This window comes from Denitromonas ohlonensis, from assembly GCF_007625205.1.
Taxonomy (GTDB): domain Bacteria; phylum Pseudomonadota; class Gammaproteobacteria; order Burkholderiales; family Rhodocyclaceae; genus Nitrogeniibacter; species Nitrogeniibacter ohlonensis.
Genome location: NZ_VMNI01000007.1, coordinates 1 through 57671 on the forward strand (window position 1 = coordinate 1; position 57671 = coordinate 57671).

At 64.5% G+C, this 57671-nt stretch carries 47 protein-coding genes (1 of these 47 running past the window's edge); 24 read left to right on the forward strand and 23 right to left on the reverse strand.

Features of this window, described 5'->3' with window-relative positions; all coding sequences use genetic code 11:
- The 3 genes from FHP89_RS07235 to FHP89_RS07245 all read left to right on the forward strand — a co-directional run.
- On the forward strand, window positions 1-2743 hold a 2743-nt coding region (locus FHP89_RS07235; protein ID WP_144224969.1), incomplete at its 5' end, for an efflux RND transporter permease subunit.
- Window positions 2744-2827: 84 nt separating this feature from the next.
- Window positions 2828-3286 (forward strand): hypothetical protein, encoded by a 459-nt coding sequence (locus FHP89_RS07240; RefSeq protein WP_144172450.1) that lies wholly within the window; start codon window positions 2828-2830, stop codon window positions 3284-3286.
- Between the two features lie 157 nt (window positions 3287-3443).
- Window positions 3444-3824 carry a c-type cytochrome gene (locus FHP89_RS07245; protein WP_144172453.1) on the forward strand — a complete coding sequence of 127 codons (381 nt, stop codon included), beginning with the start codon at window positions 3444-3446 and terminating at the stop codon, window positions 3822-3824.
- A gap of 21 nt (window positions 3825-3845) precedes the next feature.
- On the opposite strand, the gene FHP89_RS07250 is transcribed toward FHP89_RS07245, so the two are convergent.
- Entirely contained in the window at window positions 3846-4322 is a 477-nt protein-coding gene (locus FHP89_RS07250) for a cyanophycin metabolism-associated DUF1854 family protein (RefSeq protein WP_186300165.1), read from the reverse strand.
- Window positions 4323-4330: 8 nt separating this feature from the next.
- Entirely contained in the window at window positions 4331-6658 is a 2328-nt protein-coding gene (locus FHP89_RS07255) for a cyanophycin metabolism-associated ABC transporter (protein WP_144172459.1), read from the reverse strand.
- Window positions 6659-6878: 220 nt separating this feature from the next.
- Between FHP89_RS07255 and FHP89_RS07260 the strand changes: the two genes are divergently transcribed.
- Window positions 6879-9035, forward strand: a complete 2157-nt coding sequence (locus FHP89_RS07260; protein WP_144172462.1) for a cyanophycin synthetase — start codon at window positions 6879-6881, stop codon at window positions 9033-9035.
- Between the two features lie 26 nt (window positions 9036-9061).
- A complete protein-coding gene (cphA, locus tag FHP89_RS07265) occupies window positions 9062-11632 on the forward strand; it encodes a cyanophycin synthetase (RefSeq protein WP_144172465.1) in 2571 nt (856 codons plus the stop codon).
- Window positions 11633-11676: 44 nt separating this feature from the next.
- Here cphA and FHP89_RS07270 read toward each other — a convergent pair whose 3' ends face one another.
- The 14 genes from FHP89_RS07270 to FHP89_RS07335 all read right to left on the reverse strand — a co-directional run bounded on the left by FHP89_RS07270 (window position 11677) and on the right by FHP89_RS07335 (window position 27735).
- Window positions 11677-15225: a bifunctional diguanylate cyclase/phosphodiesterase gene (locus tag FHP89_RS07270; RefSeq protein ID WP_144172468.1), complete on the reverse strand. Its 3549-nt coding sequence runs from the start codon at window positions 15223-15225 to the stop codon at window positions 11677-11679.
- Window positions 15226-15492: 267 nt separating this feature from the next.
- Window positions 15493-17493, reverse strand: coding sequence for a TonB-dependent receptor plug domain-containing protein (locus FHP89_RS07275; protein WP_144172471.1), 2001 nt, complete (start codon window positions 17491-17493; stop codon window positions 15493-15495).
- 257 nt (window positions 17494-17750) lie between these two features.
- Window positions 17751-19127: a cbb3-type cytochrome c oxidase subunit I gene (locus tag FHP89_RS07280; RefSeq protein ID WP_144172476.1), complete on the reverse strand. Its 1377-nt coding sequence runs from the start codon at window positions 19125-19127 to the stop codon at window positions 17751-17753.
- Between the two features lie 35 nt (window positions 19128-19162).
- Window positions 19163-19588 carry a c-type cytochrome gene (locus FHP89_RS07285; RefSeq protein ID WP_144172479.1) on the reverse strand — a complete coding sequence of 142 codons (426 nt, stop codon included), beginning with the start codon at window positions 19586-19588 and terminating at the stop codon, window positions 19163-19165.
- A 259-nt stretch (window positions 19589-19847) separates the two neighbouring features.
- On the reverse strand, window positions 19848-20291 hold the full coding sequence (locus FHP89_RS07290; protein ID WP_144172483.1) for a CBS domain-containing protein: 444 nt from the start codon (window positions 20289-20291) through the stop codon (window positions 19848-19850).
- Window positions 20292-20436: 145 nt separating this feature from the next.
- Complete coding sequence (locus FHP89_RS07295) at window positions 20437-20838, reverse strand: putative zinc-binding protein (RefSeq protein WP_144172486.1); 402 nt, start codon at window positions 20836-20838, stop codon at window positions 20437-20439.
- A gap of 105 nt (window positions 20839-20943) precedes the next feature.
- Window positions 20944-21771 carry a pantoate--beta-alanine ligase gene (panC, locus tag FHP89_RS07300; RefSeq protein ID WP_144172489.1) on the reverse strand — a complete coding sequence of 276 codons (828 nt, stop codon included), beginning with the start codon at window positions 21769-21771 and terminating at the stop codon, window positions 20944-20946.
- A gap of 19 nt (window positions 21772-21790) precedes the next feature.
- Entirely contained in the window at window positions 21791-22606 is an 816-nt protein-coding gene (gene panB / locus FHP89_RS07305; RefSeq protein ID WP_144172492.1) for a 3-methyl-2-oxobutanoate hydroxymethyltransferase, read from the reverse strand.
- 94 nt (window positions 22607-22700) lie between these two features.
- Window positions 22701-23342 carry a deoxynucleoside kinase gene (locus tag FHP89_RS07310; RefSeq protein WP_144172496.1) on the reverse strand — a complete coding sequence of 214 codons (642 nt, stop codon included), beginning with the start codon at window positions 23340-23342 and terminating at the stop codon, window positions 22701-22703.
- 58 nt (window positions 23343-23400) lie between these two features.
- Window positions 23401-23910 carry a 2-amino-4-hydroxy-6-hydroxymethyldihydropteridine diphosphokinase gene (folK, locus tag FHP89_RS07315; RefSeq protein ID WP_144172499.1) on the reverse strand — a complete coding sequence of 170 codons (510 nt, stop codon included), beginning with the start codon at window positions 23908-23910 and terminating at the stop codon, window positions 23401-23403.
- Window positions 23907-25241 (reverse strand): polynucleotide adenylyltransferase PcnB, encoded by a 1335-nt coding sequence (pcnB, locus tag FHP89_RS07320; RefSeq protein WP_144172502.1) that lies wholly within the window; start codon window positions 25239-25241, stop codon window positions 23907-23909. The genes folK and pcnB overlap by 4 nt, the downstream gene beginning before the upstream one ends.
- Before the next feature lie 71 nt (window positions 25242-25312).
- The gene (locus tag FHP89_RS07325; protein WP_144172505.1) at window positions 25313-25975 is read right to left on the reverse strand and encodes a histidinol-phosphatase; all 663 of its coding nucleotides are present in this window, start codon (window positions 25973-25975) and stop codon (window positions 25313-25315) included.
- A 12-nt stretch (window positions 25976-25987) separates the two neighbouring features.
- The gene (gene hda / locus FHP89_RS07330; protein WP_144172508.1) at window positions 25988-26647 is read right to left on the reverse strand and encodes a DnaA regulatory inactivator Hda; all 660 of its coding nucleotides are present in this window, start codon (window positions 26645-26647) and stop codon (window positions 25988-25990) included.
- Window positions 26644-27735, reverse strand: a complete 1092-nt coding sequence (locus FHP89_RS07335) for an AI-2E family transporter (protein WP_144172511.1) — start codon at window positions 27733-27735, stop codon at window positions 26644-26646. Before FHP89_RS07335 ends, hda begins: the two co-directional genes overlap by 4 nt.
- A gap of 124 nt (window positions 27736-27859) precedes the next feature.
- Between FHP89_RS07335 and purM the strand changes: the two genes are divergently transcribed.
- From purM to FHP89_RS07355, 4 genes are all read left to right on the forward strand, one after another.
- Entirely contained in the window at window positions 27860-28903 is a 1044-nt protein-coding gene (gene purM, locus FHP89_RS07340; protein WP_144172514.1) for a phosphoribosylformylglycinamidine cyclo-ligase, read from the forward strand.
- A 162-nt stretch (window positions 28904-29065) separates the two neighbouring features.
- Window positions 29066-30112: an efflux RND transporter periplasmic adaptor subunit gene (locus FHP89_RS07345; protein WP_144172517.1), complete on the forward strand. Its 1047-nt coding sequence runs from the start codon at window positions 29066-29068 to the stop codon at window positions 30110-30112.
- 12 nt (window positions 30113-30124) lie between these two features.
- Window positions 30125-33202 carry an efflux RND transporter permease subunit gene (locus FHP89_RS07350; protein WP_144172520.1) on the forward strand — a complete coding sequence of 1026 codons (3078 nt, stop codon included), beginning with the start codon at window positions 30125-30127 and terminating at the stop codon, window positions 33200-33202.
- A gap of 976 nt (window positions 33203-34178) precedes the next feature.
- Window positions 34179-34787, forward strand: coding sequence for a hypothetical protein (locus FHP89_RS07355; protein WP_144172523.1), 609 nt, complete (start codon window positions 34179-34181; stop codon window positions 34785-34787).
- Between the two features lie 303 nt (window positions 34788-35090).
- On the opposite strand, the gene FHP89_RS07360 is transcribed toward FHP89_RS07355, so the two are convergent.
- On the reverse strand, window positions 35091-35912 hold the full coding sequence (locus FHP89_RS07360) for a metallophosphoesterase family protein (RefSeq protein WP_186300166.1): 822 nt from the start codon (window positions 35910-35912) through the stop codon (window positions 35091-35093).
- On the reverse strand, window positions 35909-36826 hold the full coding sequence (locus tag FHP89_RS07365) for a diacylglycerol/lipid kinase family protein (RefSeq protein WP_144172529.1): 918 nt from the start codon (window positions 36824-36826) through the stop codon (window positions 35909-35911). Before FHP89_RS07365 ends, FHP89_RS07360 begins: the two co-directional genes overlap by 4 nt.
- Before the next feature lie 82 nt (window positions 36827-36908).
- On the opposite strand from FHP89_RS07365, the gene FHP89_RS07370 reads away from it, so the two are divergent.
- The gene (locus tag FHP89_RS07370) at window positions 36909-38222 is read left to right on the forward strand and encodes a hypothetical protein (RefSeq protein ID WP_260851513.1); all 1314 of its coding nucleotides are present in this window, start codon (window positions 36909-36911) and stop codon (window positions 38220-38222) included.
- 7 nt (window positions 38223-38229) lie between these two features.
- Here the strand turns inward: FHP89_RS07370 and FHP89_RS07375 are convergent, their stop codons facing one another.
- Window positions 38230-38607, reverse strand: a complete 378-nt coding sequence (locus tag FHP89_RS07375; protein WP_144172532.1) for a hypothetical protein — start codon at window positions 38605-38607, stop codon at window positions 38230-38232.
- Between the two features lie 154 nt (window positions 38608-38761).
- Complete coding sequence (miaA, locus tag FHP89_RS07380) at window positions 38762-39715, reverse strand: tRNA (adenosine(37)-N6)-dimethylallyltransferase MiaA (protein ID WP_144172535.1); 954 nt, start codon at window positions 39713-39715, stop codon at window positions 38762-38764.
- Window positions 39716-39801: 86 nt separating this feature from the next.
- Here miaA and FHP89_RS07385 point away from each other — a divergent pair, with 86 nt between their 5' ends.
- On the forward strand, window positions 39802-40692 hold the full coding sequence (locus tag FHP89_RS07385; RefSeq protein ID WP_144172538.1) for a TraB/GumN family protein: 891 nt from the start codon (window positions 39802-39804) through the stop codon (window positions 40690-40692).
- A 317-nt stretch (window positions 40693-41009) separates the two neighbouring features.
- Here FHP89_RS07385 and mutL read toward each other — a convergent pair whose 3' ends face one another.
- Complete coding sequence (gene mutL, locus FHP89_RS07390; protein ID WP_144172541.1) at window positions 41010-42800, reverse strand: DNA mismatch repair endonuclease MutL; 1791 nt, start codon at window positions 42798-42800, stop codon at window positions 41010-41012.
- Window positions 42801-42907: 107 nt separating this feature from the next.
- Between mutL and FHP89_RS07395 the strand changes: the two genes are divergently transcribed.
- The 9 genes from FHP89_RS07395 (at window position 42908) to FHP89_RS07435 (ending at window position 51399) form a co-directional block, all read left to right on the forward strand.
- The gene (locus tag FHP89_RS07395; RefSeq protein WP_144172544.1) at window positions 42908-43558 is read left to right on the forward strand and encodes a DedA family protein; all 651 of its coding nucleotides are present in this window, start codon (window positions 42908-42910) and stop codon (window positions 43556-43558) included.
- Between the two features lie 4 nt (window positions 43559-43562).
- Complete coding sequence (locus tag FHP89_RS07400) at window positions 43563-44261, forward strand: hypothetical protein (RefSeq protein ID WP_186300167.1); 699 nt, start codon at window positions 43563-43565, stop codon at window positions 44259-44261.
- Window positions 44262-44317: 56 nt separating this feature from the next.
- A complete protein-coding gene (purN, locus tag FHP89_RS07405; RefSeq protein WP_144172553.1) occupies window positions 44318-44959 on the forward strand; it encodes a phosphoribosylglycinamide formyltransferase in 642 nt (213 codons plus the stop codon).
- Window positions 44959-45729 carry a DUF3108 domain-containing protein gene (locus tag FHP89_RS07410; protein WP_144172568.1) on the forward strand — a complete coding sequence of 257 codons (771 nt, stop codon included), beginning with the start codon at window positions 44959-44961 and terminating at the stop codon, window positions 45727-45729. The genes purN and FHP89_RS07410 overlap by 1 nt, the downstream gene beginning before the upstream one ends.
- Window positions 45726-46928, forward strand: coding sequence for an RsmB/NOP family class I SAM-dependent RNA methyltransferase (locus FHP89_RS07415; protein WP_144172583.1), 1203 nt, complete (start codon window positions 45726-45728; stop codon window positions 46926-46928). The genes FHP89_RS07410 and FHP89_RS07415 overlap by 4 nt, the downstream gene beginning before the upstream one ends.
- On the forward strand, window positions 46919-47485 hold the full coding sequence (locus tag FHP89_RS07420; protein ID WP_144172598.1) for a phospholipase D family nuclease: 567 nt from the start codon (window positions 46919-46921) through the stop codon (window positions 47483-47485). The genes FHP89_RS07415 and FHP89_RS07420 overlap by 10 nt, the downstream gene beginning before the upstream one ends.
- Before the next feature lie 105 nt (window positions 47486-47590).
- A complete protein-coding gene (locus FHP89_RS07425; protein ID WP_144172601.1) occupies window positions 47591-48763 on the forward strand; it encodes a DesA family fatty acid desaturase in 1173 nt (390 codons plus the stop codon).
- Window positions 48764-48827: 64 nt separating this feature from the next.
- A complete protein-coding gene (locus FHP89_RS07430) occupies window positions 48828-49415 on the forward strand; it encodes an rRNA large subunit pseudouridine synthase E (protein WP_144172604.1) in 588 nt (195 codons plus the stop codon).
- A 124-nt stretch (window positions 49416-49539) separates the two neighbouring features.
- The gene (locus FHP89_RS07435) at window positions 49540-51399 is read left to right on the forward strand and encodes a cation:proton antiporter (protein ID WP_222105334.1); all 1860 of its coding nucleotides are present in this window, start codon (window positions 49540-49542) and stop codon (window positions 51397-51399) included.
- Between the two features lie 6 nt (window positions 51400-51405).
- Here the strand turns inward: FHP89_RS07435 and FHP89_RS07440 are convergent, their stop codons facing one another.
- Together FHP89_RS07440 and FHP89_RS07445 are read right to left on the reverse strand one after the other, a co-directional pair.
- On the reverse strand, window positions 51406-52020 hold the full coding sequence (locus FHP89_RS07440; RefSeq protein ID WP_144172607.1) for an HNH endonuclease: 615 nt from the start codon (window positions 52018-52020) through the stop codon (window positions 51406-51408).
- Between the two features lie 82 nt (window positions 52021-52102).
- A complete protein-coding gene (locus tag FHP89_RS07445) occupies window positions 52103-52660 on the reverse strand; it encodes an NUDIX hydrolase (protein WP_144172609.1) in 558 nt (185 codons plus the stop codon).
- Window positions 52661-52860: 200 nt separating this feature from the next.
- On the opposite strand from FHP89_RS07445, the gene FHP89_RS07450 reads away from it, so the two are divergent.
- The 4 genes from FHP89_RS07450 to flhC all read left to right on the forward strand — a co-directional run.
- Window positions 52861-54930 (forward strand): GGDEF domain-containing response regulator, encoded by a 2070-nt coding sequence (locus FHP89_RS07450; RefSeq protein ID WP_144172612.1) that lies wholly within the window; start codon window positions 52861-52863, stop codon window positions 54928-54930.
- A 12-nt stretch (window positions 54931-54942) separates the two neighbouring features.
- Window positions 54943-56688, forward strand: a complete 1746-nt coding sequence (locus FHP89_RS07455; RefSeq protein ID WP_222105335.1) for a putative bifunctional diguanylate cyclase/phosphodiesterase — start codon at window positions 54943-54945, stop codon at window positions 56686-56688.
- A gap of 189 nt (window positions 56689-56877) precedes the next feature.
- On the forward strand, window positions 56878-57195 hold the full coding sequence (gene flhD, locus FHP89_RS07460) for a flagellar transcriptional regulator FlhD (RefSeq protein WP_144172614.1): 318 nt from the start codon (window positions 56878-56880) through the stop codon (window positions 57193-57195).
- 15 nt (window positions 57196-57210) lie between these two features.
- Window positions 57211-57671 carry the 5' portion of a flagellar transcriptional regulator FlhC gene (gene flhC, locus FHP89_RS07465; RefSeq protein WP_144172616.1) on the forward strand. It continues 91 nt past the right edge of the window, so 461 of the gene's 552 nt are visible here — the first part of the coding sequence; its start codon is at window positions 57211-57213; its stop codon lies off the right edge, out of view.

Sequence of the window (57671 nt, forward strand, 5' to 3'; positions counted from 1 at the left end):
CGGCAAGGACCAGTCGCTGGCCGACCTGCGCAGCGTGCAGGACTGGTATGTGCGCTACCAGCTGACCAAGGCCGGTGGGGTGGCCGAGGTGGCCAGCGTGGGCGGCTTCGTCAAGGAATACCAGGTCATCGTCGACCCGCATCGGCTGGCGAGCTACGGCATTGCGCTGGCGCGCGTCTCGCAGGTGATCCGCGAGTCGAATCGCGATGTCGGCGGCCGGGTGGTCGAACTGGCCGAGAAGGAATTCATGGTGCGCGGCCTGGGCTATCTGAAGGGCGTCGAGGACATCGAAACCCTGGTGCTCAAGGCCGAGGGCGGCACGCCGGTGCTGGTGCGCGATGTGGCGCGGGTCGAACTCGTGCCCGCCGGGCGGCGCGGCATCACCGAGCTGAACGGCGAGGGCGAGGTGGCGTCGGGCATCGTCATGGCGCGCTTCGGCCAGAACGCGCTCGATGTGATCGCCAACGTCAAGGCCAAGATCGAGGAACTCAAACCCGGCCTGCCCGAAGGCACCGAGATCGTGCCGGTGTACGACCGCGCGCCGCTGATCGAGCGCGCCATCGCCAACCTGAAATGGACGCTATTCGAAGAGAGCCTGATCGTCGCCGCGGTGTGCGTGATCTTCCTCATGCATGTGAGGAGCGCACTGGTGGCTATCCTCACGCTGCCGATCGGCATCCTGATCGCCTTCATCGCCATGCGCTCCATGGACATGGGCAGCAACATCATGAGCCTGGGCGGCATCGCCATCGCCATCGGTGCCATGGTCGATGCGGCCATCGTGATGATCGAGAACGCCCACAAGCACCTGGAGCGCTTGCCCGACGAAGCTACCCAGCGCGCGCGCGGCGAGGCGATGATCCGCGCCTGCAAGGAGGTCGGCCCGGCGCTGTTCTTCTCGCTGCTGATCATCACCGTGTCCTTCCTGCCGGTGTTCACGCTGGAGGGGCAGGAGGGGCGGCTGTTCAGCCCGCTGGCCTTCACCAAGACCTTTGCCATGGCCGGCGCAGCCTTGCTGTCGGTCACGCTGGTGCCGGTGCTGATGCTGTTCTTCATTCGCGGGCGGATCATGCCCGAGCAGAAGAACCCGGTGAATCGCTTCCTGATCTGGGCCTACCGGCCGATCATCCAGTGGGTGATGCGCTTCAAATGGAGCACGCTGGTGCTGGCGCTGCTGGCCATGGCGGCGACCATCTACCCGGCCCGCCAGATCGGCTCCGAGTTCATGCCCACGCTCAACGAAGGCGCCATCTTTTACATGCCGGCCTCGCTGCCGGGCATGTCGGTGACCGAGGCGGCGCGCCTGCTGCAGACGACCAACCGGGTGATCAAGACTTTTCCCGAAGTCGAATCTGTTTATGGCAAAGCCGGCCGCGCCAACAGTGCGACCGACCCCGCACCGATGGAGATGTTCGAGACCGTCATCAACCTCAAGCCCGAGGCCGACTGGCGGCGCGGCATGACGGTGGACACACTCATCGCCGAGATGGACGCGGCGCTCGAGTTCCCCGGCGTGGCCAACTCCTGGACCATGCCGATCAAGGCGCGCATCGACATGTTGTCGACCGGCATCCGCACGCCGGTGGGCGTCAAGGTGTTCGGCAAGGATCTGGCCGAGATCGAAAAGCTGGCGCGCCAGATCGAGCAGGCCGTCAAGGCGGTGCCGGGCACCACCAGCGCCTACGCCGAGCGCGTGACCGGCGGCTACTACCTCGACATCACCCCGCGCCGCGAGCAGCTGGCACGCTACGGCATTACGGTGGGCGACTTTCAGCAGGTGGTGGCAACCGCCCTGGGCGGTGTGCCGGTGAGCACCGCGGTCGAAGGCCTGGAACGCTACAACATCTCGGTGCGCTACCCGCGCGCGCTGCGCGATGATCCGCAGCGCATCGCCAACGAGGTGTTCGTGCCGAGCACGAACGGCATGATCCCCCTCGGCCAGCTCGCCGACGTCACGCTGCGCAACGGCCCGCCGGGCATCAAGACCGAGAACGCCTTGCTGGCCGCCTACGTCTTCGTGGATATCCGCGACCGCGACGTGGGCTCGTATGTGAAAGAAGCGCAGCAGGCGGTGGCCGACGCGGTCAGCTTCCCGCCGGGCTACTACGCCACCTGGTCGGGCCAGTTCGAATACATGGAGCGTGCCAAGTCCAAGCTGGCGGTGGTGGTGCCGCTGACGCTGGCGATCATCTTTGTGTTGCTGTATCTGAACTTCCGCCGACTCACCGAGACGCTCATCGTCATGCTCTCCGTGCCTTTTGCGCTGGTCGGTGGCATCTGGTTGATGTGGTGGCTGGGCTACAACATGAGCGTGGCGGTGGCAGTGGGCTTTATCGCGCTGGCCGGTGTGGCGGCCGAAACCGGTGTGGTGATGCTGATCTACCTCGACCAGGCTTGGCAGGCCGTGCGTGCCGAGCGGGCAGCCGAGGGGCGCGAACCGACGGTGGCCGATCTTTATCACGCGATCATGGAAGGCGCGGTCGAGCGCGTGCGCCCGAAAATGATGACCGTGGTGGCCATCATGGCCGGCCTGCTGCCGATCATGTGGAGCACCGGCACCGGCTCGGAGGTGATGAGCCGCATCGCCGCGCCGATGGTGGGCGGCATGATCTCCTCGACGGTGCTCACCCTCGGCGTGATCCCCGCACTGTATGCGCTGGTTAAGCAATGGCGACTCAAGCGCGGACTGGAGGCCAGCAAGACCGTGCTTGCACCGCAGGCCGTACTGGAACCCTCAAGCTGACAGAAATGTCATCTTGATGTCAGGCAAGTGTCGGTGGCCTGAGCGCATGCTGAATGCCGACGATCTGCACGAAGGAGAAACATCATGAAGTCTGCTCAAGTGATTGCTCTGTCTTTGGGTCTGATGTTGTCGGCACCGGTGATGGCCCATGGTGGTCCCTATATGGGGGGGGCGTTGGCGGCCGTTGATCCGGCGCAGGCCGTCGAAAAACTCAAGGAAAACGCCACCCGGCTGCAGGCCCAGGTAGCTCGCATTGCCGAGGCCGCGAACGACGAGGCCCGAGGCAAGGCCGTCGCTGAGTACATGCACAGTCTGGGCGAAGGCATGGTCCTGGCCCGGGCACTGGATCCGCACGGCGTCAACTGCCCGATGGGCTGGGGTGGCATGGGCATGATGGGACCAGGAATGATGGGACCAGGAATGATGGGCTACGGGGCCGCCAGCGGAGACGACCCGGCGGTGCGTTTGCAGGCCATCGAGGCCCGTCTGCAGATGATGATGCAGCACATGATGGGCGGCCAGCCGGTGCCGCCCGCGAAGTAACGATGGTGAGGCGCCTGCTCTGGCGATGCTACGGGGTGCTGCGTAGCTGGATGCACCATAACGCATCGGCATATGCCCGCGCCAGGCCGCGTCCTTGCTGCGCAGCCCCGCTGCCGGGCGCCGGCCGTCGGTCGTTTGATTCTGGAAGGACACACTAATGACGATATCGCGCGCCCTCGCGCTGATCGCCACCGTCGTGCTGGCGAGTGGCGCCTGGTCTCAAGGCATGCCGATTCCAAAGCCGTCTCCGGGCTTGATGCCAAACCCGACCCTGGGCAAGGCGCTATTCGAAAAGAACTGCGCGTCCTGTCATGGTGAGCGGCTCGACGGCAGCGACAAGGGGCCGCCGCTGGTACATCGGATCTACGAGCCGTCGCATCATGGCGATATCGCATTCCAGCTGGCGGCAAAGAACGGGACGCGCGCGCACCATTGGCAGTTCGGCGACATGCCACCCGTGCCGGGCGTGACGCCGGACGATGTGGCGCATATCACCGCCTACGTGCGGATGCACCAGCGCCGCGCCGGCATCCGCTGAGTCGCTTCGCGTTGAAACGGCTCAGAGGAAGCGGTCGAGCAGTTTGCGTGAGTGTGCGTCGAGCGCCGGGAGGTGGCGGATCAGGTACTGGATGCCATGTTCGTCGGCGATCATCAGCATCTCATCGGGTAGGCGGCGAATGTTCTCTTCGCCGCGCAGCACGAACCGGGTGGGACCGCGGTCAGTGTCGACGTCCCAGGTGCTGGGCGTGGCAAAACTCGACACCGATTTGAGCCGCTTGAGGACGGGCATGAAGTCCCGTGCCGCCAAGGTCTCGTCGATCAGCTGGCGGGTGGCCGGGTCGGTCTGGTTCAGATGGGTGATCCAGGCCAGTTCGTGACCCTCGGCGCTGAGCACCGAAATGCCTTCGTCGGGCGCGGCGATGGGGAAGGCGCGCACGACCTGAACATGGTCGTGGCGCTCGCCGGCGGCGTCGGTCAGGCTCAAATGCCCGAAGGCGTCGCGTGTCAGGGTGAAATCCATGGCGGGTGTCGTCATGTGCGTGCTCACTTGAGCGCCGGCTCGGCGGCGATGCCGGCGGTGTGGGCGCTTGGCATGGCGGGCGTGATGGTCGGCGTCAGTACTTCGCCTTCGACCTGGCGCTGTTGTGCTTCATACAGGCGCCAGTAGAATCCGCCGCGCTCGATCAGGGTGTCGTGATCGCCTTCTTCGACGATCCGGCCGCGGTCCATGACCACCAGGCGATTGGCCTTGCGCAGGGTGGACAGGCGGTGGGCGATGGCGATGGTGGTGCGGCCGCGCACGAGGTTGTCGAGCGCCTTCTGGATTTCCTTCTCTGTCTCGGTATCCACCGAACTGGTGGCTTCGTCGAGGATCAGGATCTTCGGGTCGATGAGCAGTGCGCGGGCAATCGAGATGCGCTGGCGCTCGCCGCCGGACAGGCCCTGGCCGCGCTCGCCGACCAGCGAGTCGTAGCCCTGCGGCAGGCGCAGGATGAATTCATGGGCATGGGCGGCGCGGGCAGCGGCAACGATTTCGTCGCGGCTGGCATCGGGACGGCCATAGGCGATGTTCTCGGCGATGGTGCCGAAGAACAGGAAGGGCTCTTGCAGCACCAGGCCGATGTGCTGGCGGTATTCGGCCACCGGCACCGAGCGCACATCGGTGCCGTCGATGCGGATGGCGCCTTCGCTCACGTCGTAGAAGCGGCACATCAGGTTCACCAGCGTGCTCTTGCCCGAGCCGCTGTGGCCGACCAGGCCGACCATCTCGCCGGGCTGGATGACCAGATCGACATCGCGCAGCACGGCGCGGTTGCCGTAGCGGAAGCCGACATTGGCCAGGGTGATCTGCCCTTGCACGCCTTTGAGGTGCACCGGGTTGGTCGGCTCGGGGACGCTGGAGGCGTGGTCGAGAATGTCGAACACGCGCTTGGCGCCGGCGGCGGCTTTCTGGGTAACCGAGACGATCCGGCTCATGGAGTCGAGGCGGCCGTAGAAGCGTCCGATGTAGGCCAGGAAGGCGGTCAGCACGCCAACGGTGATGTCGTTGTTGGCCACTTGCCAGATACCGAAGGCCCACACCACGAGCAGACCGACTTCGGTGAGCAGCGCCACGGTCGGCGAGAACACCGACCACACGCGGTTGAGCTTGTCATTGGCTTCGAGGTTGACGCGGTTGGCTTCGCGGAAGCGCTGCGACTCGCGTTTTTCTTGTGCAAAGGCTTTGACCACGCGAATGCCGGGAATGGTGTCGGCCAGCACGCTGGTGATCTCGCCCCACACGCGGCCGGTCTTGTCGAAGCCGGTGCGCAGGCGGTCGCGCACGAGATGGATCAGCCAGGCAATGAAGGGCAGGGGCACCAGGGTGACCAGCGCCAACCATGGGTTGATCGAGGCGAGGATGATAGCGGTCATGATGATCATCAGCACGTCGGTGGCAAAGTCGAGCGCATGCAGCGAGAGGAACACGCAGATGCGGTCGGTCTCGGAGCTGATGCGCGCCATCAGGTCGCCGGTGCGCTTGTTGCCGAAGTATTCGAGCGATTGGCGCAGCAGGTGGTCGTAGGTGGTGGTGCGCAGGTCGGCACCGATGCGTTCCGAGAACAGCGCCAGGATGTAGGTGCGGGCCCATCCCAGACCCCAGGCCACCACCGCCGATCCGAGCAGCCCGCCGAGATAGAGCACGACCAGCGAGGTGTCGATCTGCTGACCGTTCTGATACGGAATCAGCACGTTGTCCATCAGTGGCATGGTCAGGTAAGGCGGCACCAGCGTGGCACCGGTGGCGGCCAGCGTGAGCAAAAAGCCGAGGAGCAACTGGCCTTTGTAGGGGCGGGCGAAGCGCCACAGACGAAACAGCGTCCAGGTTGAGGGCGGCTGGTCGATGCTGCCCGAGCAGGCTGGGCAGTCGTCTTCGTCGGGCGGCAGCGGGGCCTGGCATTGGGCGCACAGCACCGCCGGCACGGGCCCGGCCTCGCGGCCCTCGCGCAGGGCGTCGAGGACTTGGTCAAAGCGACGGCTGAAGCGCAGCGCGGCGGGATTCTGGGTGAGCGTGAAGCGCCAGATGGCCCGTCGGGCGGTGTCGTCCTGAAGCGTGAGGCTGCCGACACCGGCGTGGTCATGGGCATGCAATTCAAACGTGGCGTCCAGCGGCCAGGCGGCAATCTGGCCGTCGGTGGCACAGGCGATCAATTGTCGGCCGGTGAGCACCAGCACCGAATCGCTGAAGCGCAGCGTGTCGTCGAGGTCGAGCGTCAGCCAGGCTTCGATGCTTTCATCGGGCGCAAGAGCGCTTTGCAGATAGGTGTGCCACGGATCGGGCAGGAGCGGTGTCGAGGCGGTGTCGGCGGTGGCCATGGTGTTGGTCAACATGCAACGAGTGGCAGTGTGCAGCACTTGTGCTGCAGCGCGGGGCAGCGAACTATACGCCCTTGCTACAGCAAGGATTGAGCACTTTCAATTACTCACAAAAGAATATGTCGGTGGTGCCGTAAAATCGAGCGCTGCAGTCGCTATGATACGCGCCGGCTGCGTTGTGTTGCCGTCTGGCGATACTTCCTCAAACCCCGACATGGCGGACGTTTCTCCGACGATGACTAATCGAACCCTGCAAGTACTCCGTGTGCGTTATCTCGACGGCCCGAACATCTGGACGTACCGTCCGGTGATCGAGGCCTGGGTGGACATTCATGATCTGGAAGACGCGCCGTCGAATCTGATTCCCGGTTTGTACGAACGTCTGACAGCGTGGCTGCCCGGCCTGATCGAGCATCGTTGCGGCATTGGCGAGCGGGGCGGCTTTCTTGAGCGCCTGCGAGAAGGCACCTGGGCGGCGCATATTCTTGAGCACGTGGTGATCGAGCTGCACGGCATGGCCGGGGTGCCCGAAGGTTTTGGCAAAGCGCGCATGACGCCCGAGCGCGGCATTTACAAGGTGGCGTTCCGTTCGCGAACCGAAGTCATTGGCCGGGCCTGCCTCGACGTGGGCCTGCAATTACTGCAGGCGGCCATTGACGACGCAGCTTTCGATGTGGCAGCGGCGGTCGCGGATTTGCGCACCCAGGTCGATAAGCGCGCACTGGGGCCGAGCACGGCGTGCATTGTCGATGCCGCCTATGAGCGACGCATCCCGACGGTGCGCTTGACCGGTGGCAACCTGATTCAGATGGGTTACGGCGTGTGCCAGCGACGCATCTGGACGGCCGAAACCGATCGCACCAGCGCGATCGCCGAAGGCATTGCCAGCGACAAGGATCTGACCAAGCGACTGATTTCGGCCTGTGGCATTCCCGTGCCTGCCGGCGAGATCGTCGACTCTCCGGCAGCCGCCTGGGCGGCGGCGGAAGACATCGGCTTGCCGGTGGTGGTCAAACCCACCGACGGTAACCATGGCCGTGGCGTCTCGATGGCGCTCGATTCGCGCGAGGCCATTGAAGCGGCCTGGGCAGTGGCTGACAGCGAAGGCAGCGGCGTGATGGTCGAGCAGTTCATCGCGGGCGTGGAGCACCGTTTGCTGGTGGTCGGCGATCGCGTGGTGGCGGCCTGCCGGGGCGAAGAGGTGTGTGTTGTCGGCGACGGCGTGAGCACGGTCGAGGCCTTGATCGACAGCCAACTCAATACCGACCCGCGTCGCGGCAGTGACGAAGCGTTTCCGCTGGATGTGATTTCGCTGGATATCTGCCCGACCGTCGTGCTTGAGCTCGAACGGCAGGGATTCAATTGTGCGTCCGTGCCCGCCGCAGGCGAGCGCGTGCTCATTCAGCGCAATGCCAATTTCTCGGCGGATGTCACCGCGCAGGTGCATCCTGACGTTGCCGCCGATGCGGTGCTGGCGGTCAAGGTGATTGGTCTGGATATTGCCGGGGTCGATCTGGTGTGTTCGTCCATCGACCAGCCCTTGCGTGCGCAGGGTGGCGCGGTGGTCGAAGTTAACGCGGGCCCCGGGTTGTTGATGCATTTGAAACCCGCCAGCGGTGAAGCACAGCCGGTGGGCGAGGCGATCGTGGCGCATCTTTTCCCTGAGGGCGACTCCGGTCGTGTGCCGGTAGTTGGTGTGAGCGGTGCCGAGGGGCGTGCGCAAATTGCGCATCTGGTGGCCTGGCTGCTGCAAAGCGATGGCCGTTACGTGGGCCTGGCCTGCGAAGATGGTCTGTGGATGGGTGGCCGTCTGGTGACCGATCGCAATGGCGCCAGCTGGGATTCGGGCCGTCGCGTGTTGATGAATCGCAACGTTGAAGCGGTGGTCATCGAGAATGGCCCGGTGGTCATTCTCGACGAAGGCATGCCGTATGACCGCTGCGCGGTGGGGGTGGTGACCACCGCCGGTGTGCCGTCGGCCCTGGCCGACTGGCATATCCAGGAAGACGCGCACTTGCGCAATGTGTGGCGCACCCAGGTTGACCTGGTGCTGCCGTCGGGCGCCGCGGTGCTCAACGCCGACGACACCATGGTGGCGGGGCTGGCCGAGCTGTGTGACGGTGCGGTGTGGTTCTACAGCACGCAGCGTGACTCGCCGGTCCTTGCGGCACATCTGGCTGCCGGCGGAGCGGGTGTGTGGCTGGCCGACGACGCCATTGTGGTCGGTCGCGCCGCTGATCACAAAGTCATCGGTCAGCGCTCAGCGCCGGGCATCGCCGTGCTGGACCCGCGCTGGGCCATTGCCGGCGTCGCGGCGGCACTGGCGGCCGGTCTGGCCGACGATCTGGTGCATGCCGCCCTGGATACCTATCGTGCGCCCGAGCGCGCCTGAGCACGCGTCAATAAAGGATTTGCCTCATGGAAATAAATCGTCTGCGTGCCCTGCGCGGCCCGAACCTGTGGAGCCGCCTGACCAGCTTTGAAGCGCTGGTGCAGTGCGCTGATACCGAATTGTCGCTGGGCGATCTGCCCGGTTTTGAAGCGCGTTTGCGCGAGCGCTTCCCCACCATCGGTGCAATGCGGCCGGTGGGGCATCTGGGTGACATCTCGCTGGCGCATGTGCTCGGTTTTGCCGCGCTTGGCCTGCAAGCCGAAGCGGGCTGCCCGGTGTCGTTCGTGCGCTGCAATGCGACGGTCGAACGTGGCGTGTTTCAGGTCGTGGTCGAGTACACCGAAGAAGCCGTGGGTCGGCTGGCCTTCGAGTTTGCCGAGCAACTCGTGGCCGCCGCGCTGGCCGATGCGGCTTTTGATCTGGATGCCGCCGTGGCCCAACTGCATGCGCTGGACGAGGACATCCGCCTCGGACCCAGCACCGGCTCGATCGTGCACACCGCGGTGGCGCGAGGCATTCCGTTCCGTCGCCTGACCGATGGTTCGCTGGTGCAGTTTGGCTGGGGCAGCAAGCAGCGACGGATTCAGGCCGCCGAGGTCGATTCGACCTCGGCCATTGCCGAGTCGATCGCGCAGGACAAGGAACTCACCAAGCAGTTGCTGCGCGCCGCCGGCGCGCCGACGCCGGATGGCCGTCCGGTCAAGGATGCCGATGATGCCTGGGCCGCCATGTGCGAAATTGGTGGTGCCGTGGTGGTCAAGCCGCAGGACGGCAACCAGGGCAAGGGCGTGACCGTGAACATCCTGACGCGCGATCACCTGAACGTGGCCTACCACGCGGCACGCGATTACAGCGACGCGGTGATGGTGGAGCGCTTCAGCCCCGGTCATGACTTCCGCCTGCTGGTGGTGGGCAACACGCTGGTGGCCGCCGCGCGACGCGATCCGCCGCATGTGATTGGCGACGGGGTGCATACCGTGCGCGAGCTGGTCGACATCGTGAATGCCGATCCGCGTCGGGGCGAGGGCCATGCCACCTCGCTCACTAAGATTCGCTTCGATGAAATCGCGATCGCCCGGCTGCAACTCCAGGGCTACACGCCGGATGCCGTCCCGCCGCGCGGTGCGCGGGTGGTTTTGCGCAACAACGCCAACCTGTCCACCGGCGGCACGGCCACCGATGTGACCGATGATGTGCACCCCGAGGTGGCTGCGCGCGGGATTGAAGCGGCGCAGATGATCGGGCTGGATATTTGCGGCGTGGATGTGGTGTGCGAGACCGTCGGCCGGCCGCTCGAAGAGCAGGGTGGCAGCATTGTTGAAGTCAACGCTGCGCCCGGTCTGCGCATGCACTTGTCACCGAGCTTCGGCAAGGGACGGGACGTGGGCCAGGCGGTGGTCGACATGCTCTACGCCAACGGCGACAACGGACGTATTCCGGTGATCGCGGTGACCGGCACCAACGGCAAGACCACCACGGTGCGCCTGATGGCCCACCTGCTCACGCTGGCCGGTTATCGCACCGGCTTTACCGGCACCGAAGGCGTGCACGTCAATGGCCGTTGCACTGACACCGGCGATTGCAGCGGGCCGAAGAGTGCGCGCAATGTGCTGAGCCATCCCGAAGTGGATGCCGCGGTGCTCGAATGCGCGCGCGGTGGCATGCTGCGCGAGGGCCTGGGTTTCGACATGTGCGATGTGGCGATTGTGACCAACATTGGTGTGGGCGATCACCTGGGTCTGAATTACATCAACTCGGTCGAGGAGTTGTCGGTCCTCAAGCGGGTGATTGTCCAGAACGTGGCGCCCACGGGCACCGCGGTGCTCAATGCCTGCGATCCGCATACCGTGGCGATGGCGCCGTTCAGCCCCGGCAAGGTGGTGTTTTTTGCCAGTCAGGCGGATGCGCCGGCGGCCGCCTTGCATCGGGCACAAGGGCATCGCGTCGTGGTGCGCGAGGGCGACGATCTGTGCGCCGTGGAAGGCGAGGTGGTGCATCGGCTGTCCCTGGCGCGCGTGCCGCTCACCCTGGCCGGGGCGATTCCGTTCCAGGTCGAGAATGTGATGGCGGTGATGGCCGCGGCGTGGTCGCTGGGTGTTGACTGGGCGGTGATCGATCGCGCGCTCGAAACCTTCGAGAGCACGGCGGCATCCGCCCCGGGGCGTTTCAACGTGTTCCGCTATCGCGGCGCGACGGTGATTGCCGACTATGGCCACAACCCCGACGCCATTGCGGCGCTGGTGCGTGCGGTCGAGGCGATGCCGGGCAAGCGGCGCAGCGTGGTGATCAGCGGGGCGGGCGACCGTCGCGATGACGACATCAGCGCGCAGACCCGCATGCTGGGCGATGCCTTTGATGATGTGATTCTTTACGAAGACGCCTGCCAGCGCGGTCGCGCCGATGGCGAGGTGCTGCGCTTGCTGCGCGAGGGTCTGGCCTCGGCAACGCGGACCTCGCGGGTCGATGAAATCTATGGCGAGTTTCTGGCCATTGACGCGGCGCTTGAGCGACTTGAGGCCGACGATCTGTGCCTGATCCTGATCGACCAGGTGGACGCTGCGCTGGCGCATATCGGGCAACGGGTGGCGGCTGGCTGAGCGCGCTGCCGGGCGGGGCGCGACAGCTTTGTTGCGCGCCGCCCTCAGAGAATCGGATCGGAGGTCTGGGCCGCGGCGGCTTGCCAGCGCGCCAGCCAGATCTCGGCCGGCTCGGGCTTGCCAAACATGTAGCCTTGCAATACGTCGCAGCGGTGGGTGGCCAGAAAGTGGCGCTGTCCCTCGGTTTCGACCCCTTCGGCAACAACCTTGAGCCCCATGCTGTGCGCCAGTGCCAGTGTGGCGGCGCTGATCGCGGCGTCGTTGGGGTCGGTCTCGATGTCGCGCACAAAACTGCGGTCGAGCTTGAGCGTCTGGATCGGCAGGCGTTTGAGATAGGCCAGCGAAGAGTACCCCGTACCAAAGTCATCAATCGCGAGCAACACCCCCGACTCGCGCAGACCGTGAAGCTGGGCAATGGCATGCTCCGGGTTGGCCATGGCCGTTGTTTCGGTGATTTCGAGTTCCAGGTCGCCCCGGTCAAGCCGGTGCCGTTTCAGGGTGGCTTGCACCTGCGCGATCAGGTTCGGCGAGCGTAGCTGGCAGGCCGACAGGTTGACCGCCATGCGGCTGACACGCATGCCGGCTTGCCGCCATTCGGCGAGTTGCCGACAGGCTTCGTCCAGCACCCAGGCACCGATCGCTTCGATCATGCCGGTTTCTTCGGCAATCGGAATGAAACGCATCGGCGGCACCAGGCCCCGGGTGGGGTGCTGCCAGCGAATCAGGGCTTCGACCGCGCACAGTTGTTGGCTTTGAGTTTCGACCTGGGGCTGGTAGTGCAGCACGAATTGCTGCTCGTCCAGCGCGGTGCGCAGTTCGGTCTCGAGCGTCATGCGTTCGGCGGCGGCGGCGTTCATGGCCGCGGTGAAGAACTGGACGTTGTTCCGGCCTTGCTCCTTGGCGTGATACATGGCCGTGTCGGCGTTCTTCATCAGGCTGTCGGTGTCGCGGCCGTCCTCCGGAAAGACCGCAACACCGATGCTGGGGCTCGAATGCAGTGGTGTGTTTTCGAGCACATACGGGCGGGCGAGTGATTCGCGAATATCGCGGGCGACCGTGAGCGCGTCCACCGGTGCGCCGAGCGATGTGGTCACCACAACAAACTCGTCGCCGCCCAGACGCGCCACGATGTCACTTTCGCGCACGCAGTTACGCAGCCGGTTGGCGACTTCCTGCAGCAGCTTGTCGCCCACATGGTGGCCGAGGGTGTCGTTGATCAGCTTGAAGCGATCCATGTCGATGAACATCACCGCCAGATGGCGTCCGTCGCGACGCGTGGCGTGGATGGCTTGCTTGAGGCGGTGTTCCAGACTGTAGCGGTTGATCAGGCCGGTCAGATCATCGTGGTGGGCGAGGTACGCGATGCGTTCTTCGGCGGCCTTGCGGTCGCTGATGTCGGTAAAGCTGGCCATGTAGTGGGCGATTTCTCCCGCGTCGTTGCGGATGACGGAGATGGCCGCCCATTTGGGATAGGTGCTGCCGTCTTTGCGCCGGTCGACCAGTTCGCCCTGCCAGAACCCGCTGTCTTGCAAGGCGAGCCACATGTCGCGGTAGATCTCTGGCGGGGTGGTGCCAGAGGCGAGGATTTTGGGGTTCTTGCCGAGCACGTCGTCCTGTGAATAGCCGGTGAGCTCGGTAAATGCAGGATTCACCGCAACGATGTTGTTGTGAATGTCAGAGATGACAATCGCCTCGCCGCTGCGTTCGAAAATGTTGGCGTACAGGCGCAGGCTGTGTTCGGCGCGTTTGCGTTCGGAAATGTCGTGGATGAGCGCGACGCGCTCGGTGCGTGTGGCGGTTTGCATGCGCTCGGTCCACATGACGCAATCCAGGGTGCGTCCATCGTGTGTGCGGTGTTGGTACTCGCCCGACATGCGGCCAGAGGGCGTGCGCTCGATTGCCTTGATCAGCCGCGGTACGTCGCGCACCGAATGCAGGTCGAGCAGCGTCATGGAGAGGAATTCGGCCCGGCTGAAGCCATAGTGGGCAACGGCTGCATCATTGACGTCGAGAAAATGCAGGCTGTTTTCGTCGAACAAACACATGGGTTGCGGACTGTTGGCAAAGAGCAGGCGGTAGCGCTTCTCGCTTTGTCGCACCGCTTCTTCAACATGGCGCCGTTCGGTGATGTCCCGCACAAACCCGAACAGACGGCCGCCCGCAATCGGCCAGTGGCTGACGGTGATTTCCACCGGAATCTTTTTGCCGGACTTGTGTTGGTACTCGGTCACGATCAGTCCGCCACCGCCGGCCACGATTTCGCGTATCTGGGCGAGAAGTTCTTGAGCACTTTTTCCGGTGTCGAGGTTGCTCAGGCGTAGCGTGAGCAGTTCGGCGCGCGCGTAGCCGAGCAGGCGTTCGCAGGCGCGGTTGACGTCGACAATCTTGCCGTCCATGTCGAGCGCCCAGAAGGCGTCGGCAGAGGTGGCGGTGACGGCGCGGAATTCTGCTTCGCGCTGGGCGATGTTCACCTGCATGGCCGTAAAGGCTTCACCGAGGCCGCTCAGTTCGCTGCCGCTCAAGTCAGGCAGCGGCGTGTCGTAGCGCCCGTGCGCCATCGCTTCGCCGACATGGGCCAGTTGCGCGAGCGGCACAAAGGTGCGTCGGATCATCCACACCAGCAACCCGGCGACGAGCAAGGAGCCGACGCCGACACCGATGACGGCCTTGCCTTGCGACCGGGCCAAGCCTTCGGTGATCACGCTTTCCGGGAGCGCGTAGATGAGTGTGAGTGAGGGTTGCGCGGGGCCAATGCGGATCGTGCTGCCGATGGCCAGCATCGAACCGACCGGTGTGTCGATGAGCGAGGCTTTGGCGCGGGTCACCTCGTGGGGCGTGACGCCGAGACCCGGGAACTGCTGCATCCAGGTGTCGCGAGACGCACTGGTGGGCGCGCCGATGGCTGGGGCGCCCGGCGGGTACAGGTAGTGTCCATCGCTGTCGGCAAGATAGGCGTCAACACGGTCGGGCAGGTTGTTGAGTACGGCTTCGGCGAGCTGGGCGAAGGCGACGTCGACGACCAAAATGCCAAAGACGTCTCCGCTCGGGGTGATGACGGTCGTCGCCGCTTGCAGAAAACGGGGTGTCAGTGTGTCGTTTGCGGTGCCGATGTCATCGAGACTGATCCGGGAGAGCAATACCTCGCCCGGTGTGAGCATTGCCGCGCTTTTCAGGAAGCGCGTATCGGTGTTGTACCGGCGTTCTTCGGCCGGCAGGATCACGATGGCGCCGCCACGGCGCTCAACGCGAACCAGCTCTTGAAAATTACCGCCAATCGATAGCAGGCGGACTGTTAGATAGTTGGGGTTACTTTCTGCATAGCGCGACATGACCTGCTCGAGGCGTTGGCGCCAGTCAGTCAGGCTGCCGCCAGTGACGGGATCCCGCCCCTTGTTGTCGAGCGCCCGGGCGATGCCGGAAATCGGCGGCAGTCCGGCCAGGAATGCGACGCTGCTGCGAATGTCGGCGATATTGCCGCGGAGCGCTTCGCCGTTGTACTCAAGCGTTTTGCTCAACGCGGTGTGGTGGCTGCTCATGAGCCGCGCGTGTTGGTCGCTGGCAATGAGTTGCACCAGCCCGAGTGCCGCCAGCATGATCAGGGTGACCGCGCCGAAGGCAATCCGCGCACTGAGCGGAATCGAACGAAATGGAAGCGACCGACGCAGGGTGTCCAGAAGGCGTCCTCGGTAAGTGCGTTGTGGCTCGGGTGTGCTGAGGCGTGAAAAAAGGCTTGGACCTTTGGTGTATGAACGGTAGTCAAGGCGCCGGGCTTTAGCGTGGTGGGGTGAGGACGGTCGGTCGGTGAAACCTGTGCGGACGATTACCCCGGCGTCCGGTGTCCTTCCCCGCGTTTGGCCGTGTCAAAGCGGCCAGTTGACGACCACAAGGAGTTGGCGGCCGTCTTGAAGGAGCCGGCTTTGCCGGTGATCCAGCGAGGCGGGTTCGGCATAGCGTTTATCGAGCAGATTGCTCGCCAGCACGCTCAGGCTGGCGCCACCGGGCAGATGGCGGCTGGTGAGGTTGAGGTTGAGGAGGGTGCGTCCGCCCGTGTGGCCACCGTTGAGCGTGTCGCGCCGGCTCTCGTATTGCACTTCGATCCCCGACTGCAGCTTGGGTGTCCAGTGGCTCAGCCAGTTGGCTTTGATCATGTGACGGGGAACGTTGCTCAGCGATTGACCCGTGCCCTCGTCGCGGCTGTGTTGCCAGGTGTAGCTCAGCCGGAGGCGGTCGCCGTTGGTCCGCGCCAGCTCGCCCTCAAGCTCAAACCCCTGTGCGGTCGCGGGCGACTGGTTCTGGAAGCTCACGGTGTTGTTGCTCGGGTCGGTCTGGCTGCCGATGAGGTCGGATATCCGGTAACGAAACGCCGAACCGGACAGGTGGAGGCCGTCGGCTTGATATTCATATACCGCTTCGACGGTGCGTATGGTCTCGGGCTTGAGATTCGGATTGGCGGTGTTGAGGCCGGCGATGGCGTAGTAGCGCTCGTAGGCCGTCGGGGCACGGCTGGCGCTGCCGTAGAGCAATTTGAGCGTGGTGGTGTCGCTGTATCGATGGATCAGGCCCAGGCGAGGATGCGCGGTGACATTGCCGGTCCATTGGCGATCCCAGCGCAGGCCGAGGTTGAGCTGCCAGCGTGGTGCGAAAGCGAATTCGTCTTCAATGAACAGGCCCCAGCGGCGGCCCTGGCGCTGATCGTTCAGATACGCGACGTAGGGGGCGACGTCGGCGTTGCCTTGGTCGATCTGAGCGTCATAGAAGAACTCACCCCAGGCGCGGAGCGTGTGCTGATCCGTGACGCGCTTGATCCACTGCCCTTCGAGGCCGAATCGCCGCCCCTGCGCGCTGTCTTCGGTCAGGGTCACCGGCGGGTAGTCGTAGGGGTAGTAGCCGACGTAGTCATACTGGTTGTAGGTGGCCTGAATGCTCGCGGTGCTGCCGTCCGAGAGCGTGAACTCACGCGCCGCCGACAGCATCAGGTAGTCATCTTCGGTGCGGCTGCGGCGGTCGTTGAACAACTGATCGAAGGCCCCGGTGGGGACGCTCTTGGTGCGCTGGCTGGCGATGAGCTGGAGTCGCCATTGATCGACCAGAAGCTTGGCGAGCAGGCGGTTGCGTTCTTCGCCGTCAAGGTTTTCGGCGCGTCCGAAGTTGGTTTGCGGGCTGTCGAATTCCGGATAGTCGTGAGTGGCGCCGCTTGAGCGCGTGCGACTGGCTGACAGCAGCAGGCGAGCATTGGCGTTCAGACTCTGATCCAGCGTGACCTGGCCGCCGGTGTGCCCTTCGCTGCCCGCTTCGAGGCGAATACTCTTGTTGCTGCCGGGGACGGGGTCTCGGGTCACCACATTGATGACGCCGAGCAGCGCGTTGTTGCCATAGGCAGCCGAACCCGGCCCGGGCAAGAATTCGACGCGTTTGATCAGGGACATGTCGACCGGGAAGGCACCACCGATCGAGCCCTGGCTATACACCGGGTCGGCCAGACGCATGCCGTCGACCAGGATCATGACCCGGGTGTTGTAGTCGCCGGGGCGTGCGAAACCGCGTGCGCCCAGGTAGTGGTAGTTGCGATCGTAAGTTGTGTACAGGCCGCGCATGCTCCGCAATACATCTGCCAGCGTGCGGTAGCCGTAGGCTTCGATCTGTTGCGCGGTGATGATGGTGACGCGCGAGGGCGCGTGGATCCGTTGTTGCGGAAAGCGTCCTGAGTCAACGACGGTTTCGAGTTGTACGAGCGTGTCGATGTCGGCGTCGAACAAGGTGTCGCTGGAGGCGGGCGCCGCCAGTGCCGACAGACTGCCCAGCATCATGCTGATGCCAAGGGTTGACCGGCGGATGCGGCGCGGCGTGAGCAAGTGACGCATGGGCGACGAGCCTTTTGATCGGGTGCAGGCATAGCTTTCAGCTTGCCTGCGACGATGGCAGCGGGCGCGATCCGGCGCGCCGATGAAATATATCTTTAGTAATAGCGACACGTGTCACTGGAACTTGAGTGATCGAAACGGTGCGTGGGCTTGCTGCGTCAGCGGTAGACGGCGTTGATGCATCGGGTTGAGGCGCGCTCTCGAAAAGAAAAGGGGCGGTCCGTGAGGACCGCCCCTGTGACTAATGGCCTCGCTGATTAAGCGGCGGCTTTCGTCTCGCCTTTCACGAAGAAACTGGCGATGTAGACCAACAGACCGATCAGGAAGAACACGCCTGCAACTTCACGCATCCAGTAGAACAGGCTGATCTGGTCCTGAGCTGCCATGAACGCGATCGGCGTGTCGCTGAAGCGCTGCAGCCAGACTTGCACGATACCTGCGGCGGTCAGGAACAGCGTGATGAAGACCATCGAAACGGTCATCAGCCAGAAGCTCCACATTTCCATCACTTGCGCCTTGGCACTGTTGGCAGCACGGCCACGCAGGATCGGCATGGCGTAGCTGATGATGCACAGCACGACCATGGCGTAGGCGCCGTAGAAGGCCATGTGGCCGTGAGCCGCGGTGATTTGCGTGCCGTGGGTGTAGTAGTTCACCGGTGCCAGGGTGTGCAGGAAGCCCCACACGCCAGCGCCCAGGAAGGCCATCACGCCCGTACCGAGGGCCCACAGGGTGGCAGCCTTGTTCGGATGGTCGCGGCGACGGCGGTTCACCATGTTGAAGGCGAACACGGTCATGGCGAAGAAGGGGATCGGCTCCAGTGCGGAGAAGATCGAACCCCACCACTGCCAGTACTCAGGCGTACCAATCCAGAAGTAGTGGTGACCCGTACCGATGATGCCGCTGACCAGTGCCAGGGTGATGATGACGTACAGCCACTTCTCGATCACTTCGCGATCGACACCCGTCACCTTGATCAGCACGAAGGCCAGCAACGCACCGAGGATCAGTTCCCAAACGCCTTCGACCCAGAGGTGAACAACCCACCACCAGAAGAACTTGTCCAGCACGAGGTTGTGCGGGTTGTAGAAGGAGAACAGGAAGAAGATCGCCAGACCCCACAGACCCAGCAGCAGTACCAGGCCGATGGACGTCTTGCGGCCCTTGAGCATGGTCATGGAGAGGTTGAAGAGGAAGGCAAGGGCGACAACCACAATGCCAATCTTCGTGACGAGCGGCTGTTCAAGGAACTCCCGACCCATGGTGGCGAGGATGTCGTTGCCGGTCATCTTGGCTAGCGTGGCGTAGGGCACCGTGAGGTAACCGACGATGGTCAGCGCACCGGCGACCAGGAAGATCCAGAACATGGCGATGGCCAGTTTTGGCGAGTACAGCTCGGTCTCGGTTTCTTCCGGAATCATGAAGTACGCTGCGCCCATGAAGCCGAACAGCAGCCACACGATGAGCAGGTTGGTGTGCACCATCCGAGCAACGTTGAACGGAATTTCAGGGAACAGAAAATCACCGACCACATACTGCAGGCCCATGATCAGGCCGAACAGGATTTGCCCGGTAAATAGCGCGATGGCCGCAATGAAATACGGCTTCGCGACGGCCTGGGATTTGTATTGCATGTTAAATCTCCTCAGATTTCGTCAGATAGCCGGAATCAGCCTTCGATGTTTGGCGGCCAGTTGGCAGTGTTGATTTCGGAGCTGTACTTCAGGAACGCCACGAGATCATCCAACTCTTGGTCGGTGAAGCCGAAGTTCGGCATCTGGCGACGTCCGGGGGCCCCGGTGGGCATCGCTTGAATCCAGGCCTTGATGAACTCAGGGCCGCGGCGAGGGTACACATTGCCCAGCTCGGGTGCAAAGTAAGCACCTTCGCCCAGCAGCGAGTGACAGCCGATGCAGTTGTTGACTTCCCACAGTTTCTTGCCGTTGATCACTGATTCGGTCAAGTTGGCGCGGTTGTCGCGTTTTGGTAGTTCCTTCATTGTGTCGAAGGACAGCGCGAGAAACAGGAGGACGAAAAATACTGTTCCCCCGTAAAAGATGTTTCGCGCCATGGATTTGGTAAATGTACCGCTCATGGAGCCTCCCCATTGGATATCGCTGTACAGCACAGCTTGGGGCGCATGGTGCGCGTACGGCCGGCTCGCGGCATTGATACGAGTCAACTTGATGGGGGATAAGCCGCTCGTGAAATGCCCCCAAAACCCCTGTGGTTATGCGTGCTTTGCCGATATTGGCTATCCCCGGGAACTGGTTTTTCGGGCGGTCGGGAGCAGGGGGTGGCGCCTGAAATGCAAACGGCCCGCCAGGCGGGCCGTAGGGTCCAGCGTGCGCGTCTTAACTGGCGATGTCGCCCGAGATGTAGCTCGAGAGGTGCTGGATGGTTGCTTCGTGTTCGGCAATGACGGATTTGACTACGTCACCAATGGTGATGATGCCGCAAATCTTTCCGTGATCAACGACCGGCAGATGGCGGAAGCGGTTCTGCGTCATGATCGACATGACTTCATCTATGGTGTGCGAGGGCGTGATGGTGCACACGTTCGGCGTCATCAGGTCCTTGATCAGGGCGTCCTTGGACGACAGCCCCTTGAGGGCGACCTTGCGGGCATAGTCCCGCTCGGTGAAGATCCCGACCAGACTGCCTTCCTGAAGCACCAGCACGGCGCCAATGTCGCGTTCGGCCATCTGGGTCAGCGCTTCAAGGACGGTGGCATTCGGCGTGACGGCATGGGCATGGGCGCCCTTGATTTCAAGCACCTGCTTCACGGTTGTGGTCATCGTGTCTTATCCCTCTTGAAATTGGTCTGATGCACTCGGTGCGGCTGCTTTTTTTGGAAGTGCGTTGCGGCTTCCCCGGCACCTGAGACCGTAAGATTGTTACGAATCGGTCAAACGCGCAAGTGCTGGCAGACGCAAAAGCGCTTCAGGCGTGTTGCCCGGTGGTTTCAGCGCGCATTTCGGTGATGGCAAACACCACCTGTTCAGCGAGGCGTTCCGCTTCAAGCGGATCGTAATCCCTGTGATAGCGCATCTGGGTGCTGAGTCGGGTCATGACCATGTGGCGGTCCGGGGCGATGCCGTGGTTTTCGAGGCACTGCCGGGCGCAGGCCAGGTGGCAGCCGTCGAGCACCATGATCGGACGCCCTGAGCGGGCGATACGCAGCACGTGGCTGATGCCGGCAGCGATGCCCGTCACGCAGGCCATCTCGGCCAGACCCATTCGATCCAGCTTGACGGCCAGATAGTTGGTTATCTGAGCGGCATTTGAGCATCCCGAACAGGCGTAGACCAGCGGGCGCTCCGGATGGCTGACACGTAAGATCATGGGCGCGATTCCAGCAAAAAAACGGCGTCGAGAAGCCGACGCCTGAATCGTGCCTGAGTCTGACCCGGGAGGGGCTGACTCAGGTCAAACGTATGCGATTGGCGTTCAGATTTCCAGGTTGTCGATGAGTCGGGTGGTGCCCAGCCGCGCGGCGGCGAGCACGACCAGCGCGTCGCTGGGTTTCTGGGGTACTTGCAGATCGCTCTGACGGCGCACGGAGATGTAATCGGGCTGCCAGCGGTTGGCCGCCAGTTCGCTCATTGCAGCGCGCTCAAGCGTTTCAAAGTGCGTGCCGCCACCGCGGATCGCATCGCGAATGCGCGACAGGCAGTGGTAGATCCGGCTGGCTTCACTACGTTCGTCTGGCGACAGATAGCGATTGCGCGACGAGAGCGCAAGGCCGTCATCGGCACGCACGGTTTCGCCCGGCAGCACTTCGACCGGAATCGCCAGCTGGTTCACCATGTTCCGCAGCACCATGAGCTGTTGATAGTCTTTTTTGCCGAAGAGGGCGACGTCGGGCTGGACGATGTTGAGCAGTTTGAGCACCACTGTGGCCACGCCGCGAAAATGGCCCGGCCGGAAGCTGCCTTCCAGCGTGGCGACCTGCGCCGGATCGGGGTCTACGTGGTAGGTCTGGCGAGTGGGGTACATCACCGACTCGTCGGGCGTGAACAGGTGGGTCACGCCGGCCGCTTCGAGTTTTTCGCAATCGGCATCCAGCGTGCGCGGGTATTTGTCGAAGTCGTCCTTCGGGCCGAATTGCAGGCGATTGACGAAAATGCTCGCAATCACCTCATCGGCGTGTTCGCCCGCCTGGCGCATGAGGGTGATATGCCCTTCGTGAAGATTGCCCATGGTGGGCACGAGGGCGACCCGGCCGGCGGCACGGCGTGCGGCGCGCAGGCTTTCGACGGTGGTGTGAATCTGCATGCGGGTTCCTGGTTCCGGATCAGTAGCAGTGTTCGGGGGCAGGGAAGCGTGCGCTGCGTACGTCGTCGACATAGCGGGTGACCGCTGCGTCGATGCTGCTTGCGCCTTCCATGAAGTTCTTGGCGAAACGGGCCTTGTGGCCGGGGAATACGCCGATCAGATCGTGCAGGACCAGCACCTGACCGTCGCAATCGACGCCAGCGCCAATGCCGATGGTGGCCATGGAGTGCAGGCTGCGCGTGACGTCGGCGGCGACCGTGGCTGGCACCATTTCCATCACCATGAGCGCCGCGCCGGCCTGTTCGAGTGCCGTGGCGTCCGCCATCAAGCGTGCCGCGCCCTCGTCGGTGCGCCCCTGGACGCGATAGCCGCCCAACTGGTTCACCGATTGCGGGGTGAGGCCGATGTGGGCACACACCGGCACGCCGCGTTCGACCAGAAAGCGCACGGTGTCGGCCATGAATTCACCGCCTTCGAGCTTGACCATCTGAGCGCCCGCGGCCATCAGGCGTGCCGCGTTGCGCATGGCCTGTTCGCGGTTTTCGTGATAGCTGCCAAAAGGCATGTCGGAGACGATGAAGGGCCGCGTACAGCCGCGAACGACGCATTCGGTGTGATAGACCATGTGGTCCATGGTCACCGGCAGGGTCGATTTCTGGCCCTGCAGGACGTTGCCCAGCGAATCGCCGATCAGGATGATGTCGACGCCGCAGCGCTCGAGCAGCGCGGCAAAGCTTGCGTCATAGCCGGTGAGCATGACGATCTTCTCGCCGTCGGCGCGCATCTTGCCGAGCGTGGTCAGCGTGACGGGTTTCTGGTTCTGTAGATAGCTCATTGGAGGCCTTCCTCTGTCTCGGCGCGCAGTAAACCGCAAGCTGTTGCATCGCACAAGCGGTATTGCACAAATGTAACCGTATCGGGGGGCGGAATCAGGCAGCGTAGCCGAAGAATTCCCGGTAGCTGCGCATGGCGCGCAGGCGTTCGATCAGCAGCTCGAAGTCGTCAGCCTGATCGACGGGATTAAGGATTTCGGCGTCCACAATAAATAGCGGACAGGCGTCGTATTGATAGAAAAACTTGGCGTAGCGCTCGGCGACGCGCTCGAGGTAATGCGCGGTAATTGCGCGCTCGGCCTCGACGCCGCGGCGGCCGATGCGCTCGATCAGCGTGTTCGGCTTGGCTTGCAGGTAAATCACCAGATCGGGTTTGGGGGTGGGGGCAGGCACCACGAGATCGTAGGTGCGGCGGTAGAGCGCGAATTCTTCGGGGTCGAGGTTCAACTCGGCGAACAAAGGGTCTTTGTCGAGCACGAAGTCGGATACCACCCGTCGGCCGGCAACGTCCTCGCCCACCAGGCGTTTGAGCGCATCGACGCGTTGATACAGGAAAGACAGCTGGGTCGGCAGCGCCCAGCGGCTCATGTCCTGGTAAAACCTCGGCAGAAAGCTGTTGAGCTCGGGCTGTTCGAGGATCAGATCGGCTTCGAGTCGATGGGCCAGGCGGCGGGCGAGGGAGGTTTTTCCTGCGCCAATAGGGCCTTCCACAACGATGTACTTGGCTTTGTCGAGCATGCTTGTTGGGGCCCGCGGAAAAGTTCAGAGGGTGGCCGATCGCATCGGCCGAGACATCTTAGGTCGCGCGCGGCAGCGGCGCAATCACCTGGTCGGCCACCGAGGCGAGTTGTTGTTTGACCCCACCGATGCCGGGGATATCCAGCGTGGGCGCGAGTTCGGCCAGCGGAACCAGCACGAAGGCGCGCTGATGCATGCGCGGATGCGGCACCTGGAGGCCGGGCAAGGCGATTTGCTGATCGCCGTAGAGCAGCAGATCCAGGTCGAGGGTGCGCGGCGCCATGGCGAATTCCCGCGTGCGTCCGTGCTTGGCCTCGATGTCCATCAGCGCCACCAGCAGTGCCATGGGTGAGAGGCGGGTGTCGATCTGGGCGACGGCGTTGATGTAATCGGGCTGGCCACTGACGCCCATGGGGGCTGTGCGATAGTTGCTGGAGCGGGTGATCAGGCGCGTGTCGGGCAGGGCGGCGAGCGCCGAGCAGGCCTCGGCGATGGCCGCGACCGGGTCGCCGAGATTGGCACCCAGCCCGATAAATGCTTTGACGGACGAAATGGGCCGGGGTGTCATGCGTCGGCGCTGCCACCCGATGGCTTGCGCCGGCGGCGGCGACGCTTGCGGGGGGCGCCCGGCTCCGGTTCGGTCAGCATGCCCTCGCGGGTGTTGCCGCCGGCGTGCGCGAATTCGTTCCACCACTCGACCTGTGCCATGTCGATTTCGCCCGAAATGGCGCGCAGGCGCAGGAAGTCCCAGCCGGCGCGGTAGCGCGGCTGTTCAAGCAGGCGGAAGGGGGCTTTGCCGGCGCGCTTCTCGAAACGCGGCTGCAGCGCCCAGATATCCTTGATGTCGCCGGCGATGCGGCGGGTAATGGCGAGCTTCTCGCCCTGTACGTTGAGCACCTCGTCCATGGCTTCGAACAGCGCCGGGTGGGTGTGTTCGCCGCGGGCCTTGCGGGCTTCCCAGTTGGCCAGCACTTCATGCCAGAGCAGGGTGGCGAACAGGAAGCCGGGTGAGACCGGTTTGCCCTCGCGCACACGCTCGTCGGTGTTTTCGAGCGAGGCCCAGACGAAGCGCTCGCCCATGGGTTGCTCGAGGATCACGTCGAGCAGCGGCAGCAGGCCGTGGTGCAGACCTTCTTCGCGCAGTTGCTTGAGGCATTTGACGGCGTGGCCCGACAGCAGCAGCTTGAGCATCTCGTCAAACAGGCGGGCGGCGGGCACGTTGTCCATCAAGGACGCCATCTCGCGGATGGGGCGGCTGGCGGCGGGGTCGATAGTCAGGCCCAGCTTGGCGCCGAGGCGCACCGCGCGCAGCATGCGCACCGGATCTTCGCGGTAGCGCACCTTCGGGTCGCCGATCATGCGCAGGGTTTTCTGCTGCAGGTCGGCCACGCCGTGGTGGTAGTCGAGAATCTGTTCGGTGGTCGGGTCGTAATACAGCGCGTTGACGGTGAAGTCGCGGCGCAGGGCGTCTTCTTCCTGCGAGCCAAAGACGTTGTCGTGCAGGATGCGGCCGTGTTCGTCGGTCGAGCTGGCGTCCGCTTCGCGGGCGGAGCGGAAGGTGGACACTTCCATCATCTCGGCGCCGATCATGACGTGCACAATCTTGAAGCGCCGGCCGATGATGCGCGAGCGCCGGAACAGGCGGCGGACTTCTTCGGGTGTGGCGCTGGTGGCGATGTCGAAATCTTTGGGCGTCAGGTCGGCAAGCAGGTCGCGGACGGCGCCGCCGACGATAAAGCCTTTGAAGCCGGCGTCTTGCAATGCGGTGCAGACCTTGCGCGCAGCGGGCGAGACACGCTCGATCGGAATGCCGTGGATCTGGGCAGGAATCAGGGCCGGGCCGTCGGTCGGGCCCGGTGCAGCGCGGCGAAAGACCTTGCGCAGCAATTTACGGATCATTATTGGGGTCGATGTCTTAGAAGTTAAGCGGGCGATGATACCGCAGCGGCGGGTGTCGGCCTATGTTCGTGTTAGCGAAGGCTGATGATTGGCCAGGCATGCAGGCGGGCGTGTTCACGCAGGGTGTCGTCCGGATCGACCGCCACCGGCTGGCTGACGCGGGCGAGCAGCGGCAAATCGTTGTGCGAGTCGCTGTAGAACCAGCTTTTGTCGAAGCTGCCCATGTGCAGGCCGAGCGATTCGAGCCAGGCCTCGACCCGCTCGATCTTGCCCGCCTTGAAGGCCGGCATGCCGCGCGGCTTGCCGGTGAAGGCACCGTTTTCTTGCGCCGGAATGGTGGCGACCAGGTGCGGAATGTCAAAGGCGCGGGTGATCGGGCCGGTGACGAAGCTGTTGGTGGCGGTGACCACGGCCATCAGCGCGCCCTCGGCGCGGTGCTTGTCGACCAGCGCGCGGGCCTGGGCGGTCATCATCGGGCGGATGGCCACGTCCATGAATTCGGCGTGCCAGGCGTCGAGCTGTTCGCGCTTGTGGCGGGCCAGCGGGGCGAGCTGAAAGTCGAGAAATTCGAAGATGTCGAGCGTGCCGGCCTTGTACTGCTCGTAAAAGCGGACGTTCTTGGTTTCATAGACTTCGCGGTCGAGCACGCCCTTGCCGATGAGGAATTCGGCCCAGGCGAAGTCCGAGTCGCCGGCCAGCAGGGTGTTGTCGAGGTCGAAAAGAACGAGATCCATGGGGTGTCCGTGTCAGATGTCGAGGCCCGACTGCAGCATCTCGCGCAGCAGGGGCAGGGTAATGGCGCGTTTGCGCTCGAAGGAGGCGCGGTCGAGCGCGTCGAGTGTGGTGAGCAGGCTGGGCATGTCGCGCCGGCCGTGACGCATCAGATAGGTGACCACATCGCCGTCGATGCGCAGGCCGCGTTGCGTGGCCAGGGTGCTGAGAATGGCGGAACGGGCGGCGTCGGTCAGCGGCTGAATCTCGAAGCCCAGACACTGGCCGATGCGGGTGCGCAGGTCTTCGCGCAGGCTGAGTGCGCGTGGCGGCAGATCGCCGGCCAGCAGCAGGGTCTGGCCATTCTCGCGCGCCCGGTTGAAGGCGTTGAACAGCGCGATGGCGGCGTCGTTGCTGAGGTGGTTGATGTCGTCGATCGCCAGCCGCGCCGGGCTGCCTGGCAAGGTGTTGCCGACTTCGCGGGCGTTCAGGTAGACGCCCTGACTCGCCGCGCAAGCCGCCTTGAGCAGGTGGCTGCGGCCGGTGGCGGGGGCGCCCCATAAATACAGATGCCCCATGCCCTGACCTTGCACGGTGGCCTGCAAGGCGGCGATCAGCGCGGCGTTGTCGCCGGCGAAGTAATTCTCCAGCGTCGGCGGGGCGTCGAGCCGGATGTCGAGCACAAGCTGCTTCATGCCGTGCCGTCCTCCGGGGGATCGTCGCCGCGATACACATGGCTGGCAAAGTAGGCGGTGCGCAATTCGCGCAGGCCAACCAGCAAGGCGGCGCTGGCGGGCAGGGCCACCAGCACGCCGACAAAGCCGAACAGCTCGCCAAAGGCCATCAGGGCGAAGATGACCGCCAGCGGATGCAGGCCGATGCGCTCGCCCACCAGATAGGGTGTGAGCAGAAAACTCTCAACCAGCTGGCCAATCGCATAGACGATGGCCACCCCGATGATCGGCGGCCAGCCGGCGTTTTGCAGCAGGGCCGAGAGCAGCGCCAGCACGAGGCCAGTGCTGAAGCCGACAAAGGGTACGAACACCAGCAGGCCGGTGATGACGCCGACCGGCAGCGCGAAACGCAGCCCGGCCAGCCACAGGCCAATGCTGTAGAACACCGCCAGCAGCAGCATGACCGACAGCTGGCCGCGCAGGAATTCGGACATCACCTTGTCGATGTCGCCCATGATCCGGCTGCTGGTTGCGATCATGGGGCGCGGAATGATGGCGCGCACGCCCTCGACGATATGCGGCCATTCCTGCAGCAGGTAGAACATCACCATCGGGATCAGCAGCACAGTGGCAAAAAAGCCGACCACCGCGGCGCCGCCGGTGGTGGCCTTTTTGAGCAGGCCGGGCAGGATGTCCTGGGCCGAGCTCCAGTTTTCGGCAATCCATTGCCGGATGGACGCCGCGTCGAGTTGCAGCGTGATGTCGAACTGCTCCTTGAGCAGCGGCAGCACGCGCTGGTTGAGCATGTCGACCAGGTCGGGCAGGTGGGTGACCAGGGTGACCGCCTCGCGATACACCATGGGTACCAGGATCAGGATCAGCAAGGACAGCATCAGCCCTTGCAGCACAATCACCAGCAGCACGGCGGCGGCGCGCGGCAGGCGACGAGCGACCATCCAGTTGACGGCCGGATCGCTGATATAGGCGAGCACAGCGGCGATGGCGAAGGGCGCCAGAATCGGCGACAGCAGCCAGAGCAGCACGAGCAGGGCAACACCGACACCGATCCAGGTGGCGGTTTGCATTTGGCGGGCACGGAGCGAGAACATTCGATGTAAAATGCGGGGTTTGGTACGGGGCCCGACGGGTTCGCCGGGAGAATTGCCCGTACTGTAGTCGCAAGCGTGTGCGGGCTCAAGCGCGCCGCCATGCCTGCGCCATCGATTTTGGAGAGTGACCACCTTGACCGCCCTGACTTATCGCGACGCCGGCGTCGACATCGTGGCCGGCGATGCCCTCGTCGATCGCATCAAACCCCTGGCCAAACGCACCATGCGCCCCGAAGTGCTGGGCAGCATCGGCGGCTTTGGCGCCTTGTTCGAGCTGACCGGTAAATACAAGGAGCCGGTGCTGGTCTCCGGCACCGATGGCGTGGGCACCAAGCTCAAGCTGGCCTTCCAGCTCAACAAACACGACACCGTCGGCCAGGATCTGGTCGCCATGAGCGTGAACGACATCCTGGTGCAGGGCGCCGAGCCGCTGTTCTTCCTCGATTACTTCGCTTGCGGCAAGCTCGATGTCGATACCGCGGCCGACGTGGTTGGTGGCATTGCCCGCGGCTGCGAGCTGTCGGGTTGCGCCCTGATCGGTGGCGAAACCGCCGAGATGCCCGGCATGTACCCGGCCGGCGAATACGACCTCGCCGGCTTTGCCGTCGGTGGCGTCGAAAAGGCCGAGATCATCACCGGCAAGACCATCGCCGAGGGCGATGTGGTGCTCGGGCTGGCCTCCAGCGGCGCGCACTCCAATGGCTACTCGCTGATCCGCAAGGTGATCGAGCTGACTAAGCCGAACATGGACGGCGACTTCCACGGCCGCACGCTGCGCGACGTGGTGATGGAGCCGACCCGCATCTACGTCAAACCGCTGCTCGCGCTGATGAAAGCGCATGCCGGCATGGTCAAGGGCATGGCCCACATCACCGGTGGTGGCTTGCTTGAAAACGTGCCTCGCGTGCTGCCCGAGGGCCTGACCGCCGAGCTGCGCGCCGATGCCTGGCAGATGCCGCCGCTGTTCCAGTGGCTGCAGGGCGCTGGCAACATCGAGGCCAACGAGATGTACCGCACCTTCAACTGCGGTATCGGCATGGTGGTGGTGGTCGCCAGAGAAAACGCGGCGACCGCGGCTGAGCATTTGCGGGCGGCTGGCGAAACCGTATTTGAACTCGGGCACATCCGCGCCAGCGCCGACGGTGAAGCGCCGACGGTGGTTTGCTGAGTGGCAGGCAAGGCAGCATATAAAACCCCGGCGCGCCCGGGGTTTTGTTTTTGGGCGTCATAATCCCCGCTTGAATATACTGCGGCGAGCAACTCCCACGGCCCACCGGGGTCGGAGGGGAGGGTCGCCCGCGGAGCAGGACAGAGAATCGGTGAGCAGAAGATGCGTTTGACAAGCAAGGTGGTCTTGATCGGGACGTTTGCGCTGGGTGTCGCCGGTAGCGTGGTGGCCCAGAATGGCGACGCCGGCAAGGCCGCCCCCCAGGCGACCGCGGTCGAGGCGCAGCCCGTGGCCCGACTGAGCCTCGGCGACGAAGTCAGCGCTGTGGGTACGCTGCGTTCGTCCGAGTCGGTGGTGCTTCGCCCGGAGACGGCGGGGCGCATCGCCAAAATCGGTTTTGTCGAAGGTCGCCCGGTCAAGCGCGGCGACATGCTCATTGGCCTCGACGCCTCGGTGCAGGCCGCCGAGCTGGCGCAGGCTCGCGCTGGCTTGTCGCTGGCACAGGCCAACTTCCGGCGAACCGAAGACCTCTTCAATCGAAAATTTGTCAGCCAGCGTGCGCTCGACGAGGCCCGTGCCGGTTTGCGCGTGGCCGAAGCGGCGGACCAGGTGGCGGCGGCGCGACTGGCGCGCATGACGGTGCGCGCGCCCTTCGACGGCATCGTCGGCATCCGCAAAGTGAGCATTGGCGATTACGTCAAGGAGGGCGCCGACCTGGTCAACCTCGAAGCCATCGACATGCTCAAGGTCGACTTCCGTCTGCCGGAACGCCACATTGGCAGTCTGGCCCCCGGCCAGCGGCTGACCGTGTCGGCCGACGCACTGGGCACGACGCCATTTCCAGCGACGGTCACGGCGATTGACCCGCTGATCGACGCTGAAGGCCGGGCGATTCGCCTGCAAGCCACGCTGGACAACCGCGAAGGCAAGCTGCGCCCCGGCATGTTTGCCCGTGTGCGCCTGAGTCTGGGCGACGCGCAGTCGGTGCTGGTGGTGCCCGAACAGGCGCTGGTGCCAACGGCCGAAGGCCAGTTCGTGTTTCGCATCGTCGAGGGCAAGGCGCAGCGCACCGCGGTGCAGGTCGGGCGGCGCCAGGGCACCTCGGTCGAGATCACCGACGGCCTGCCCGAAGGCGCCGAGGTGGTCACCGCCGGCCAGATCAAGTTGCGCGACGGTGCGCCCGTGCGCACCGTGGCCCCCGCCCGATAAGGCCGAGCGGCGATGATCCTCTCTGACATCTGCGTTCGCCGGCCGGTCTTCGCCACGGTGTTGTCGCTGGTGCTGATTCTCGTCGGCCTGGTGTCCTTCACGCGCCTCACGGTGCGCGAGTACCCGAAAATCGACGAGCCGGTGGTCACGGTCAGCACCCGCTACAGCGGTGCGAGCCCGGCGATCATGGAGTCGCAGGTCACCAAGCCGCTGGAGGATTCGCTCGCCGGTATCGAAGGCGTCGATGTGCTCACCTCAATCAGCCGGCAGGAGTCCAGCCAGATCTCGGTGCGTTTCCGCCTCGAACGCGACCCCGACAGCGCCGCCGCCGATGTGCGCGACCGCGTCTCGCGGGTGCGCCGGCGCCTGCCGGATGACGTGGACGATCCGGTCATCTCCAAGGTCGAAGCCGACGCCAGTCCCATCATCTATCTCGCCTTTTCGTCCGACCGTCATTCGCCGCTGGATGTCACCGACGTGGCCAGTCGCATCGTCAAGCCGCGCCTGCAGACGCTGCCCGGCGCCGCCGATGTGCGCGTGTTTGGCGACCGCGAATACGCCATGCGCATCTGGCTCGATCGCGACCGGCTGTCGGCCTACGGGCTGACCGTGCAGGACGTCGAAGCGGCCCTGCGCGCACAGAACGTCGAGGTGCCCGCCGGCCTGATCGAAAGCCAGTCGCGCGAGTTTGCCGTGGTGGCGCGCACCGACCTGAACAATGTCGGTCAGTTCGAGCAGGTGGTGGTGCGCGCGCCGATTGGTGCCGATGGCTATCCGGTGCGCTTGCGCGATGTGGGCCGGGTCGAGGTGGCGGCCGCCTCCGAGCGCACCTCGGCACACTTCAATGGCAAGCCGGCGGTGGCGCTGGGCCTCATCAAGCAGGCCACGGCCAATCCGCTTGATCTGTCCAAAGCCCTGCGCGAAGAGCTGCCGCGCATCTCCGACGGCCTGCCCGAGGGCATGACCGTCACCATCGCCAACGACTACACGGTGTTCATCGACCGCTCTATCAAAGCGGTGTTCATGACCATCGGCGAAGCCGTGCTGCTGGTGCTGGCGATCATCTTCTTCTTCCTGCGCAACTGGCGCGCCACGCTGGTGCCGCTGGTCACCATCCCGGTGTCGCTGATCGGCGCCTTCACCTTGATGCTGGTGATGGGTTTCTCCATCAACACGCTCACCTTGCTGGCGCTGGTGCTGGCCGTGGGGTTGGTGGTGGACGACGCCATCGTGGTGCTCGAGAACATCCACCGCCACCTCGAAATGGGCAAGACCCGCTTCCAGGCCGCGCTCGACGGGGCGAAGGAAATCGGCTTTGCCGTGGTGGCCATGACGCTCACGCTCGCCGCCGTTTACGCCCCCGTGGCCTTCATGACCGGCCGCACCGGCAAGCTGTTCATCGAGTTCGCGCTGACCCTCGCCGGCGCCGTGATCGTCTCCGGCTTCGTCGCGCTCAGTCTGTCGCCGATGATGTGCTCCAAGCTGCTCAAGCACGAGACCGGCCACGGCCGTGTTTACAACGCCATCGAAGTCGTACTGCTGGGCATGACCAACGGCTATCGCCGCATTCTGGGGGGCACGCTCAAGGCGCGCTGGCTGGTGCTGCTGGTGTTTGCCGCGGTGGTCGGCGCCTCGGGCTGGTTGCTCAACACGCTCAAGTCCGAACTCTCGCCGGTTGAAGATCGCGGTTTCATCATTGGCGTGTTCAGCGGCCCCGAAGGCGCCACCATCGACTACATGGACCGCTACACCCGCCAACTCGAAGCGCTGTATGCCGATACGCCGGACATCACCCGCTATTTCGTGGTCTCGGGTAGCCCCACCGTCTCGCAGGGCATCTCCTTTGGTGGCCTCAAGGATTGGGACGATCGCAGCACCTTGTCGCCGCAGATCGCGCGCAGCCTGCTGCCCGGCTTCCTGAGTGTGCCCGGCATTCGCGCCTTTCCGGTCACGCCGCCCTCGCTCGGCCAGAGCGCCCGTTCGCAGCCCATCAATCTGGTCATCGTCACTTCGGCCAGCTACACCGAGCTGGCCGAAGTGGCCGACACCATGCTGCAGGAAATGGCCAAGAACCCGCGCTTCATCGCCGCCGACATCGACCTCAAACTCACCAAGCCCGAGGTCTCCGTCAAGGTCGATCGCGACAAGGCGGCTGATCTGGGCGTGTCGGTCGAGCAGATCGGCCGCACGCTGGAGACCTTGCTCGGCGGCCGGCAAGTCACCCGCTTCAAGCGCGACGCCGAGCAATACGACGTCATCGTCCAGCTCGCCGCCGCCGACCGCAGCGTGCCCAACGACATCAGCGACATCTATGTGCGCGGCAGCAGCGGCGAGATGATCCCGCTCACCAGCCTCATTTCTGTCGACGAAGCCGTCGCCCCGCGCGAGCTCAACCACTTCGCCCAGCGCCGCGCCGTCACCATCACCGCCAACCTCGCCAACGACTTCGCCCTCGGCGAAGCCCTCACCGAACTCGAAAGCATCGCCGCCCGCGTGCTGCCCGCCGACTACGCCATCGACTACAACGGCCAGAGCCGCGAGTTCAAGATCAGCTCCGGCGGCTTGCTGCTCACCTTCATCCTCGCCGTGGTGTTCATCTACCTCGTGCTCTCGGCCCAATTCGAAAGCTTCCGCGACCCCTTCACCATCCTGCTCACCGTGCCCCTGTCCATGACCGGCGCGCTCGCCGCGCTGTGGATGACCGGCGGCACGCTCAACGTCTACAGCCAGATCGGTCTGGTCACGCTGATCGGCCTCATCACCCGCCACGGCATCCTCATCGTCGAATTCGCCAATCAACTGCGCGAACGCGGCGAAGCGCTGGTTATCGCCATCACCGACGCTGCCGTGCTGCGTCTGCGGCCGATCCTCATGACCACCGGCGCGACGATTCTCGGCGCGATTCCGCTCGCGCTGGCGACCGGCGCGGGGGCCGAGAGTCGGCAGCAGATTGGGTGGGTGATTGTTGGGGGCTTGGCGTTCGGCACGCTGCTGACGCTGTTCGTCGTGCCGGTCGTTTATACGCTCATCGCCCCGAAAACGCGGGAGGCCGCTGGCGCGTCTGGGCCGGCGGTCGCGGCCGAGTCGTAGGGCCGGTTTCAACCGGCCATCGGTTTTTTTCGGTCGTTGGTTTTACGACGGATCGTTGGCCGGGTCTCGCCCCGGCGGGCGAGTAACTTCTTTGTAGCGACAAAGAAGTCACCAAGAAAACGCCCCCGCTGTACCGCCGGCTTCGCCGGTTCCCTCACTACGCCCGCACCCGGCGGGTCGTGTCGCAAACTCGCCCTGTGGGCTCAAACAAGCGACACGACAATTCCCGCCGGCCACGCGCTCCGTTCGGCGGCACAGAAGGGGAAGGGCTCACGGGCTCGGCTTCGCCATCGCCCGTGCGGAAAAACGCCACCCCGTGGGCGGCTTGCCACCCACCATCGTGCCTGACGATGGTGGGCCGCGTCGTAGGGTGCAATACGCGCAGCCGTATTGCACCGTTCAACTGTTGGATTGGTGCAATGCCCTTCGGTTATTGCACCCTACGTGCTGACGCCGTGCCGGTTACCGAGGGGTAGGGCCGGTTTCAACCGGCCATCGGTTTTCGGTCGGGTATCGGCTTTTTAACGGATCGTTGGCCGGGTCTCGCCCCGGCGGGCGAGTAACTTCTTTGTCGCGACAAAGAAGTCACCAAGAAAACGCCCCCTCTGTACCGCCGGCTGCGCCGGTCCCCTCTCTACGCCCGCGCCCGGCGGGTCGTGTCGCAAACTCGCCCTTCGGGCTCAAACAAGCGACACGACAATTCCCGCCAGTCACGGGCTTCGTTCGGCGGTACAGAAGGGGAGAGGCGCGCGGGCTCGGCTTCGCCATCGCCAGCTCGGAAAAGCGTCACTCCGTAGGGTGGGCGGCTTGCCGCCCACCATCACGCTTTAAGATTCATGCGGGTGGGCCGCGTCGTAGGGCGCAACATGCGCAGCCGTATTGCACCGTTCAACCATTGGATTGGTGCAATGCCATTCGGCTTTCTCGCCCTGCGCGCTAATATCCAATTTGCAAACAACTGATGGCTACGGGATCTATGTCAGACAATTCAACAGACGAGGCAATAGAGTCGCTTCAGGGAACCGCAGCCTACAGCGATTTTCTTAAGTTCACCGTTGATACAGCGCTTTCAACGAGTGCCGTGATCGACAAGGTGGCAAGTTGGTACATGGTTGGAGTTGGGGCGACGCTGTCGTTAGCGATCTCAAATTCGAGCAACTTGGAGGCCCTGATCGGGGGGCGGGCGCTAAAGCACGTTCTTCTCTACTTGTTCGTCGCCGGACTCTTTGGGTTGCTTCAAAAGTATTGCGCGTTGCGAGTTGCCATTCGTGTCGCAGTAAATGAACGAATGGGTGGATTTCAGAAGCGCATCAATAAAGTGCTTGATGAACCCGGTGGGGTTTTTCGCGGAATGACTGACGAGGAAAAGTCAAAAGTGGCCCTTTTGGCTATTGGCAAAGGAATCATGATGTTCGTGCCGTGGTATCAGCGTTGGGCAGTTGGAAGTGCAATGCGAAAGGCTGCACTTGATCCGTTGATGAGTCACAGAGTGACGTCGGGATTTCTGAATCGTCAGTATTTCTATGGGTTTTCGCAGCTCTTCTTTTCAGGTGCGGCTGTTCTAATTCTTGCGTTTCATGTGTGAGGACGAATTTGGCGTTGCGCCCTCTGCCGCGCCAACCGGAGGATGCGCCGGGCGGAAAAAGGGGCTTCGCCTGTTTGAGCCCGCAGGGCGAGTTTGCGAAGCACCCCGCCCGGGGCGTCCGGAGGGCGGGGACCCCGAAGGGGCGCGAAAGTGGGCCGTGCTTCTTTGCCTAGCTTTCTTGCACGAGCAAGAAAGTAGGTCGCCCGCCGGGGCGAGACCCGGCCAATCCAAGCCGATCGAAGCCACCCAAGAATCAGGTCGCCGACAAACAAACCGCAAGCCCCCCAGCGCGGGAAGCGCAAATCAAATCACCGCCTGCCACCCCGCCGGGCCAAGAACAAACCGGTGATTCCCCACCGGATGAAACAAACTCTCGGCCATATGCCGTCGCCAGACGACAAGATGCACATGCCCCGGCGTCACATCCAGCTGATGAAAAAACAGCCCCTCTGAAGAATGCCGCCCCGAGGTCGGCGACCCGACCCCGATACCAATGGCGTTACGCCCGGCATTGGAGGCCAGCAACCGCACCTCGCTGCGATGCAGATGCCCCCATAGCAGCAGGTCGGCACCGCCCTCGTCGATGAGCAGGTTGCGCGCGATGTTGGCGCCGGCCATGCCGCCCTTGTTGCCGCGTTCGCGGGTGGCGAAGGGGTGGTGGGCGGCGGCGATGCGTAGTTGGCCGTCGCAGCCGCCGGCCAGCCACTGCGCGGCATCGCGGGCGGCGGCGCTGCGCACGCGACCGGAGCGCCAGGAGAGCGGGTTGGTGCTGTCGATGAGGGCCAGGCGCAGTTGCTGCCAGTCGACATGGCTGGTGGTGGCGTCGCCGATGTGGCGGCGGTAGCGGCCGCGCGGGGTGAATAGGCGGTGCCAGGGGCGGAACAGCGGCATGTCGTGGTTGCCGGGGATGGCCAGCCAGTCGCCGGGGAGCTGGTCGAAGAATTGCCGCGCGGCAATGAACTGGCTGTTGCGGGCGCGCTGGGTGAGGTCGCCGGTAATCAGTGTGAGCTGTGGCGACAGGCCGATGACGGCCTCGAGCAGCATTTGCGCGGCGCCGGGCGCTTGGGCACCGAAATGCAGGTCGGAGAGGTGGACCAGCCGCAGGGCTGGCGAGGCGGGGGTCATGCGCTTGATTCTAACGGATCGGGCCGGACGACTTGCAGGGCGTCGGTCTGGTATTGCAGCTGCAGGGGCAGACGGCATTTGATGAGTTCGCCGTCAATCGACACGCGCAGGCGCCGCCGCCGTCGAAGGATGTCGACGGTGGCGTCTTGCAGTGCGGTGAGCTCGAAAGTGGGCGCGTCGGACAGCCGCCCGAACAGCGCCTTGAAGGCGGCGGCGAGCACATGGCGGCGGCCCTGGTGGCGCATCAGCACCAGGCCGAGCGCGCGGCCGTCGCATTGCTCGGCGAATTCGGCATCGACGGCGGCCAGTGGCAGCGGGTTGGCGCCGAAGAACACGGCGTTGGCGTGGCCGTGCTTGGTGTCGCCGTCGGCCGTCAGGCGCAGCTTGAGGATGGGGTAGCGGTTGAACAGCGTGGCGATGCCAGAGAGCACCGCGGTGACGCGGCTGCGCCCGAGCACGGCGGTGTGGCGTTCGCGTGCGGCGATGATGCGGGTGTAGAGGCCGAAGGCGGCGTGGTTGAAGAACAGCAGGCCGTTGATGTCGCCGCAGGGGGTGGGGCGGGCGTGGCCGGTGACGGCCAGCCGGGCAGCTTCGGCCACGTCGAGCGGGATGCCGAGATGGCGGGCGACGAGGTTATAGGTGCCGGTGGGGATGATGGCCAGCGGCTTGCCGCGGGCGCGGGCGTGCTGGGCCACGGTGCGCACCGTGCCGTCGCCGCCGACCGCCACTACCAGATCGGCGACGGTGGCGGCGCGCTGGCAGACACGCTCGAGCCGGCTGGATTTGCGCGGCTGGAACCACAGCAGACGGCCCGCGTCGGCCGGCAGGGCGGCTTCGATGCGGGCGCGCAGGTCGTCGTCGCGGCCGTTGGCCGAGCGGGCATTCACAACGATGGCGATGGTGCGTTGGGTCATGCGGTAGCCGAATCGGTGCGCTCAGGAGACAATATCGTGCTTTGCGGCCGCCCGGCCGCGTGATTGCAGCATCATAAACCGCATGCCTCCCTTTGTTCGCAAGCACGCCGAGCGCTTCTCGGCCTGGCTGATCCTGTTGATGATGGTGTTCGCGCTGAGCACCGGCGCCCGATTGCCGGTGCCCGCGTGGCTGGCGGGGGTGTGCGCATGGGCGGCCTGCGCGCTGTTGTGGCCGAGTCTGGATAAGCGTCAGCGGGGCACGGCGGCGGTGCTGATTGGCATTGGTCTGATCGCCTTGGGCTGGGCCGGCTGGCACAGCGGACATTGGCCGTGGCAGGGCGTGCTGACGCAGAACATGGCGCTGCTTGGCATGTTGGCAGCGGTGAGTTTTTTGCAGCTGATTGGCCTGGCCGGCGATGACCGGCCGCTGCCGCGCGGCCCGGGCGCACTGTGGCGTACCTTGGGCGGGGTGCATGTGTTTGGCGCGGTGATCAACCTGTCGGCGGTGTTCATCATGGCCGACCGCATGAGCGGCGCCACCCAGCCCTCGCTGACCCAGACCAAAGCGCTGACCCGCGCCTTTCTGGCGGCGGCGCTGTGGTCGCCTTTTTTTGCCGCGACGGCGGTGGCGATTACTTATGCGCCCGGCGCCACGCTGGGCGAGATGGCACTGGCCGGCGTGCCGCTGGCGCTGGCGCTCAATTATCTCGCCGGGCGCGATCTGCTCAAGCACGCGCCCGAGGCGCAAGATTTTGTCGGCTACCCGATGCGCCCGTCGGCGCTGTGGGTGCCGGCCACGCTGGCGCTGATGGTGATCATTGGTCACTACTTCTGGCCGCACTGGACCACGCTGGCCATCGTGTCGCTCTGTGCGCCGTTGATGGCGGTGGGCGTGGTGCTGACGCGTTCGGGCGTTGCGGCCGGCGCGACAGCGGTGGCGCGCCATGTGCATCTGCGCCTGCCGGCCATGCGCGGCGAGCTGACGCTGTTTCTGGCGGCGGCGGTGTTTGCGACCGGGCTGGACGCCTTGATCGCCACCCAGGGCGGCAGCCTGACGCCGGCGCATTTCGGGCCGATTCAGTCGGCGCTGGTGCTGGCGGGCATGATCGGGCTGTGCGTGATTGGCGTGCACGCGGTCATCTCGATCGCCATGGTGTCGGCCTGGCTGGCACCGATCTCGCCCGATCCGATGCTGCTGGCGGCGGTGTTCACCCAGTGCTGGGCGATTGGCCTGGCGGTGAGCCCGATGTCAGGCATCCACCTCGCGCTGCAGGGGCGCTACGGCGTGTCGGCCGGTGCGATGGCGCGGGGCAACGCCCGTTATTGCCTGCAGGCCTACGGTGCCGCCGTGCTGGTGCAGGCGGCGATTGCCGTGTGGCGCGGCGTGCCCTTCTGAGCGCGTTTTATTTGGCGGCGGTGTCGGTGACCAGGGTTTGCGTGGAGCTGACGCAATAGTGCTGCTTGGCGGCGGATTCTGTTTTGACGGCGGTGCAGTCGGCGAGGGCGGCGATCGGCGTGGCGGTCAAAACGCCATCGATGACCGTCAGTTCATAGGCATGGCGCGGCGCGGTTGAGGCGGCGGCGTGCGAGAAGCGGGCGAACTGCTGGCTGCCTTGCAGGCACTGGATCTGCTGCACATTGGCGCCGCCCGACTTGAGAATGGCGCCGATGGCGGTGGCGCGGGTCTCGCACTCGGCCTGATTGGCGGTGCTCACGAAGGCGGCCGAAAGCTGCCCGTCGGCCAGCAGGGTGAGGATGAGCATGATGTGTCCGAGCGCCATGGCGGGAGTCCTGTGAGGTGATTGGGCGGGATTGTCGCCGCTGTGGCGGTGGGGCGTCCAGTCGTTCGAGGCCGGATGAATCCGGCCCTACGGCGCACGGCGCGTCGACATCCCGCGTAGGGCCGGATTCATCCGGCCGCAGGCGTCATGCAATTCAAGGCGGCGCGAGTAGACGTCGGGCGGTGTCGACGACCTGGCCCACCACGGTGGCGTCGTCGCAGGGGACCACGGCCAGGTCGCCCCAGTCTTCAACAAACTTGCGCTGCCAGGTGAGTTGCCGCTTGGCGAGCTGGCGGGTGGCGGCGATGCCTTTGTCGCGAAACGTGGCGGCGTCAGTCAGGCCGTCGAGATGCTCCCAGGCCTGGCGGTAGCCGACGCAGCGCATGCTGGGCATCTCGAGTGTGAGTGCGTACTTGGCGCGCAGGGTGCGGACCTCATCGATAAAGCCCGCGGCGAGCATGGCGTCGAAGCGCGCTTCGATGCGCCGGTGCAGCACGCTGCGGTCGGTCGGCGCCAGCGCGATGCCGACAAAGCGGAAGGGCGGCGCGGTCATCTCGCGGCGGGCGTAGCTTTCGGCCAGCGGTCGGCCGGTGAGGCGCACGATCTCGAGGGCGCGCTGGATGCGTTGGGCGTCGTTGGGCTGCAGGCTGGCGGCGGCCGCCGGGTCGAGCCGGGCCAGCGCGGCGTGCATGGCCGGCCAGCCGAACTGGCGGGCGTCGGCATCGATATGGGCGCGCAGTTCGGCGTCGGCTTGTGGCAAATCGGACAGGCCCTCGCGCAGTGCCTTGAAGTAGAGCATGGTGCCGCCGGCGAGTACCGGCAGGCGGCCGCGGGCGGTGATCTCGGCCATCAGGCGCAGCGCGTCGTCGCGGAACTTGGCGGCCGAGTAGGCTTCTTCTGGGGAGAGGATGTCGATCAGGTGATGCGGGCACACCGCTTGCTCGGCGGCGCTCGGCTTGGCGCTGCCGATGTCCATGTCGCGGAACACCAGGGCGGAGTCGACGCTGATGATCTCGATCGGCAGGTGTGCGGCCAGCGCCAGCGCGCTGGCGGTTTTGCCGCTGGCGGTGGGGCCGAGCAGGAGCAGGGCGGGTGGCAGCGTGTGCATGGGCGCCATTCTACCGGGGGCGGCGATGCGCAGTGGTGGTCGATTCGGGTAGGCTTGCGCCCCTGGCAACTGAGGATGATCAAACGATGAAGGATGGATTCCGGGCGCTTCAGCGAACGATGCTGTGGCTGCTGTGCTGGGTCGGCGTGTCCGGCACGGCGATGGCGGCGCCCACGCTGTGGGAGGTGCGCGATGCCGAGGGCGGCGTGCGCGCCTATCTGTTTGGCGCCATTCATCTGTGCCACGCGGCCTGTTACCCGTTGCCGGCGGCAGTGGAGGCGGCGTTTGCCTCGGCCGACCGCACCGTGTTCGAACTGGATGTGAGTGATCCGTCGCTGGCGCGCACGCTGGTCAAAGCAGGGCGCTTGCCCGACGGTCAGACGCTCAAGTCGCTGATGCCCGCCGACTTGTACGCCCAGGTGCACGACGCCTCGAAGGCGGTGGGCATGCCGGTGAGCCAGGTGCAGACCATGCAGCCGTGGTTTGCGTCGACACTGTTGATGGCGCTGGCCGCGCATCAGGCGGGTTTCTCGACCGAGGCGGGCGTCGACGGCGTGCTGCAGTCACGTGCGCGGGCGGCCGGCAAGCCGGTGTTGGCGCTGGAAACCCCGGCCCGCCAGATTGAAGCGCTGTCGGCCGGCGGTGAGCGGGCGCAGCAGGCGGCCTTGCGCCAGACCGTCGACCTGATCGCCAGCGGTGAGATGGCCGATTACCTCACGCGCATGGTCGCTGTGTGGCAAAGCGGTGACGACGCGGCCTTGCAGGCGATCATGTTTGAAGGCGCGGACCGTGACGCCGTGGCGCCATTGTTCGCCACCCTGATCGACGCGCGGAATGCGGAAATGACCGATCAGCTCGAAGCCCTGATGGCGCAGCCCGGCGTGCTCTTCGTGTCGGTCGGCGGCGGCCATCTGGTCGGCGCGCAGGGGATTCCGGCCGCGCTGGCGGCGCGGGGCTGGCAGGTGATTCGGCGATAGAGACGTCGGTTTCGTAGGGCGGAAGAGCGAAGCGTCATCCGCCATCGGTGCCGCTTTGGGGCCTTGTTTGGCAGATGACGCTGCGCTCTTCCGCCCTACGGGGCTTTGCCGTGCCACGGTGCAGGGCCGGATTCATCCGGCTTCGGTCCTTGGTTGCGACGTGCCGCTGGCGGGTTGAAACCTGACCTGCTGCCCGCGCTGACGGCCGCCCGGGTAGGGCGGATAAGCGCAGCGCATCCGCCAAGCAACGTCCCAATGCGGCACCGATGGCGGATGCGCCTTCGGCTTATCCGCCCTACGGGCCTCCCCTGCGGTGGTTACTGCCCGCGCAAGAAAAACCGATCCAGCTCGGCCATCGAGAACTGCGTCCAGGTCGGGCGGCCGTGGTTGCATTGGTCGGCGCGGTCGGTGGCTTCCATCTGGCGCAGCAGCGCGTTCATTTCCGGAATGGTCAGCGTGCGGTTGGCGCGCACGGCGCCGTGGCAGGCCATGGTGGCGAGCAGCTCGTTGCGCCGCGCGGTGATGACCTCGGTGGCGGGCATGTCGTCGAGTTCGGCGAGTACCGAGCGGGTCAGTTCGCCGACGTCGGCGCTGGCGAGCAGGGCCGGCACGGTGCGTACCGACAAGGCGGTCGGGCCGGCGGGGGAGATTTCGAAACCCATGCCGGCGAGCGCGTCTTCGCAGGCTTCGGCGGTGGCCATCTCGCGCGCCGACACCGACAGCACGGCGGGGATCAGCAGGCGTTGAATGGACGGCGTGCCGTCGAGCACGGTCTTGAGGCGTTCGTACAGAATGCGCTCGTGGGCGGCGTGCATGTCGACCAGCACCATGCCCTGCGCGTTCTGCGCCAGGATGTACACGCCATGCAACTGGGCCAGCGCGAAGCCGAGCGGCGGGGCCTCGCCGGTTTGTTCGGGCGGCATGGCGGGGGCGGTATAGCTGCCCTGCGTGCGCGACTCGGTCGGCCGGGCGCTGCTGGCGAAGTCGTAGTAGTTGCGTGCGGCCGACTCCATGGCCAGCGGGCTTTGCACGGGCGTGGGGGCGTAGTGGCCGAAGGCGGCGGCCGGTGGCGCGCCGGTGGGCGCGACCGGCGCGGTCGGCACAAAGGCGTCGCCACCCGCCTCGGCGGCGCCGGAGTGGCCGAGCGCGCGTTCGACGGCGTGATAGACAAACTGATGCACGGCGCGCGATTCGCGGAAGCGTACTTCGATCTTGGCCGGGTGCACGTTCACATCGACGGTGCGCGGATCGATCTGCAAGAACAGCACATAGGCCGGATGCCGGCTGCCATGGAGGATGTCGCGGTAGGCCTGGCGGATGGCGTGGGTGATGAGCTTGTCACGCACGAAGCGGCCATTGACGAAGAAGTACTGCGCGTCGCGGCTGGCGCGGGAGTAGGCGGGCAGGGAGGCGAAGCCGGTGAGTTGCAGCGGGCCGGCCTCGACGCTGACCGCGCGGGCGTGTTCGAGAAAATCGTCGCCCATCAGCAGGCCGACGCGGCGGGTCATGTCGCTGGCCGGCAGGCGGTGGCTGACCCGGCCGTTGTGGGTGAGCTGCATGGCGATGTCGGGCCGGGCGAGGGCGACGCGGCGGAAGGCTTCGTCGCAATGGGCGAACTCGGTGCCTTCGGTTTTGAGAAATTTCCGCCGTGCCGGGGTGTTGTAGTAGAGCTCTTGCACATCCACGACGGTGCCGTGGTTGAGCGGGGCGGGTTCGGGCGCGCGGCCGGTGCCTTCGACCCGCCAGGCGTGGCCGGCGCCGCGGGCGCGGCTGGTGATGCTGGTGCGCGCGACGGACGCGATGGCGGCCAGCGCCTCACCGCGGAAACCCATGGTGGCAACCGATTCGAGATCTTCGAGCGAGGCGATCTTGCTGGTGGCGTGGCGCTCCAGCGCGAGGGCGAGGTCGCCCTTGTCGATGCCGCAGCCGTCGTCGCTGATGCGGATGCGCCGCACGCCGCCGGCTTCGAGCAGCACCTCGATGGCCTGAGAGTCGGCATCGACGGCGTTTTCGAGCACTTCCTTGAGCACCGAGGCGGGGCGTTCGACGACTTCGCCGGCGGCGATCTGGTTGATGAGCGGGTCGGAGAGGCGGTGAATCGCAGGCATGGGCAGGCAGTGAATCGTGTCAGAGGCAACGGTGCCGGTTGCAGGAGTCGTCCCCCCAACCGACGGCTTCGGTATGATACGCGCTGCCCACTCTATTGCGCCGCGTCATGGAACTGATTGCCCAATTCATCGATATCGTCCTGCACCTCGACAAATACCTTGCCGTGGTGCTGGCAGACTATGGCAACTGGATCTACGCGATCCTGTTTCTGATCATCTTCTGCGAAACCGGCCTGGTGGTGACGCCTTTCCTGCCGGGCGACTCGCTGCTCTTCGTGGCCGGCGCGCTGGCGGCGACGGGTGGCATGGATATCACGATTCTGATCACCACGCTGTTTGTGGCAGCCGTGCTGGGTGACAACACCAACTACTGGATCGGCCGCTCGATCGGGCAGCGGGTGTTCCGTTGGGAGCAGTCGCGCTTTTTCAACCGCGCGGCCTTCGACAAGACGCACTCGTATTTTGAATCGCATGGTGGCAAGACGATCATCATCGCGCGCTTTTTGCCGATCTTCCGCACCTTCACGCCCTTCGTGGCCGGGGTGGCGAAAATGACTTACTCGCGATTCTTGCCGTTGGACATTCTCGGCGGCGCGATCTGGATCGGCTCGCTGTGCCTGGCCGGCTACTGGTTCGGCAATATCCCTTTCATCAAGAACAATCTGAGCTTCGTGATTCTCGGCATCATCGCGATTTCGCTGGTGCCCATCGCGATTGGCTGGCTGCGTCATCGGCGCACGGCGAGCCAGGCGGGCTGAGCCGATGCGTGCGGTGATCCTGAGCCTGGTGTGCGCCGTCCTGGCGGGCTGCGCCGCACCGGGTTCCGGGCCTTCACCGCGAATGGATCGGGGTTTTACGTTGTCGGGGCTGGCCAAGTCGGATATCGACAAGGTCTCCGAAATTCATCACCACCATCTGTTTCAGTCGCTGCGGCGGCTGACACTCAAGCTCTACCGCCGCAACCCGGCCGAATGGCGCAAGCGGGGCCTGGCGAGCGCCGAGGCGGCGGTGGCCGATCTGTTTGACCGCGACCATCGCTGGCGGCTGGAGGCGCTCAATTACCGCCACGGCGCCGAGGCGATCCAGATTGCGCTCACGCCGGACTATCCGGGCGATCGCGTGCAGGCCTTTGTGACCGGCATGGTGAGCATGGTGCAGAAGGCGTTGGGCGAGCGCGGCGAGTTCTATATGTTCGACAAGGTGGACCCGCAGCGGGTGTACAATGCCGCCCGAAATGTTGAGGTGGCCGCCTGGAAGCTGGGTCAGGCGCGCGACGCGCTCGGGCATGTGTTGCTCTTGAGTAACGAAATGGAACCCGTGGCCAATTTGAGCTTCGAACGTGAGTTCGGTCGCCAGATCGGTTTGCTCGATGCGCTGGCCGATGTGCACGCCGAGCGCGACGGGCGCACCCTGACCCGTGTCATCCAGAACGCCGCCACAGCCGTTTTCCTCCCTTTGTAATTGTTCGCCGGCGACGGGGTTTGCCCCGCGTCACATCGCCGGCCAGAGCGAGTCCCATGAAATCCATCGTCATCCTTATTTCGGGTCGTGGCAGCAATATGGAAGCCATTGTGCAGGCGGCCATTCCCGGTGCGCGCATTGCCGCGGTCATCAGCAACCGGCCGAACGCCGGCGGGCTGGCCTTTGCTGCCGCGCAAGGCATTGCCACCGCCGTGGTCGATCACACCGCCTATGCCGACCGCGCCGCCTTTGATGCCGCGCTGGCCGCGGTGATCAACCGCCATGCGCCTGATCTGGTGGTGCTGGCGGGTTTCATGCGGGTGCTGACCCCCGATTTCGTGCGTCAGTACGAAGGCCGACTGATCAACATCCACCCCTCGCTGCTGCCGTCATTTACCGGCCTGCATACGCATCAGCGCGCGCTGGAGGCGGGTGTGCGGGTGCACGGCACGACGGTCCATTTTGTGACCGCCGAACTCGATTGCGGCCCGATCATCATCCAGGCCGTGGTGCCGGTGATGGCGGGCGACGACGAGGCGGCGCTGAGCGCACGGGTGCTGGCGCAGGAGCACCGCATCTTCCCGCAGGCGGTGCGCTGGATTGTCGAGGACCGGGTCAGCATCGATGGCAGCGTGGCCCGGGTGGCTGGCGTGCGCGAACCCGGCGTGCTGATCAGCCCGCCGCCGGAGGACGTGTGATGCGCCCCGGCGCGCGGTGGTTGGTGCTGTGTGGCCTGGTGCTGAGCGTGTTGGCGGGGGCGGCGCCGGCCAATCCGGCGATGTCCGAAGCCCGCGAAGACGCTGCGCCATGGCCGACCCAGGGGCGCATCATCTACCGTATCTATCATGGCGACAGCGGTATCCAGATCGGCCGCGCGACGCATACCTGGTGGCATGACGATGGCCGCTACTGGATGGAGTCGTTGGTTGAAACCACCGGCCTGGCGGCGCTGCTCAAGGACTTCCGTTACCAGCAGCGCAGCGAAGGTGCCGTGACGGCGCAGGGCTTGCGCCCCGAGCGATTCAGCGTTGACCAGCGTGGCAAGCCGCATCAGGAAGCTCGCTTCGACTGGGTCGGCGCGCAGGTGCGCATCAATCGAGGGGACAGCAAACGTCAGGCACCGATCGTGGCCGGCGATCAGGATATTCTCAGCATCGCACACCAGTTGGCGCAGCCGGGCGCGCCAAAAGCGCCGGTGTCGCTGACCGTGGTGAGCAACAAATCTGCCGCTGTGGCCAAAGTGCGCGACCTGGGCGACGCGACGGTGCGTTTGCCGCTCGGCCAGATGCCAACCCGGCATTTTGCGGTGCACTCCGACGACGGCAAAGTGAAGATCGACATCTGGCTGGCCGCCGGTCAGCACTGGCTGCCGGTACGTATCCGGATCGAGAACCGCAAGGGCGAGATTCTCGATCAGCAAGCCGAGCATCTGGTGCTCGGCGAACCCGCACAAGGGAACCCATCATGAGCGCGCCATTGCCCGCTGTGCTACATCAACACACCGCCCGTTTGCTTGACCAGTTGCTGCAGTTTGCGCACCCGGCCGACGCCACGGTGCAACAGTATTTCCGAAAGAATACAGCCCTCGGCAGCCGTGATCGCGCCCGTGTGGCCGACGCGGTGTTTGGCTGTTTGCGTCATCTGCGTCGGGTGCGTCACGCCGCGGGCGAGGGCGCAAGCGCCGATGCCTTGGTGGATGCGTGGGCCCGCGGCGCCTGGGCGGCGATCGATCCGGCCACGCTGAGCCCTGCTGAGCGCGCCGACCTGCCAGACTGGCTGATGGCGCGCTGGCCGTGGCCGGCGGGCGAGGTGGCGTCGGCGGTGGCCGAGGCCTTCAACCAACCCGCGCCGCTCGACTTGCGGGTGAATATCGTCAAAGCCAAGCGCGACGCAGTGCAGGCCGCCTTGGCCGCTGCCGGCATCGAGACCGTCGCCGGCCGCTGGGCGCCGCATGCGCTGCGCGTGGTCGGCAAGCCCGCGCTGCAGCGTCATCCGCTGATGGTGGATGGCAGCATCGAGGTGCAGGACGAAGGCAGCCAGTTACTCGGCCAGTTGCTGGGCGCGCGACGCGGTGAGCAGATCGTCGATTTTTGCGCCGGCGCCGGGGGCAAGAGCCTGCAGATCGGCGCGCAGATGCGCAACACCGGCCGGGTGCATGCGTTTGACGTGTCGGCCGGGCGTTTGTCGGAGCTCGCGCAGCGGGCGAAACGGGCAGCGCTGGGCAATGTACAGCCGATGGCGATTCGTGACGAAAACGATGTGCGTTTGAGCCGGCTGGCCGGCAAGGTTGACCGGGTGCTGGTCGATGCCCCGTGCTCGGGCCTCGGTACGTTGCGGCGCAATCCCGATCTGAAGTGGCGTCAGGGGCCGGAGCAGCTGGCCGAAAAAGCTGTCTTGCAAGGCGCGATTCTCACCGCCGCCGCGCGATTGGTGAAGCCGGGCGGCGTGCTGGTGTATGCCACCTGCAGCATGATGGCCGAGGAAAACATGGGGGTGGTCGACGCTTTTCTCTCCGAGCACCCGGATTTCGCCATCGAGCCGGCCTTGGTGGCGCTGGCCAAGCAGGGGGTCGAATTGCCCGACAATGGGCGATCCACGCTCTTGCTTGACCCCTTCCATCACGACACCGACGGCTTCTTTGCGGCACGCATGGTGCGATGCGCCTGAGGCTTCGCGTCGCCTTGCTGTGCCTGCTCTGGCCGTTGGCGGCGCCCGCTGCGCTCGGGCCGGTGCGCGCCGATGGGCGTATCGAGGTGTTGTTTGCACCGCATGACCCGGTCGAGGCGCGGCTGATTGCCCTGATCGGGCAGGCGCGGCGTAGCGTGCGGGTGCAGAGCTATATCTTTACCCGCAAGCCGGTGGCCGAGGCGCTGGTGGCTGCGCGGGGTCGCGGCGTGGATGTTCAGGTGCTGGCCGATGCCCGCATGAACCAGCGCGGCAAGAATGCCTTGCCGCTGCTGCTCGCCGCCGGCGTGCCGGTGGCGCTGGAGACGGCATACAGCGCGGCGCACAACAAGGTGATCCTGATCGACGCGGATGAGACGCAGTCGGTGGTGATTACCGGCTCGTACAACTTCACCTGGTCCGCCGGGCGCAAGAATGCAGAGAATGTGATGGTCGTCTATGGGCATCGCGAGGTGGCGCTGGCCTACCGAGACAATTGGCGGCGCCACTGGCAGGCCGCCACGCCCGTCGGACGCTTGCCCGTCAAGTTGGTCAATTGATCGCATGGGGGGTCGTGGCGGCGTGTTTTTTTGCGCTGGCGCGGGCGCGATCGGGCTTCACGTATAATCGGCTGATTACCGCCTGATGAAAGGACGCGCGCTCGCATGATTTCCGGTTTGTTTGATTTGCCCTGGTGGGGTTATGTGGTGGTCGCGCTCGGCCTGACGCATGTGACGATCGCCTCCGTCACCATCTTCCTGCATCGCCATCAGGCGCATCGCGCGCTGGAATTGCACGCGATTCCGAGCCATTTCTTCCGCTTCTGGTTGTGGCTGACCACGGGCATGGTGACCAAGGAGTGGGCCGCCATCCATCGCAAGCATCACGCCAAATGCGAAACCGTGGACGATCCCCACAGCCCGCAGACCCGCGGCTTGAAGAAAGTGCTTTGGGAGGGCGCCGAGCTCTACCAGATTGAGGCAAAGAACCAGGAAACGCTCGATCGCTACGGCCACGGCACGCCCAACGACTGGCTCGAGCGCAACATCTACACGCGCAACACGGTTGGCATCAGCCTGATGCTGGTGATCAACCTGGTGCTGTTTGGCGCCCTGGGTCTGACCATCTGGGCGGTGCAGATGATCTGGATCCCGTTTTTCGCAGCCGGCGTCATCAATGGCGTGGGCCACTTCTGGGGCTATCGCAATTTCGATTGCGCCGATGCCTCGCGCAATCTGGTGCCCTGGGGCATCCTGATTGGTGGCGAAGAACTGCATAACAATCATCACTCCTTTGCCACGTCGGCCAAACTGTCGGCGCGCTGGTACGAGTTCGATATTGGCTGGATGTATATCCGCCTGCTTCAGTTGGTGGGGCTGGCCAATCCAAAGAAGGTGATACCGCTGCCCAGGTTCGGCGAGGCGCGCCTGGTGCCCGACGGAGAGATGCTGCGCGTGATCATCACGCATCGCTACGACGTGATGACGCGCTATCTGCAGACGCTGCGTCAGACCTACCAGGAAGAGATCGAGACCTTGCGCCAAAAGCACGCGGGCACTTTCCAGTTGCGTACGGGCGAGCTGGTTCGACTGCTGCAAAAAGAATCGGACACCTTGCCCGCCGAGCAGGAGGCGCAGCGTGTTGCGGCCCTGGCGCATAGCGAGCGGCTGGCCTTGCTGGAGCGGATGCGCACTGAATTGGCGAGCTTGTGGGCGCGCTCGTCCACATCGTCAGATCAGCTGCTCGCGCAATTGCGCGACTGGATCGAGCGCGCCGAGCAAAGCGGGATCGCGCAGCTGCAGGAGTTTTCCCATCGGCTGCGGTGCTACGCGGCTTGATCTTGATGCGTGTGATGAGGCGCCCCGGCAAGCGCGCCGGCCCGCGCGCTTGAGGAACGGCGGCGTGTCGCGCATTTTGCTGTTCAACAAGCCCTTCGACGTGTTGTGTCAGTTTTCGCCCGAAGGGGCGCGGGTGACGCTGAAGGACTTTATCGATGTGCCGGACGTCTATCCCGCCGGCCGGCTCGATGCCGACAGCGAAGGTCTGCTGGTGTTGACCGACAACGGCGGCATACAGCACCGGATCGCCGATCCGCGCCACAAAGCGCCGAAAACCTATCTCGCGCAAGTCGAAGGCATCCCCGACGAGGCGGCGCTGGCGGCCTTGCAAGCCGGCGTCAATCTGGGCGATTTTCGTACCGCGCCGGCACACGCGCGAATCGTTGATGCGCCTGCGTGGCTGTGGCCGCGGACGCCACCGATTCGCGAGCGCAAGGCGATACCGACCTGCTGGATTGAACTGGTGCTGCGCGAAGGCAAGAACCGTCAGGTGCGGCGAATGACGGCCAAGGTCGGCTTCCCGACGTTGCGCCTGATCCGCACGCGCATTGGCGACTGGTCGCTGGCCGATCTGGCGCCTGGCGCCTGGTGTGATGTGGCGGTGCCCAAAGCGCTGGTCGGCGCGTCGTCATCGTCGCGCGGCAGACGATAAGCACCGAAGCGGTTATGCTTTGCGCCGAATTATCGCTGCGCCCGCGCACCTGAGTGCGGGCGGGCAAACGAAACGTCGATTTCGTGCCCAAGCGGCCTGAACCCCTTGTTTTGACGGAGTCTGTGTGACAGATACAACCATTGCGACCATTGCTGCCATCGGTGTTGTCGGCGGCGCTTGCCAATGGCTGGCCTGGCGGATGCGTCTGCCGGCGATCTTGTTTTTGCTGATTGCCGGCATTGTTGCCGGGCCGATCGGCGGATGGCTCGACCCCGACGCCTTGCTGGGCGATTTGCTGTTCCCCTTTGTCTCGCTGGCGGTGTCGGTGATCCTGTTCGAAGGCAGCCTGACGCTCAAGTTCTCTGAAATTCGCGGCATCGAGAAAGTGGTGCGCCGTTTTGTGACCACCGGCGCGCTGGTGACCTGGGTGATCGTCACTCTGGCCACGCAATGGATTACTGGCATCTCCTGGGGCCTGGCCACCTTGTTTGGTGCGGTGATGGTGGTGACCGGCCCGACCGTGATCGTGCCCATGCTGCGCACGGTGCGCCCGACCATGCACATTGCCAACGTGCTGCGCTGGGAAGGCATCGTGATCGACCCGATCGGTGCGCTGCTCGCGGTGCTGGTCTATGAATTCCTGATTTCATCCGGCACGGCAGGGGGCGCGGTCGGCGCCACGCTGATCGTGTTCCTGAAGCTGATTTCGGTCGGTTCGCTGACCGGTATCGGCGTGGGCTATCTGGTCGGTGAGGCCTTGCGCCGCGACTGGTTGCCGCACTACATGTTCAACGTGGCCACGCTGGCGGCGGTGATGGGGGCGTTTGCGCTGTCGAACGCGCTGTCGCATGAATCGGGTCTGCTGGCGGTGACGGTGATGGGGATCTACCTCGCCAACCGCAAGGGGGTGCCGGTGGAGGAGATTCTCTCCTTCAAGGAAAGCCTGAGCCTGCTGCTCATCACCGCCTTGTTCATCCTGCTCGCCGCGCGACTCGATCTGAGTCTGCTGCTGGGGCTGGGCTGGGGCGCGGTGCAGATCTTCCTGGTGGTGCAGTTTGTGGCGCGGCCGGTGAATGTGCTGGTGTCGACGCGCGGCTCCAGTCTGAGCTGGCGCGAGCGTGGTTTGCTGGCGTGGATTGCCCCGCGCGGTATTGTCGCGGCCGCGGTGATCGCGCTGTTCTCGCTTCAGCTTGAGCAAAAAGGCTATGCCGAGGCCGTGTTGCTGGTGCCGCTGACCTTCGTGATCATTATCGGCACGGTGGTGTTGCAGAGCCTGACCGCCGGCCCGCTGGCGCGACTGCTGAATGTCGCCGAGCCCGGCTCGGGCGGCTTCCTGATCGTGGGCGCAAACCCGCTGGCGCGGGCCATTGCCAAGGCCTTGACTCAGAACGATGTGTCGGTGCGGCTGACCGACATGTTGTGGGACAACGTGAGCCGCGCCCGCATGGCCGGCCTGCAGACTTACTATGGCAACCCGCTGTCCGAGCACGCCGAGGTGTACCTCAATACGGCGGGTCTGGGCCGGGTGCTGGCGATGACTGCCGACGAGCACTTGAATGAACTGGCGTGTACGCGTTTCAAGGGCGACTTCGGACCGAAGCGGGTGTTTGCGCTGCGCGTCGGTGCGCGCGAAAAAGGGCGCAAGGCCGTGTCGCTGGCCGGTCTGGAGGCTTTTGGCGAGGGCAACAATTTTGTTGAGCTGTCACGCCGCCTGGCGCGTGGGGCGGAAATACGTCAGACCAACATCAGCGAGGCATTCAGCTTCGAACAGTTCAGCAACAACTATGGTGAGCGCGCGGTGCCGCTGTTTGCGATCGACCCGAAGGGCCGCGTGGAGGTTTTTGCGACCGAGGCCGAGGTTCAGCCGAAGCCTGGCTGGATGGTGCTGGCGCTGGTGGATGCCGACCCCGACGAATACAAACGACCGGCCAAGGCTGAAAAATCAGACAGCAAGGCCGAAAAGACCGAGGCCAAGACGCAGTGATCCGCCTCAGGAGGCTCTGACGCGGCTTTGCTTCGGCACATGCTGGACCAGAAAGTCCATCTGGTCTGCCAGGATGTGACGATTCGACAAAATCAGGTATTCGGCCTTGTTGGGCACGTAGGGCGTGTACAGCAAGGTCATGCCCGCGTGCTCGGGGCGCCGGTTGTCCTTGCGCTGATTGCAGCCGCGACAGGCAGTGACCACGTTCATCCACACATCTTTTCCCCCGCGCGAGACGGGCTCGATATGGTCGCGGGTCAGCAGTGCGCCGGGCAGGGTGCTGCCGCAGTAGGCGCAGGTGTGGCGGTCGCGGTGGAAGAGTTCTCGATTCACCAGTGGCGGGATCTGCCGGAAGCTGGCCGGCCGCAGTGCCTGTCCCTTGATGGCGATGATGCTCTGGCTGCTGATCGATGAGCGCTCACCGGTGATCCGGCTCGTGCCGCCCCAGATATGGAAGGCCTGTGCGCCGATTGACCACGCCACCATGTTGCGGGCGTGATAGGTGCACGCCGCCTGCCAGCTGACCCAGCGATGCGGGTGCCCATGCATGTCCAGTGTCAGAATCCACGGACGGGCTGCGGGTCGAATGACCTGCGTGTGGGTTGCTTGGACGGCATGCATGGTTCGATCGCGCTCCCGGGGTGAGATGTTGCAATCTGACAAGGCAGTGTGACACCTCTGTGTTTGAGGCGCCAGATGCGGCTTAGGTTCCTTCTTTGGTGTGGCTGTGCAGCAGGCTCAGATCCTGTGCATGCGTGCCGTACTGCCCATTGCGGCGATCTTCAAAAAAGCGCTCCAGGGCAAAGCGGACGGAGCGAAAGGCCAAGGTATCCCACGGTATGTCGGACTCGGCAAACAGCGCCACTTCCAGAGACTCGATTCCCGCAGCGAATTCAAGATCAAGCATTTGGGCCCGGTAAAACAGATGAACCTGGCTGATTTCCGGAATGTTCACGAGGGCGAACAGGGGGCCCACGGTGATGCGCGCGCAGGCCTCTTCGAGTGTTTCTCGGGCGGCGGCTTCGGCGGTGGTTTCGCGGTTTTCCATGAAGCCGGCGGGGAGTGTCCATTTTCCGAGCCGTGGCTCGATCGCGCGGCGGCACAACAGGATTTTCTCTTCCCACACCGGGATGGCGCCAACCACCATCTTGGGGTTGAGGTAGTGGATTTCGCCGCAGTCGACGCAGACATGGCGCGGGAGCGAATCGCCCGCCGGCACCTGCAGGCTGACACTGGCGCCACAGGCTGAACAGAACTTCATGAAGGCTCTCCGATTCGCCCGCGCGAGGGCAGGGCGCGAACTGACACATTCTAACAGGCGATGCAATGGCGACGCGCGCTGAGGACCATGGCGTATGACAACGGGCCTAAAGTCCCTGTCTGGCGTGTCGTAAGGAAACGGGAGTCCCGCGGTGAGCGCCGGTGCATGCGGGTGTGCTGTTATCCGGAAAAAACAAAAAAATGGGTTCAAACATCGATATCCGAACCTTTGAGCAGATCAAGGCCTCGGGTGATCTGCCTTCCCCAAAAGGTGCTGCGCTGGCCATCATCCGTTTGACCCGGAAGGATGATCTGTCGCTGGCCGAGCTTGCGCGCGTCATCAAGACCGATCCGGCCTTTGTGGGCCGTTTGATCAAGGCGGCCAACGGTGCCGCGTTTGGCTCGCGGCGCAATGTCGCCTCGGTCCAGGATGCCTTGGTGGTGTTGGGCTTGTCCTCGGTGCGCAACATGGCGCTTGGCTTCTCGCTGTTGTCGAGTTATCGCAATGGGGGGTGTCGCGGTTTTGACTACGACGGCTTCTGGTCTGGCGCCTTGATCATGGCAATCACCATGCAGGCGGTGGCACAACGGATTCGTACCGCGCCCGCCGATGAGATGTTCTGTCTTGGTCTGTTGTCGCGGATTGGTGAGCTGGCGTTGGCAACGATCTACCCCGGGCCGTACGGCGAAGTGCTGATGCTGCTGAAGACGGCAGAGGCGTCGGATCTTGCCGCGTGCGAACGCGCCGCATTTGCCATGGATCACCGCGAGCTCACGGCGGCCATGTTGGCCGACTGGGGGCTGCCGTCCTTGTTCGTCGACACCGCGGCGCTGTTTGAAGTGCCGGACACCGCTCAATTCCCGCCTGATAGCCGGCAGCGGCAGGTTCTCGATGCCTTGTGCCTGGCCGATGCGCTGCGCATCACCTGCTTGTCCGATCCCTCGCTACGCGCCGAGCAGGGCGCGATGCTCTATCCGGTGGGCGAGCGCCTCGGCATGGACGTCGAGAGCGTCAATGCCTTGTGCGATGGCGTGGTTGCCGCCTGGCTCGAATGGGGGCGGGTACTGCAACTCGAAACGCAGGACATCCCCGCGATGTCCAGTTTGACCCGCGCCGCCGTTGCTGCATCGCCCGTCTCATCCGAGCTGAAGGCGGCTGTGACAAAGGGCGCGGACGCGGGCGACACGCCGGGCGTTGTCAACTCGGCGATGCGAGTCCTGATTGTGGATGATGACGCCGCCGTCCGGACGCTGTTGCGTGGCATGCTCGAGCGCGCCGGACATTCGGTGTTTGACGCCGATTGTGGTCGTCAGGGCATGGAGCTGGCGCTGGAGGTGCAGCCTCATATGATGCTGGTGGATGCCGAGATGCCCGATATGAGCGGTCTGGCCCTGACCCGGGCGCTACGTCAGACCCGGATCGGCCGCAGCATCTATATTCTGATACTGACCGCCAGCGGCGAAGACGAAAGCCTGATCGAAGCCTTCGACAGCGGCGTGGACGACTTCGTGGCCAAGCCCGTGCGCCCGCGCATGCTGGCCGCGCGCTTGCGTGCCGGCCATCGGGTCATCCATCTGCAGCAGGAAGTGGAACGCGACCGTGAGGAGATTCGTCGTTTTGCAGCCGAACTGGCGGTGAAGAACCGGCGCCTTCAAGAAGCGGCGCTGACCGATCCGCTCACCGGCTTCCCCAATCGGCGCTATGCCATTGAGCGTATGCAGCAGGCCTGGGCAAGCTCGGGGCGCAGTGGCCGGCCGCTGTGCGCAATGGTCATCGATATCGACGCATTCAAGCAGATCAATGACAGCCACGGCCATGATGTGGGCGATCAGGTGCTGCGGCAGATCTCGGCGGCGATCAAGCAGGCGGTGCGCGGGCAGGACATGGTGGCACGTACCGGGGGTGATGAATTTCTGGTGCTCTGTCCCGAAACGGACCTGTCGGCGGCCTTGCTGTGCGCTGAGCGGGTACGGCGCGCTGTGCGTGTCGCCCGTGTGAATGCTGGGGGTCTGGCGCTGGACTTGTCGATCAGTGTCGGTGTCGCCGAGCGCGATGCCGACATGCCGGACCCGGATGCGCTGATCAAGCGGGCCGACCAGGGCGCCTACCGGGCGAAGGCGGGTGGCCGCAACCGGGTGGCGACAATTCAGCTCGGTGCGGCGGGGGCAAACGGTGCACCTGGCGCAGCCGCGGATGAGCACGAAATATCCAGCGCTCAAGTTCGCGCGAAGCCCGCCGTGAACCCGATAGTGATAGACGAAAGCGCCTAGGTCGAAATCAACATGCAACCCAAGGACGCCATGATCATGTCAGACCGGCCCATACGGGCTTTGGTTGTTGACGACGTTGAAGATGATGCCTACTTGCTGCAGGCCGAACTGGCGCAGCGCGGAGTCAGCATCGAGTACCACCGTGTCGATAGCGAAATCGACATGGCGGCTGAACTCGCCAGCGGCGCGTGGGATCTGGTCATTTCCGATCACAACATGCCCGGCTTCGACGCCCTGGCGGCGCTCGAAGTGCTCAAGCGCAGTGGGCGCGACATCCCCTTCATCATCCATTCGGCGCACATCAGTCATCAGTTGGCGGTGTCGGCAATGTACGACGGCGTGCACGACTTCATCCCGAAAGGGCAGTACGAGCGCATGGTGCCCGTCATTGAGCGCGAGCTGCGCGGCGCGCAGGCGCGGCGGGCCGTGCGACAGGCCGATGACCGCATCCAGCAACTGTCTTATTACGACAAGCTCAGCGCGCTGCCGAACCAGAATCTGTTTTGCGACAAGGTGACCGAGTGGCTGAACACCAGTCAGCGCCAGGGGCGCACAGCGCGTGGCGCCTTGTTTGTGATCGACATCGATCGCTTCCTTCGGGTGAACGCGAGCTTTGGCTATGAAGCCGGCAACGCGGTGCTCAAGGAGGTCAGTCAGCGGCTGACCGAAGTGCTGCAGTCCGATGTGTTGCTGGCACGCCTTGGCGGGGATGAATTCGGCGTATTTGTGCCGGGGATCGGCGAGCGGCAAAGCGCAGAGGTGTTTGCCCGCTGGATTTCCAAAGTGTTTGATTCGCCGTTCATGAAAGACGGCATCGAACTGTTCCTGACGCCGAGCACGGGCGTGGCCTTGATTCCCACCGACGGCACGCAAGTCTACGAACTGCTGATGAGCGCCGAAACCGCCAGTGCGCACGCCAAGAAGCGGGGCGGCAACGGGTTTTTGTTCTACGACCGGACCATGAATGCGGCCTCGACCGAGCGCGTGGCGCTGGAGTCGGACTTGCGTCACGCGGTCGAGCGCAGTGAATTGTTTCTCGAATTTCAGCCCGTCATCGATGCCCAGTCGGGCACGATCGTGAGCGCCGAAGCGCTGGTGCGCTGGAATCATCCGCGCCTCGGGCGGGTACCACCTGACCGCTTTATTACGCTGGCCGACGAGACCGGCCTGATTGTCGATATTGGCGCCTGGGTGCTCAATGAGGCTTGCCGTTGTTGCCGTGGTTGGCATGTGGCCGGCTTTTCAGACATGAAAGTGTCGGTCAACGTATCGGCCGTTCAGTTTGGCCAGCCGCGCTTGCTCGAAGCGGTGCGCGATGCGCTGAACCACTCCAATCTGCCGCCCAAGGCCCTGATGCTGGAGATCACCGAGTCCTCGCTGATGCAGGACGCCGAGTCGACCGCAGGCATGCTGCGCGCACTGCGCAATATGGGGGTGCGTATTTCGGTGGATGACTTTGGCACCGGGTATTCGTCATTGTCTTACCTCAAGCGCTTCCCGCTCGACGTGATCAAGATCGACAAGTCTTTCGTGCGCGACCTGTGCGTGGATGAAGAAGACGCCGCCATCGTCCGCGCCATCATCGCGCTGGCGCACAGCATGCGGCGCTCGACCATTGCCGAGGGTGTTGAAACCGCAGAGCAAGTCGAGATTCTCAAACGCGAGAACTGCGAGTTTTTCCAGGGCTATTACTTCGGAAGGCCGATGGATATCGAGCGTATTCTGGAGCGCCTGGAAGCACAAAAAGTTCAGGCCTAGCATCGCGGCGGCCAGACCGGGCAGCACCTCTTCGCGGAAGTATTTCAGGATGTGTCAGAAAAAACCTGACACAACCTCGCGCTGTTTATCTGACTTCAACTTACCTTTCGGCCCGATACCGACAGCATCTGCCACCGAGCACAATGGTCCCCACAGTGCCTAAGCACGACCATGGGCAGGAGACATCAGATGAAAAGCGCCGACTTGCAAGACGAAATCCGGGAACTCAATCTCGCCTACCTCATGCTCGCCCAGCAACTGGTGCGGGAAGATCGGGAGATTGCCATGTTCCGTCTCGGCATCGGTGCCGATGTGGCCGATCTCATCAACGGGCTGACGACGGCACAGATCGTGCGCCTGTCCAGCCAGCAGATGATGCTGTGTCGCGTGCGCTTTGACGACAGTGCCTTGCTCGGCATGCTCACCGGCGAAGGCCGTGACGCGGCGACGGCCTCCTTGCACGCCGCCATCATCGCGGCCGGCAAGCCAGTCGAAACCCTGGCCTGATCTCGGGAGAGTCTCATGCGCAACAAGAGTGTTCTTGCTGAAGCCGAAGACATCCAGCGCGCGGTGGAGATGATCCGCCTCGGCGCGCGCATGCAGATGCTCGAATCCGAGACCCAGCTCAGCCGCGAGCGCTTGCTCAAGCTTTACAAGGAAGTGCGCGGCGTCTCGCCCCCCAAGGGCATGCTGCCGTTTTCGACGGACTGGTTCATTACCTGGCAGCCGAACGTACATTCCTCGCTGTTCATGTCTTTTTACCGTTTCATGAAAGACACCGCAGGCTTGTCGGACCTTGATGCCATCGTCAAGGCTTTCCGCCTGTACCTCGATCACATCGATGCAGAAGATATGGAAGAAGTGCTCAGCCTCACCCGCGCGTGGACGCTGGTGCGCTTCTTTGACGCTGATTTGTTGCAACAGGCCACGTGTACATGCTGCGGCGGTAACTACGTCGCACATGCCTACGATCCCACGCACGA

Excerpts from the sequence above, each read along its gene's own strand:
- FHP89_RS07240 (WP_144172450.1), top strand. The coding sequence starts at position 2,828 with ATGAAGTCTGCTCAAGTGATTGCTCTGTCTTTGGGTCTGATGTTGTCG.
- FHP89_RS07245 (WP_144172453.1), top strand. The coding sequence starts at position 3,444 with ATGACGATATCGCGCGCCCTCGCGCTGATCGCCACCGTCGTGCTGGCG.
- FHP89_RS07250 (WP_186300165.1), bottom strand. The coding sequence starts at position 4,322 with ATGACGACACCCGCCATGGATTTCACCCTGACACGCGACGCCTTCGGG.
- FHP89_RS07255 (WP_144172459.1), bottom strand. The coding sequence starts at position 6,658 with ATGTTGACCAACACCATGGCCACCGCCGACACCGCCTCGACACCGCTC.
- FHP89_RS07260 (WP_144172462.1), top strand. The coding sequence starts at position 6,879 with ATGACTAATCGAACCCTGCAAGTACTCCGTGTGCGTTATCTCGACGGC.
- cphA (WP_144172465.1), top strand. The coding sequence starts at position 9,062 with ATGGAAATAAATCGTCTGCGTGCCCTGCGCGGCCCGAACCTGTGGAGC.
- FHP89_RS07270 (WP_144172468.1), bottom strand. The coding sequence starts at position 15,225 with ATGCTGGCGGCACTCGGGCTGGTGCAACTCATTGCCAGCGACCAACAC.
- FHP89_RS07275 (WP_144172471.1), bottom strand. The coding sequence starts at position 17,493 with ATGCGTCACTTGCTCACGCCGCGCCGCATCCGCCGGTCAACCCTTGGC.
- FHP89_RS07280 (WP_144172476.1), bottom strand. The coding sequence starts at position 19,127 with ATGCAATACAAATCCCAGGCCGTCGCGAAGCCGTATTTCATTGCGGCC.
- FHP89_RS07285 (WP_144172479.1), bottom strand. The coding sequence starts at position 19,588 with ATGAGCGGTACATTTACCAAATCCATGGCGCGAAACATCTTTTACGGG.
- FHP89_RS07290 (WP_144172483.1), bottom strand. The coding sequence starts at position 20,291 with ATGACCACAACCGTGAAGCAGGTGCTTGAAATCAAGGGCGCCCATGCC.
- FHP89_RS07295 (WP_144172486.1), bottom strand. The coding sequence starts at position 20,838 with ATGATCTTACGTGTCAGCCATCCGGAGCGCCCGCTGGTCTACGCCTGT.
- panC (WP_144172489.1), bottom strand. The coding sequence starts at position 21,771 with ATGCAGATTCACACCACCGTCGAAAGCCTGCGCGCCGCACGCCGTGCC.
- panB (WP_144172492.1), bottom strand. The coding sequence starts at position 22,606 with ATGAGCTATCTACAGAACCAGAAACCCGTCACGCTGACCACGCTCGGC.
- FHP89_RS07310 (WP_144172496.1), bottom strand. The coding sequence starts at position 23,342 with ATGCTCGACAAAGCCAAGTACATCGTTGTGGAAGGCCCTATTGGCGCA.
- folK (WP_144172499.1), bottom strand. The coding sequence starts at position 23,910 with ATGACACCCCGGCCCATTTCGTCCGTCAAAGCATTTATCGGGCTGGGT.
- pcnB (WP_144172502.1), bottom strand. The coding sequence starts at position 25,241 with ATGATCCGTAAATTGCTGCGCAAGGTCTTTCGCCGCGCTGCACCGGGC.
- FHP89_RS07325 (WP_144172505.1), bottom strand. The coding sequence starts at position 25,975 with ATGGATCTCGTTCTTTTCGACCTCGACAACACCCTGCTGGCCGGCGAC.
- hda (WP_144172508.1), bottom strand. The coding sequence starts at position 26,647 with ATGAAGCAGCTTGTGCTCGACATCCGGCTCGACGCCCCGCCGACGCTG.
- FHP89_RS07335 (WP_144172511.1), bottom strand. The coding sequence starts at position 27,735 with ATGTTCTCGCTCCGTGCCCGCCAAATGCAAACCGCCACCTGGATCGGT.
- FHP89_RS07345 (WP_144172517.1), top strand. The coding sequence starts at position 29,066 with ATGCGTTTGACAAGCAAGGTGGTCTTGATCGGGACGTTTGCGCTGGGT.
- FHP89_RS07350 (WP_144172520.1), top strand. The coding sequence starts at position 30,125 with ATGATCCTCTCTGACATCTGCGTTCGCCGGCCGGTCTTCGCCACGGTG.
- FHP89_RS07355 (WP_144172523.1), top strand. The coding sequence starts at position 34,179 with ATGTCAGACAATTCAACAGACGAGGCAATAGAGTCGCTTCAGGGAACC.
- FHP89_RS07360 (WP_186300166.1), bottom strand. The coding sequence starts at position 35,912 with ATGACCCCCGCCTCGCCAGCCCTGCGGCTGGTCCACCTCTCCGACCTG.
- FHP89_RS07365 (WP_144172529.1), bottom strand. The coding sequence starts at position 36,826 with ATGACCCAACGCACCATCGCCATCGTTGTGAATGCCCGCTCGGCCAAC.
- FHP89_RS07370 (WP_260851513.1), top strand. The coding sequence starts at position 36,909 with ATGCCTCCCTTTGTTCGCAAGCACGCCGAGCGCTTCTCGGCCTGGCTG.
- FHP89_RS07375 (WP_144172532.1), bottom strand. The coding sequence starts at position 38,607 with ATGGCGCTCGGACACATCATGCTCATCCTCACCCTGCTGGCCGACGGG.
- miaA (WP_144172535.1), bottom strand. The coding sequence starts at position 39,715 with ATGCACACGCTGCCACCCGCCCTGCTCCTGCTCGGCCCCACCGCCAGC.
- FHP89_RS07385 (WP_144172538.1), top strand. The coding sequence starts at position 39,802 with ATGAAGGATGGATTCCGGGCGCTTCAGCGAACGATGCTGTGGCTGCTG.
- mutL (WP_144172541.1), bottom strand. The coding sequence starts at position 42,800 with ATGCCTGCGATTCACCGCCTCTCCGACCCGCTCATCAACCAGATCGCC.
- FHP89_RS07395 (WP_144172544.1), top strand. The coding sequence starts at position 42,908 with ATGGAACTGATTGCCCAATTCATCGATATCGTCCTGCACCTCGACAAA.
- FHP89_RS07400 (WP_186300167.1), top strand. The coding sequence starts at position 43,563 with ATGCGTGCGGTGATCCTGAGCCTGGTGTGCGCCGTCCTGGCGGGCTGC.
- purN (WP_144172553.1), top strand. The coding sequence starts at position 44,318 with ATGAAATCCATCGTCATCCTTATTTCGGGTCGTGGCAGCAATATGGAA.
- FHP89_RS07410 (WP_144172568.1), top strand. The coding sequence starts at position 44,959 with ATGCGCCCCGGCGCGCGGTGGTTGGTGCTGTGTGGCCTGGTGCTGAGC.
- FHP89_RS07415 (WP_144172583.1), top strand. The coding sequence starts at position 45,726 with ATGAGCGCGCCATTGCCCGCTGTGCTACATCAACACACCGCCCGTTTG.
- FHP89_RS07420 (WP_144172598.1), top strand. The coding sequence starts at position 46,919 with ATGCGCCTGAGGCTTCGCGTCGCCTTGCTGTGCCTGCTCTGGCCGTTG.
- FHP89_RS07425 (WP_144172601.1), top strand. The coding sequence starts at position 47,591 with ATGATTTCCGGTTTGTTTGATTTGCCCTGGTGGGGTTATGTGGTGGTC.
- FHP89_RS07440 (WP_144172607.1), bottom strand. The coding sequence starts at position 52,020 with ATGCATGCCGTCCAAGCAACCCACACGCAGGTCATTCGACCCGCAGCC.
- FHP89_RS07445 (WP_144172609.1), bottom strand. The coding sequence starts at position 52,660 with ATGAAGTTCTGTTCAGCCTGTGGCGCCAGTGTCAGCCTGCAGGTGCCG.
- FHP89_RS07450 (WP_144172612.1), top strand. The coding sequence starts at position 52,861 with ATGGGTTCAAACATCGATATCCGAACCTTTGAGCAGATCAAGGCCTCG.
- FHP89_RS07455 (WP_222105335.1), top strand. The coding sequence starts at position 54,943 with ATGCAACCCAAGGACGCCATGATCATGTCAGACCGGCCCATACGGGCT.
- flhD (WP_144172614.1), top strand. The coding sequence starts at position 56,878 with ATGAAAAGCGCCGACTTGCAAGACGAAATCCGGGAACTCAATCTCGCC.